Source organism: [Bacillus] enclensis (assembly GCF_001456935.1).
GTDB lineage: Bacteria > Bacillota > Bacilli > Bacillales > Bacillaceae_B > Rossellomorea > Rossellomorea enclensis.
In genome coordinates this window covers 1-56,003 of sequence record NZ_KQ758490.1, presented here as the reverse complement: position 1 = coordinate 56,003, position 56,003 = coordinate 1, and the positions used below count along the sequence as shown (strand labels likewise).

The following is a 56,003-nucleotide window of genomic DNA, read 5'->3' as shown; positions in this document are numbered from 1 at the left end:
AACAGACTTACGGTCATTAAGAGAAAAAAGAAAGCATTCAGCCAGGATGTCGATAGCAGTACTTTTTTCCTCGGAAAGCGGTCGGATATGTAACCGCCCACAAGATTAACAAAGAAACCAATCACCACGGTGATGATCAGAAACATCCCTGCCCAGATCTTATTCATTTCCTGTGCAAAGAAAAGCGCCATGAACGGCATGACGGCTGATGAAACAGCCCGGTTAAAGAACGATGTGATCATCCGTACTTTTATATTTTGAGGTAATTCCTTCCACTTCATGTTGTTCCCCTCCTCTATTTACTGTATAGTAAACTAGACTAAATATTTTAAAAATAGACACTTTCAAAAATGATGTCCCCTTTTAAAAGGAGGGAAATTCTCATGGAGAACAAACTGCTCACCTTGTGGAGGTACTACCCATCCGGCAGCATCCGGGTGGAGGAAATCTCCGAAACCCTGCAGCTGAGTCATAAACAGACGACACGCTATTTGAAGAAATGGAATGAGGAAGGATGGATCTCTTTCACTCCAGGACGGGGCCGGGGAAATGTCTCATCGCTTAAATGGAAACGGGATGTTGAGGAGATTTTTGAAGAAAAGGTGGTAAAGTTCATAGAGGAGGAACCGGTCGAACGGAGCAGCAAGTATCTGATGTACGACTGGTCCACCGACAGCAAGATGAGGCTAATGAATAAATTTCAAACAAAACTCGGATTTGTACAGGCATCGGAAGACAAGCTGATCGTGCCGAAAAGATATCCCTTCTTTTCGATCCATCCTCTCGAGGCGGCTGACGTGCTCAGCGCCCACCTGGCGGCGAATGTGTATAACCGGCTCGTGTCTATTACCGAAGAAGGAGACATCATCCCTGAAATCGCACACAGCTGGGATGCATCCTCCACTAAACTGCGACTCTATTTAAAAAAGGATGTCCAGTTTCATGATGGATCCATTTTAACAGCCGGCGATGTGACCGCCTGTCTCGAAAGATTCAGGGCACACCCTAATTACAAAGAGCTATGGTCACCGGTCGAAATGATCTCGGCGGCGGCCCCTCTTATCGTGGATATCCATTTCACCGGAGGCTGCAGCTATATCCTTCCGATGCTCACCATGATGTGCGGGAGCATTTATAAAGAAAATAAGGGACGCATCCTTGGGACCGGATGTTTTTCCCTGGAGGAAAATACGGATACCAAGACCACGCTGGCAGCATTCAAGGGCCATTTCCAGGAGAGGCCGCTAATCGATGCAGTCGAGTTCGTCCAGGTCCCTCATGATTTCAAAGGAATCTATCATTCTCCTTCTGAGGGAAGCCATTCTTCTTCAGTAGAAGTAGAAAGCGATTCCGGGTTCGGTGCAGTGATCATGAATGTCTGCCCAGACCGGGTATCTCAGATTCAAAGAATAGAAGTTAGGGAATATCTCCATTGGATCATTGCGAAACACCGTGGCACCATCAGTGATTGTGATCCACGCTGGACACCGAACGGAATGAGTGTCCTTGGCAGTCATCATCATCAACTGACCGTTTCAGAGCCTGTGCGTCCGCAGTTTGAAGAACCAATCATCATCCGTTGTGCAAACCATACCGCCAAGGCGACACAATGGCTGATCGATATTTTTGAAAACGAAGGGATCCCCTCGGATGTCCGATGGTTTTCCTTTGCCGACACCTTGACCAGGCAGCCTGATACCCTCGACGTAGACCTTTTCATTCACGGGGAAATCTTTGAATCAAACCAGGACTTCTCGTTTTATCACTTTTTGAAAAACGGGTTCTCTCCTTTATATCAGCTGTTTTCTGAAGATGAAAAATGGAAAGGCTGGTTGGAGCAGTATCGTCACACACCGTTTGAAGAATGGGCAGCTTTGAATTTGAAGCTCGAAAAAATGCTCATAAAGGAATCAATCATGATCCCTCTCTACCACGAGAAAAAATACATCCCTTTCTCGACCGATATCATGAATATAGAATTCAAGCATTTTGGCTATGTAGATTTTTCGAAGCTATGGGTACGGCCGGAAGTATAAAAAAGGCCCGTCCCGCGGTGTATTAACGCATTAACGCGCCGCGGAACGGGCCTTTGAATTTGAACATGTCACCGTACCTGTCCCCCCGATCCGCCTAAAGTGGCAGCCGGATGAGGAATCGTGTTCCGTTTCCTTTTTCACTGAACACGTCGATGGTTCCTTCATGCATGAGTACGAGCTGTTTCACGATTGACAGGCCGAGACCGAATTCACCGTATGGGTTATTGGTCCGGGAGAGGTCGGCTTTATAGAATCTCCGCCAGATGGATTTGATTTCTGCGGGATTCATGCCGATTCCAGTGTCGTGGATTTCGATCATTGTTTCTTGATCCGAAGACGAGCCGTTCAATGTGATCGTGCCGCCGTTTGTAAATTGGATGCTATTTTTCGTGATATTGATCAGGATCTGGATGAGCCGGTCGTAATCGGCATGCACCTTAGCATTGGGATCTGCGTGAATCCTAATTTCATTGCCTTTTTCTTCAGCCTGAAAATCGAGCTGATCTTTGATGACTTCGAACACATCGAGCAGCTGGACGGTTACTTTTGTGATCGTGATCTGGTTGGAGCGGATTTTTTCGTAGTCCAGGTTTTCGTTAACGAGCCTGATCAGTCGCATTGTTTCCTGGCTTACGAGGCCGAAGCTTTTTTCTTTTTGTTCTTCTGGGATCATGTCGTTCCTGATTCCCTCGATGACGCCGCGGATCGTGGTGAGCGGTGTCCTCAGTTCGTGCGACACATCCGCCATGAACTGCCTTCTCCTGTTCTCAAGCGCATCGATCTCCTCTTTGGAGAGCTTCAATTTTGTGACCATTTCATTGAAGTCAGCGGCAAGATCGCCGATTTCATCGAAGTTGGAGCTAGGCACGTGGACATCGTAGTTGCCGGATGACACACGGGACGTCGCCTCCCTCATCCGCTGGATTCTTTTCACATGCAGCTTTGATAAAAGCAGGGAAATCAGCACTGAAATCGCCAATGCGAGCAGCACGATATATAAAAGATATTGATTGATTTCAGTCAGCATTTCCCTCGTGCCGCTGATCGGGGAAATAAGGATGAGTCCGCCCACCAGCTGGTCGTTAATGACCCGGGGCATGATCACAAGCGATACCGCTTGATTGAAGCGGCCGAAATCTTTTTTCAACGGGACGGTTTCACCGCGTTCTATCTTATTCCATTCTTCTTTGGAAAGCTCGATCTGCGGGTACACCCCGCCTCTTGAATAAGATACCTCCCCTTTTCGGTTGAAGGTGATCAAATCAATATCCCGGGCCTGAAGCAGATTGCTGTATTCCTCCAGGTAAAGCGGCCTTCTCGGACTCGGCCGTTCAAGGTCCGATAAAATTTTATCCCCATACGAACTTAGTTCTTCCACCTTATTTTCATAAACAAGATTTTCGACATAATGGGAAAACAGGGTGCCGAGGATAAGGAAAGCGATGATAAGGACGGTTGTATGGCTGAGAAGCAGCTGATACAGGTACCTGAATTTAACCTTCATCACCGGCCGCCGTCTCATCGAATTTATAGCCTACGCCCCAGACCGTATGCAGATATGGTTTTTCCTTGCTCCCGATCTTGTTGCGGAGGCGCTTGATATGTACATCTACCGTCCGTTCATCACCGTAAAAATCATATCCCCACACCCGTTCGAGGAGTTGTTCCCTGGAGAATACCTGACGCGGATGGCGTGACAGATAATAAAGCAGTTCGAATTCCTTCGGCGTGAGGTTCGTAAGGGGTTCTCCATTTAGCAGAACCTCACGGGTTTCTTTACTGATCTTGAAATCTGACGTCGCCACATCCTGGGCACCGCTGTTCTTCTCTCCCTGATAACGGCGGGCAACGGCCCGGATCCTCGCCATCAACGCAAGCGGGGAAAAGGGCTTGGTCACATAATCATCCGCACCCAGCTCGAGACCGAGCACCTGATCGGATTCGCTGTCCTTCGCCGTAAGCATGATCACCGGAACCTGTGAACCCTCCTCCCTGATTTTCCTGCAAATCGTGACGCCGTCCATCCCCGGCAGCATCCAGTCGAGGATGATGACATCCCAATGGCCTTCCTTATAACGCTTGTACCCTTCATTCCCATCGTGGACAAATTCCCCGCGGATGCCCTCTTTTATAAAAAACATCTCCAGCATCGACGTGACGCTTTCATTGTCTTCGACTACCAGCACGTCCATCCTCATCTTCCTTTCCTGTCGGTCCAATCCAATTCCTTAAACCGGTCTCTCTTTTCCTCTTTCTTTTAATTATAGTCGTTTTGCCCGATTCCTTCTATTGAAACGAACAAAAACCCCGCGGTCTGGCGGGGATTTCGTTAATGTCTTTCTTATAATGTTTCGCTGGTTGAGTCTGCAGCTGGTTCTTTCACTTGAGCTTCAGATGGTGCCGATCCATCATCATGCAAGCCCATCCCATGTCCAGGACCGTGGTGACCTTTGCCGCCCATTCTGAAGAACGATTCCTCTTTCTTATTGAACGGGAAAAAATCCAACTTCTCAGCTTCATCCGCATAATCTGTCATGATTTCATCCATCAGCTCCCGGGTCGATTTACCATCGGCAGAGATTCCTAGTTCTTTCGCTGCTTTTAAAACAGATGCTTCGAAGACTTCCTTCCTCAATTCATGTTCGTCTTTTCCTTGTGTTTCAATACCAAGATCCTTGGCCTGCTTTACGAGAGCTGCTTCTCTCACATCTATGGCTATTTCCTTCAATTCCTTGCCATCGATCGAAATTCCCAGCTCTTTTGCTTCTTTTTTAAGAAGAGCTTCCCTTACTTCCCGAGCGAGGTCTGCCTGCTCTTTTCCTTCAGTTGAAATCCCGAGCTCTTTCGCCTTTTCAGAGAGCTCGGCTCCACGGATTTCTTCCATCACTGTACGGTGATCTTTCCCTTCCGTGTCGATTCCAAGTTCTTTTGCTCTTTTGTCAAATTCTGCATTCATGATTTCCTTCGCCAATTCCCTGGAATCCTTGTCCGTACTTTCGATTCCCAGATCTTCTGCCTTTTCTTTCAATTGATCTTCATCGAGGCGGAACTTACCGCCATGTCCTCTGTCGCTACGCCCGAACTCCGGATCCGTCTGTTTGTCCGCCACAGTCGAATCGTTCGTAGTTCCGGTGTCTTCCTCAGCAGCGAAGGCTGGAATCGCCCCCAGTATCCCGACAGTCAGCGTACCTGTCAGCACATACGTTAATGGTTTTTTCTTTTTCATTTTCTTTCCTCCTATTATGCTGCTCCGGCGCAGGATCTGCTTAAATGCTGAACGAGGTCAGAATCCTGTCCCGTGCATCCTCATTATCTCCAGAAGATATGACCGATTTATGAATAAACCATTGCCGGCAGATTAACTTTTTAAGCGGTTGTCGATATCGTACTTCTCTTTCTTTTCCTCAAGCCATGTACCGTACTCCGTCTGCATTGCCTGATCGAAAAGCGTATCCTTAATTTCCTCTTTATGATCGTCAAGAACCGCTTCCTTCGCTTCTTTCTTGTCCGTTACTTTAATGATATGGTATCCGAATTCCGTTTTGACAGGTTCACTGATTTCACCTTTTTTCATCGCAAATGCCTTGTCCTCGAATTCCTCCACCATTTCTCCTTTAGCAAAAAATCCTAGCTTCCCGCCCGATTCGGCATTGGACGTATCAGTGGAATATTCCTTCGCAAGTTCTGCAAAATCGCCGCCGTCATCAAGCTTTTTCTTCACTTCCTGTGCAGTCTTCTCATCCTCCACTAGAATATGACTCGCTTCCACCTGCTCAGCCTGCGCGAACGAATCCTTATTCTCTTCGAAGTATTCTTTAATCTGGTCATCTGTGATGGAAACCCTGTCCTTCAGTAATTTTTCCGTCATCAGGTACGTCTCGATATTTTTCTTAAGCCCGTCAACACTGGCCCCGCTGGATGCCAGCGCTTCATCGAAAGCCTCATCGCCCCCGTATGATTCTTTGATTGACTGAAGCTCATTCTCTATCTCACTGTCTTTGATCGTAATATTTTTCTTCTCACCCTCAAGCTCCACGATCTTCTCGGCGATCAGCGTATCAAGAGCAGCCTCTCCATACTGATCCACTAGCGTCGAGTACAGTTCATCCTTACTGATCGACTCCTTCCCTACCTTCGCCACCACTTCTTCCTTTGAAAATCCAAACGCAGCAAGCAGTGCGCCTGTGATAACAACAAATCCTAAAATACTCCATAATGTGATCGATTTCTTTTTAGTCAATGATCCGCTCTCCTTTTTGTTGGTATTGGATTGGGTTTCAGCATGTACCAGGTACACGCCGGGTTTTTGGTGCCTGGCTCAAATCATCCGTTTTGTGCCAGGCACAATCACCATAATCTGTGCCTGGCACCACACTCCAAACCCTCCATTAATTCACCATTGCATTACTCGTCAACGTCAGACTGATTGTCTCCTCTTCTGATCCGCGGAAAACGGTCAGCTCGATTTTATCGCCTACCTTCAAGTCAGCGTAGAGCTGTCTTCTTAAATCGGCCGCATTCTCAACCGGCTTTCCGTTCAGCTCTGTAATGACATCGCCTTCTTTGATCCCGGCTTCGGCTGCAGCTGATGTGTTATCAATGCTTGCCACGACCACACCGGATTCCACTTTATCAGGCAGTCCGCGAAGATAGCTGCGAGGTACTTCGGCAAGGTTGGTCATCCCGATTCCGATATACGGACGTTCCACTTTCCCTGTTTCGATGATTTCATTCACGATCGGCATGAAGTCTTTACTTGGAATTGCAAAGCCAAGCCCTTCCACTCCTGAGTTGGAAATTTTCAGACTGTTGATTCCAATGAGCTCGCCTTTTGAATTTAAGAGCGCTCCGCCGCTGTTCCCTGGATTGATCGCGGCATCTGTCTGGATGACATTCAATTCGGTTTCACCCGCGGATGTATCGACTGAAATCGTACGGTCGACCGCACTGACGATCCCCTGGGTCACGGTCCTTGATAAATCCAGGCCGAGTGGGTTCCCGATTGCGATCACCTGCTCGCCGGCACGCAGCGCACTGGAATCGCCAACTTCCAAGAGGTTGTCCGCGTATTTGCCGTCAACCTTCAGCACGGCCAGGTCTGTCAGCGGATCGGCACCGATTAATTCGGCTTCCGTTTTCTCACCGTCATAAAGCGATACTTCAATTTTCGAAGCACCTTCAATGACGTGATTGTTCGTAATGATATAAGCACTGTTACCTTCTTTCTTGAAAAGGACTCCTGAGCCTGTCCCTGCAGCAGCATCTTGTGCTGCACCATTAAAGCGGCTGCCCTGCTGTTGATAATTCACAATGCCGACAATAGATTGTGATGCATCCTCTACGATACTCGCCACGTCCCCGCCTGTTCCTGCAGAAACTTGTGTCGGGGTAATGTCTGATTTTGAAGATGTCCCTGACTGCGCTGAATTTACTGCTGATTGTTCAACTTTCGGCTGTGCCAGGTCTTCATAATAATCGGTATGCGGCAGGACTGTGAGAGTCAGCACCGAACCGATGATCCCCGCACTCACCGTGGACAGAAAGCCTTTACCTTTTAAAGGTTTCTTCTGTTTTGCAATTCTTTGCTTTTCCTCGTTGATCACCTCTTTTGGTTTATCTTCTATATGTGTCATTTCTTCATTCTGATTGTTATGTTCAAACATCTTTACTTCCTCCTTAGAATTTTTCTCTGCTGATCTTTGCTGTTGATTTCATCTTAAAAGGAAAATATTACGAAATTATTAACAATCTATGTACAGGATGGGAAGTTTTCAGGGATAAAAAAAGAGGTTGAGTCAAAACTAAAGAGCTACTATACAAAGACAAACAATATCAATAAAGGTTCTTTTTTCCGCTAATGATTTCCCTGCAAGACTTCACTTTCTGCGGGTAGTCCGTAAGCCTCCTCGGCAAGCCTGCGGGAAGAAAAGCGGAAGGGCTTTGTTTAGAGGCTGGTGGCATCAAGCGAATCGGCCATGAAGGCGTTCTTTGCCTTCTTGGCCGATTTGACTTATGACATGTGCCTCTAAGCCCTGGAGCTGGACAGGTCACACATAAGCTACTCTTCCCGCAGGAGTCTTCGTCTTGCACTCCAATCAATCGCTAGAAAGGGCTAAACTCTAAATGCACTTCGGCAAATTAAAACCCGAACTAATTTGCCCTATCTTTTGCAAATTAGTTCGGGTTTTACTTAATCTAAACACTTTTGTCCCAGCCTCTTTAAGCCACGGGGACAGGTACCGCGGCCCGCTTCAATGGCGGGTCAGTGTACCTGTCCCAAGCCTATCATAAAGTGTTTGAGGCGGAACGGGACAAGGTGTTTGTCCCCTTGTCCCTCCGTCTGGTTGACCAGACAAGCGCTCCGATTCCGGCCAGGAGAAGGAGAATTCCCAGCCATGAGAACAGACTTAGTTGTTCTCCAACTATGAATACACCAAGTAATGCGGCTGTCATCGGTTCTGACAGCGCTAGTGTGATGGCGTTGGAGGAGCTTACCTGGAGGAGCCCCCGGGCAAACAGAAGATAAGCAATCCCGGTCGCCATGATTCCCAGTTGAAGACTCACTCCTGCTCCTCTCAGGCTCGCCACCCAGGACATGTCATAGATGAATAGAATCGGGGATAAACAGACTGCGCTGAGTGTGAACACGACGGCGACCACTGACAGTGCCGAGTGGTTCTCAACTAATTCTCTGCTTACCAGGGTGTAGACGGCGAACGTCAGACCCGCTCCCAGTGCGAGGAGTATTCCAAGAGGATCAGCAGATGCAGATCCGTTATTCAGAAACAGCAGCAGACAGCCCGATATTGATAGAAAGGTAGAAAACCACCAAATGAGTAAAGGCCGCTTTTTTAAAACCAGCCATTCGATCATCCCCGAAAGGATTGGTGCGCTCCCAATCGCGACTACTGTTCCGATCGCCACCCCTGTCAGCGTGACCGCCGAGAAAAAGAGAGGCTGATAGAATGCCATGCTCAGGGCAGCCGTAACGGTTTGTTTTACAGGCCAATACCTAAGGTTCACTTTACCCGTTGCCAATACGATACATAATAAAAATACACCGCCGACAGCCAAGCGCGCCGCACCGATCGCAATCGGATGGGCCGATTCCGGGGCAAATGCCTGCGCCGTCCCCGTGGTTCCCCAAAGGATGCCTGCGAGTAAAATGAATATTGGACCTTTCATGTGATCACCTCAATAAAAAAAGAATATCTAAACTCAGAATAGATAATTTCAATTGAAATTTCTTCACCAAGTTTGATATCCTTTTAACCATTTTAAAGATGTCTGAATGCTTGCGGGGAGATCCCTTTTCGCCTTGAAAACCACCTGCTAAACGAGGAAGAATTCTCAAAACCCACTTCCTCGCTGATCCGCGACATCGTCCATCCAGTTGAGAGCAGCAGATGCTCAGCTTCGTTCAAGCGGAGTTCAGAAATATAGGCTTTCGGGTTTCTGCCGGTCTTTTTCTTGAACCAGGCCGAATAATAGGCCGGATGATAATGCTCCAATTCCGCCAGTGTCTCCAACCTGATCGGCTCCCTGAAATGATTGTGGATATATTCAATGGAAGGAGAATGACTATGCTGAAGCTTGCTTGTCACATATCGGGTCAAGCTCATCAATGATGCTCGGTTCTCCGTATTACTCATTTCTTCCAACAGTAAATAGCGAATCGACGACCACTGTTGATCCAGCGTCATATACATGCTGTCCGTTTCACCCTGCAGATAATGCACCGGGATATCCAGAATCAAGAACTCATTCCGGTCGACCGAACGGTACTGATGATCAAACCACGGAGGCAGATAAAAACAGTGATCAGGCGTAAGCTTCAGCTCCTGCCGATTTGTCTGGATATCCAGCGACCCTACAAGCGGAAAAAGAAACTGCCCAAATCCGTGCTTATGTGAATGAAACTTCTTATTATACGTTCTCTTTTCACATAACAGCTGATCTTCTAACTCCATAATCCTCTGCCTCCTTCCTGATTTTGAGCCGCAGGGACAGGTTCCGCGCCCCGCTTTAGGAGCTCTCCCCTGACCCGCTGATCCTCCGATGTTTTATCTCTGCAAAAATGTTATCGGCTGCTGCGTATCCAGTTGTCCCTGTATGCCACTTTCGTATTTTATAGTTACCTCCCTTAGTTTCGTCACCATATGGAAGCATTCATCCCTATTTTTATGAAAAGAAGAAATAAATTCCTTTAAAGAACAAGACAATATCACCAAGTGCCCCTATACAGAAAAATACAAAGTAATAGCTTGCTTTCGTAATTTCTTTTGAGAACAGTTCCTTGATTGCCTGGATGAATAATTCATCAAATTTGAACCAGCCTAGGATCCATCCGATAAGCAAAAAACTGACAATCGCCATTACTGATTCCCCCTTATTTATCTATGTTAGTATTTTCACGAAGTCCTCTAAGGTGTCAGTTTTAAGGAACTCTACTAATTTTATCATAAAAATCGGCCCTTGCCGCCGGCGTGTGCCGGGATTAGGACCATTGTATAATTTCCCCTATCCGCCCTCACGAAATGAAAATCAATACCTGGTAGTCAAGTGTTACATTCATTTGTACTGGTGTTACATTACTGGGTATGAGTTGTGAGATGAGGACTTGAACCTCTAGGGTCACCCCGGAACCCTTGCCATGATTGCAACATTCACCAGCTGCACGGTTTGGTATTCGCCTGATCATTCCGCTACCAACTGACCCTACTTCTCTATTAAATCCGTCATCCAATTGAGCTCCTGAATCTTTATATCTATCAATCGATATTTTTTTGATAATTCATCGACAAGCTTTTGTGTTTCCTTGACGTCTATGATAGTCACGTTCTTTATTTCCGTCCTTGAATAGCGGTCGTGCCGCACGTTTGCGTGCTCCTGGAGATCGCTGTAGATCTTTCTTTCCTGACCCAATAGATCCCTCGCCGTCAACGCATCTGCAAGTGTCTGCCCTTTATCAAAGGCAGTGAGGAGATTCGTTTTATTGATTCCTTGAATCAATGCTTTCAAATTCCGTAAAAGATCCGTCAACTCTTTTTGCAGTTCCCTCGGCTCCTCATTCGGCAGATCCCCCTCCTGAACGATGGCATTTTGAATCAAACGCTTCCTTACCTGCTCCACCCGCTTCTGATAATCAGCGCGTAGAATTAGTGCTTCAGCCAGCTTCATCTGTCATCACCCCTATAATAAATCTATGGGCAAGTTGATCTGCCCCGGTATAACCCACGGGACAGTGTAGGTGCCCCGGCATAAGCCAATTCAGCATGAAGTTTCATAAAATAATTCTTAATTTTTATAGATTACCTGTAAAAAAGTTAGTGAAATAGTTATTTACTGTTGAATATATGGTTCTGTTAGACTGTTACCAGTGCCGGGCCGTACTCATCGGTCACTTTCGATCCAATTTTTCAAATTTCCAATCCCTTTTTACTATTTACGAACCAAATCCGCCGTTTACATTCCAAATATCAAATTTACGAACCACTTTTTTCAAAATACATGCAACTTGTCGAAAAATCTCATCTGAACACATCATAGCTTCCGCATCCAATCAAGCACACCGGCTTTACCCTTCTGAAACAATCAATCCCCTCAACTGTTTGGTGATTTCCGGTGGTGCGTGATAAACGGTTTCATCCCCGATATACACGAAGGTGCTCGCATCTCCTTCATCACCAAGCCATAAATGGATACCGTGTGTCGGCAGCTGCCCCTCTTCGGATTCGTACTGCACCATGACGTCATAATCAGGTTCCGTCAGATCCACTTTCCCTGGTTGCTTGCGAGCAGTCGTGATGGCTGTTTTGAATATGGAAAGGGAGTCCTTGTCCGTGAATGACATCAGGACTTCCTCATTCATCCCTCCCAGCCCTTTCGACTCCGATATGTCTACTGCGGAGATTTTCTCATCCAGCAAGACCATCTTTTCTGATCGGTCTTGCTGACAAGCTGCGAGAAACATGGCAGCTGCAACAATCGATACAACTATTACTGATTTTTTCACGTAGATCGCCTTCCTCTTTTGCATTAATGCCTATAGTTGTAATACTTTACTGAGTCAACTTACCTGTCCCCCTGACCCACTCTTCCTTGAATTGCGCCAGTGTTTGGTGGCGGCTGGTCCGATCATCGCTGACTGCTTTGGCGGCTGTATTGTAGAGTTCTCCGCTCAGTCTCCATTTGTCGTGGGATCGGTCTGTTTCGCCGCCGAACAGGGCGAAAGCTGTGGCTCCCATGAGGTAGACATTGGTGATTTCGTCTATTTTCGCTCCAAGCTCGAATTCCTCCGGGGACATGAATCGTGACGAGCCCCACATCCTCCCCATTTCATTCATATAGGGACACTTGGTGTAGAGGTCAATATCGCATATGAAGGTCTTTTCTTTTTTAAAATCAAACAGGATACTGCCGTCATAAAAATCGATGGCCACGTAGCCCTTCTTAATAACGTGTATGTGAAAATCGATAATATCACTGAACACACCGAGCCTGGTTTTATCAGGCATCCTCATGAACTTCTCCCTGGAAAGGGGATACATTCTTCCCATGCATTCACCGTCTGTCCATTCAAAAATGGCTGCAAACCCTCCGCCGGCTTCCTCCGAACGGATCAGCCGGACCAGATAAGGGTGAGCGAGGTCCTCATAAACGTGAACGGCAGCTTTCAGCTCAGCGATGGCATCCTCAGGTTTACCCTGGTACCTGGCTGTCGGGGCACCGGCAAATTTTATCAAATACCTGTCGTCCCCATTCTTCACCCCAAAGGAGATATTGCCGGAATCCTGATCGTCATACACTTTGAAGACTTCACCGTACTGCTTTATGAATGAAAAGTCGAAGGGAGATTTTAATTTGTATGGAATTTGATTTATGTACTGAACGTAGAAGTCTTCCAAATACCAGGTCGGCACAGGATTGTTCATACCGTCGAACCATTCCATGACTTCATTTGCCTGCTCCTTCATGACCTCGACCTCTTTTTCTCCAAAAACGATCGCCCAAGAGATTGACGACAGCATATTGCTGCTTATGTAAAAAGTCATGAGCTTGAAGAACTCCTCGGGCGGTCTGCCGCCAAAGTATCCGTTGAGCTGTCCGGTGGCAAAATGCGGACTCGCAGAAGCACTCCACACGATCCGATTGAACTCTTCCCACGGATCACCAAAGTCATGACGGTTGAAATCGATGATAGACAGTTCCTTTTCTTCAGAAATTACCATATTTCCAACGTGATAGTCTCCGTGATGAAACGATTGCGGACGACCGACGAGGAGATGCCTGTTCGCTTCTATGTATGCAATGATTTGGTCACCGCCGTCAATTTTAATCGCGCATTCATTATACTGTTTGATTTTGCTGTCCACTTTGCGGTTAAACTTCATTTCCCAACTCTCTTCATCCGCCGGTGCAGGGATCGAGTGGATCTGACGGAGATACCGGCCTGATTTCAGCCCCAGCTCATACTGTTCTGTATCGGTCAGCTTTGGCAAAACCTCTGCGGCATCTTCACCGTCGCACCAAGAAAAGAGCGTGTAGACACTATCCCCTTCGTCGCATAAGCCAAACTCAAGCGGGTTAGACATCGATATCCCCATTTCCGCCAGCTGCTTCATCGCTTCAAACTCACTTTTCTTCATTTCATATTGGGGGCGGTCCGCCGTCCTTAGAAGCAGCCTCTCACCCGTGACCGTCTCCACATAATACTTCTTATCACTCGACCAGCCCTTATTGACCGGTTCAATCACCTTAAACCTGCGATCAGTCTTAACATCCAGCATCACAACACCTCCAAGCGGGTCAGGGGGGGAGGTCCCCATGCCCCATTCTCTATTCAACTTTTATTGGTTGACTAATTTCCGGTTAATACTTCAATTAAGGCTGCAGTATCCTTTTCATTTAGTCGGCTGTATTCTATATCGCCTCTGATCATTTCGGCTTTTTCCGAAGATGCACTTATCCAAAGCTCATGCAGGACGGGTTTCGCTTCAATGTCAGCATTCTCAAATTGAAAGGTGAACCGATAATCAGCCGGTCTTCCCATATTGACAAGCGTCTCTTCCCATTTCGCATCACGAACGATCTTTATGACTTGTTGAACTTGATCTGTTTCCGTTATATTTTCGAGCTCCCTGTATTCCCCTCCATCCAGATCAGCGTATTTTTGTATTTCTATAACCTGCTTTTCATTGGATTCGTCACTCGAACAACCTGGAACTAGAAAAGCTAAAGAGACAATCAAAAAGAAAAAAACCTTGTTCATTTCTTCCTCCTTCTTGAAGAATTGGGCCGTGGGGACAGGTACCTTGACCCCGTCTAGACGGAGTTAAATCACCTTACTTCAGAGCACACTATCCAGTTCATTTTACAATATTGATACTCAACAAGATTCATAAACCTAATTTTACCAGCAGATACCTCATAATGATATAGGGATAAATCTGAATTTTTTCATAAAAAGAACCCAGTCCTGTTCGACCGGGCAGGGATAAGCCATTCAGCTAGAGGATCGGGTCACACAGGTCCACGATATCTTCATTCTCCGACCATTTCGAATAGATTTCCAGGGTCCATTTATTCGGGGTCCTCTTGTGGCCATTTTCATCGATCCATTGATGCAGATGATCATATACTCGGTAAATTTCTGAAGCACGGCCAGTGAAATTCAGTACGGCATATTTCTGGGCAGGGACTGTCAGCGTGACCATGCCTTCGGGGATGTCTTCGAAATCATGGACCTCGAAACAGGACCAGTACCCGTCATCATCCTCTGACGTCTCCGAAGCTTTGAAAGCCCCGATCAGTTTAACCGGTTCGACCAGATGTTTAAATTCATTTTTACGTTTAGCAAGCTCCATTGAAGCTTTCGGGATCTCTTCCTGGAAATCTGCTATATCACCGCCGACTACCCTGAATCCTACTAATTTCTTCTCCTCCATTGTCTTTACTCCATCCAGACTTAACGATTTTACATTTTCCATCTCTTCGTTCTCCTTTCAATAATGTGATTAGGTATAAACCGGCAAATATACTTCTACCTCTTCGTCACCGTTTCCCACCGGGTGATATGTCTCCACAATATAAGCTTCAGGATTCCGTCTGAATCCCTGCTCCGCGGCCCACTTTACCAAACCGTTATGCAGGCTGCCGATTTGGTTTATGCTCCCCCTCGCAGTCACGTACTCCTCGTTCAGTTCGATTACATCCATCCCATCTGGTACATCATTTGGCGCTTCGTCGACAATCAGCCCCACATAATACTGTCCATTCAGATGTTGTTCACCCTTTTTTGATTCAAAGACTGCAATTTCAGTACCGACTAGGTGTTTAAAGTCCGCTGCCTTCGCTATAAATTGCTGGGCTGCTTTTGGAACCTCCGTATCAAAGTCAGCAAATGCTCCATAATTCTTCATGCCGACCAATCTGAATTGTTGTTTGATTTTTTTATATTTCAATTTGCATCTCTCCTCCTTTTACTTGTTTAGTTCTTCTTTTGAACATCCATCTCCTTTAATATGGAATATTTAAACAAAAAAGAACTTATCCACCTTTGGATAAGCTCTATAAAACTCACATTCATTTATTAAGCACTAAATAATGAGTCGACCCCGGATAAAGATCTCCCCTCGAAAATCCAATTGCCCGGTAAAACCGATCACCCTGTTCTGTGTCTGTGTGAAGCACCACTATTTCATAGTATCTTTTTGCCTCGTCTATGATTCTATTCACCAGCAGGCTGCCTATACCGTTTCTCCTGACCTCTTTGCTGACATAAAACCTTCTCAATCTGCCGATGTTGTTATCTTTGGAAAATGGATCTTTATTCAAACCGCCGATCGCAACAAGGATTCCATCTTCGTTGAACACGCCAATGAGAACTTCCCCTTCACGGTTAAACGTATTGCTTCCATTTTTATAATCATTGACTAATCTTTCTACGAACCGAAATCCATCTTCTTTGCTTTGCTCTATCAAACTATGTAAATCAAAATCAAGCAGGCTGGCGATTGGCTTCAACTCATAGTTCCCAATTTCACTCATTCATCTCTATCCTCTCAAGAATCCGATATTATTTAACTTCCTCCACAATCGATTCTCCTTCACTCTGGTCACGATCGAGCCACTTCCAGTTTTCATGGAGCCTGATCCTGCCATCATGCAGAATTTCAGGGGTGGAAGTGCACTGGCCTCCGCGTATTTCATTATGGATGTTTACATGGTTGTATCGGAAGGTTAAGGAACCATCTTCTTTCACAATCCCAATCAGCGTACCTCTCTTAATTTCTCCTCCGCTATACTCCGATGTAAGGATATTACCGTCCTGCTTGTATTCAAAAGTTGTTTTTGACGAAACTTCACCGTTAGCCGTATTTTCAGTTGATACGAATGTCCGTCCATTATAATTGATCATGACTATCGCTCCCTTTTTTAATTCATTTTGATCCCGGAGTCCTTACCTCTTCACCTTATAACGGAGCCAAACCGACCCATTTCCGACACGCTGCAGATCTTTCAACTCCAATGTTGCCGCACCGTCCAGTCCTTTTAAATCCTCAGAATCAAACAGTGACGGAGTGGAAGTTCCCCCGACCGCTAAAGGAGCCATCACCAAACTGATTTCATCAACGAGCCCCTGCCTCAGAAATGCTCCATTTATCGTACCGCCTCCGCTGAGTCCCAATCTTCTGAAGCCCAGTTCATATAATTTGTGCAGGGCTGATGGCAGATCAATGTACTCTCCTCTGCCTGCCGTGATGTATTGAATTCCTTTCTCGTTCAACTGCTGAATATATGAATCTGACACGTCTTCTTTCGTCACGACCAATAATCCCTCTGTCTGGTACCAGTCAATGCGTCCTTTCCCATCAAATACAATGTACGCCTTGGATTTTTGAGGTTCATAGATTGGCTGATCGAGTTCCACCCAATCCTTTCCCCATACAATCAGACTTTCACTGCCAGACACCAACCCGTCACACTCCAGCTGATCATACAGCCGGTGCGTGATTTCATTCGCCCCACCGTCGATTCCTGCGGCTGTCCATTCCATTACATTATTCCCCGGAGCCGTTGTCATCTTTCCGTCAATCGAGGAGAACACATTTACGATTACTTCCGGTCTATTCAACTTAAGTCCCTCCTTTTTTTCAATGCTATCGGATACAAAAAATTTTTGTCAGTATTTTTTTGCTGGCTTCAAAGAATCAAGCGCTCACATACACACCAGGGTATTACGAGCGCTTCACTGGGAAATTTGATAATATTGGTCTTCTGTCAAGAAAGTGGACAATACAAAATGAGAACTTTATGTCCTAAAATCCTACCGCACTTCGTTTGGTGGGGCATGAAAAACGATCAATCCAACACCAGGATTGCTCCTCTTTCACGCCAAATGGTTCATTTATGATATCTTCTCTGAGATTGACAGATGGTAATTTCGTTCAAAGTTGTTCGGAGAAAGATACCCAAGTGTCGAATGCTTTCTTCGTTCGTTGTATCGGCTGGAAATGTAGTAGTTAATCGCTCTCGAAGCTTCTGCCTTGGTTTTGAATCGGAAGCGATAAATGAGTTCCTTTTTAATCGTCGCATGGAAAGATTCGATGCACGCATTATCATACGGATCTCCTTTTTTACTCATGCTAATTTGGATGCCAGCCTCTTTTAGTAATTCGGTGTACTCTTTTGAACTGTACTGAGTCCCTCGGTCTGAATGATGAATGAGGCCTTCAGGAGGTCGTCTTGTCGTCTTGGCCATCTCCAATGCAACCAAAGTAAGTTCCTTTTTCATTGACGGCCCTAGACTCCATCTTATGATTTTTCGGGAAAATAGGTCCATGATCGACGCTAAATACATCCAGCCTTCAAGGGTACGTACATATGTAATGTCAGCTACCCATACCGTATTTGGACTGTCTACATTGAAGTTTCTCTTAACCAGGTTTGGATAGATCGCTAGATCATGATTGGAGTCTGTGGTCACGACATACTTTTCTTCCGGTGTAGCTTTTAGGCCCATTTCATGCATATATCTGGCGACTGTCTTTTTGGACACGGTGTATCCCCATTCAATCAAATCGTCATGTACCCGGGGACTTCCGTACGTCCCCAGGCTTTCATGGAAAGACTTCTTTATTTTTTGTTTCAATTCATTCTTTCTCTTTTCTCGATCTGTTTCACCACGACGATGTTTTGACTGCCACTTATAATAACCGCTGGAGGAGACCCCGAGTACGTTACACATCTTCAAAATGGGGTGTTCATCTTTATGAGCCTCAATGAATTCATACTTTACTTGGGCTTTTTCGTGAAGATGTGCATCGCCTTTTTTAAGATTTCGTTCTCCTCTTGAAGAGCCTTCATCTCTTTTTCATGTTGTTTTTTCAGTTTCTCAAGCTCTGATGGGGTAACGTATTCTTGTGACTGACCGGCAGCTTTTTTCTCTTTATAGTGTTTGACCCAACGCTGGATCGAAGAGTATGGAATTTCTAGCTCATGAGCTAAATCTGTAGCCTTTTTATCTTCTTCTACAATCATCTTGGCTACATATTCCCGATACTCATTTGGATGATGTTTTCCCATAGTGAACACGTCCTTTTTAATGATAGTTATAGTGTACGAATTATCATTTTGGTGTGTCCACTTTTTAGACTAACTTTAATATATTTCTTTTTTTGATAATAAACGGATGGTTTTTGATAATATATCTAGATTTTTGATAATAACTTGGCCGCTTTTGATAATATACATTTCCAAGAGCCAATAATACCCCTCATATCAACCGAAATCCTATATATACAGAAGCTATTCGGACCGATATTATAGAATAGTTGCTTTTAAAACCTGGTTTCATGACCGCATATGAGTTATTTAACTTATCATCAGTACCAGTATTTATGTTTTTAACTAAAACTTTCATTTATAACGCAGCAAACACTTAATAAGCAAATCCGGCCGATCCTTATGTACTTCATGATCGCTACCTTCCGCAATCACAAGCTGCCCCATGTTATTCAATTGTGATAACCCGATCTGCAGCTCTCTCCATACTTTTTCGTGGAGAGTTGCTTCTTCTTCAGGTATTCCATATTCAATGAAAGGGAGGGCAGACAGCCTCTCGTCCCTCGCTATCACGGTTAATGGCAATTCAGGAAATGGACCGGAATCTTTAATCAACTCACTGTCCTTATGCCAATGTTGAAATTCTTCAGCAATGATCCTAAAGAAAACTGGCCTGGTAAAAAAGTCAACGAACTGTCCAATTAGTTCTTCAGGTAAATTGCGGCGCGCTTCTTGGATAGCATCGTGAAAATCATTTTCTAATTGTTCTCTGGTTCTCTCTGAAGATAACATGTTACTTTCTATCATTTTTTCCATGCTGATGTGAGAATACATAACGGGCAAATTTAAATCATATAGTTTCTGAAAATTAAAAGAGGTGGAATCAATTAATATTACAGCTTTTAATTTTTGAGGGTGCATTTTTGCATACTGCTGCGCGCAAAGACCACCAAATGAATGCCCGGCCAACACAAACTTTTCATTAATTTCTAGATGGTTTACTAAACTGTCCAACTCCATCGCAATATTTTTCACATCTCTAGGCTTCGAGGAAACCTTACTTTTCCCATAACCAGCCCTATGGTACACCACAACGGTAAAGTCATTCTTCAGCTCCTGAATAAAAGACCACCAATTATAAATAGAACTGCCTATTCCTATTTCGAAAACAAGGATGGTTGGTCCTTTTCCCAGAATGATATATTCTAGATCAGAACTATCCTGTGAATAGATCATCCGCTCCCTCCTTTCCACTTAGATCCATCAAATCACCGCCTATCCAAGCCGCCGCTTCCCTCAAATCCTCCGCAATGAAATCCGGTGCGATTCCTGCCCAGCTCTCCCGGTATTTGGTAAGTGAACTTTCACCCCAGCCTGTTTTCACGAGCACTTTTTTGGCACCTGCAAGGTGTGCCGCTGCCATATCCGAACTTCCGGTATCTCCTACAACGTAACAATCCTCAAGTCTTAGATTGTACTTTTCTTTTGCTCTAAGTAATAATCCGATTCCAGGCTTCTGACACTCACAGCCAACTTCAGGGTGATGGTGACAATAAAAGATATCATCGATGAAAGCCGACTGACCCTTCAATTCGTCTTTCATCAACTCGAATCCTCTTATTAATTCCTCCTCTGTAAAATAACCTCTGCCAACCCTCGTTTGATTAGTGAACAAAAATACTTTGATTCCCAATTCATTAAGTGACCTTATAGCACCAAATGCAAATTCATACAGCTCAAACTCAAATGGATGAACCCCGCCGCCGGTCCCTCCTATGGTTCCGTCACGGTCTAGAAATACGGCTTTCATACATTGACCTCCACCAGATACGATTCGCAGATGGACATTAGGGGAGGTCGTGACAGCCGTTATTCGTGCCGGGTTGACCCTGGAAACTCTGGAAGAAGAAGCTGGGATCAGGTGGGCATTTCCTCACGATTCACCTATAGGGATTGAGGACAGAATCCCAGGGTTATTTACAATTTTGGCGAAAAAATGATACTTCTTGAGTTTCACACGTTCACCCTCGGAAAGCAGTAAACTGTATGCCACTTCAACTTCTTTAAGGCCGTCATTAAAATAGTTCCCGTCGGCAGCCACTTGCTTGTTTTCCACACTGATTAACTTAGATACGATGGGGTGAAAGTCTCTTAAAACAAATCTTCCCCCCGGTTTTAAAAGTGTATAAACCAATTCAAAAAGAGGGTCCAAATCCGTGAAATAATGCAATACACCAACTTCCAAAAGGACAAAATCATAATCAGGCAGCTGTTCCTCATCCGGAATATTTAATACATCCGAAACTAAATAGTGAATATGTACACCTGCTGCATCAGCGAGTTCGGCGGCATATTGTTTATTTCCTTCAGAGATATCTACTATAGTTACGTCCGCACCCAATAACGCAAGTGACACAGCTTTATTCCCCTTCGAACCGAGCAGGTTGACTATCTTTTTCCCATTTACATCCCCCATATAGTGAAGATAATGAGAGACTGTTTTTTTAGGTTCAGCCTTTAAAACTCGAGCATATTCCTTCGGGGTTCCATGCCGGTTGACCCAGGCTTGGTATTCAGACTGATTCCATCCGATTTGATTTATTTTACTGATACTCTGTTGATTCATTGACTTCCCCCCTTTTTAAAAACTCTTAGCGACTAACTATTTATCTTCAGGAATTGTTTGTTTTTCACAAAGTAATCCCAACCGGACACCAGGGTAATGATCATTGCAGCCCATAAGGAAAGGATATCAAAGGGTACATTAATATAAGTGAACGGTATATTATGCAGAAGCAAGGCAGAAATAGATATGATTTGAATTCTTGTTTTCCATTTTGCCAGGTTGCTTGCTGCAATCACTTTACCTTCTCCAACTGCAATTAAGCGTAAACCAGTTACAGCGGATTCACGGCATATGATAATAAATGCCATCCAGCTGGGCACGTTCCCTAACTGCACCAGTGCCACCAAGGCTGCCGTTATCAATAACTTATCTGCTAAAGGATCGAGAGACTTCCCCAAGTCGGTAATTAAGTTATATTTTCTTGCATAATACCCATCCAAACCATCTTTAACAGAAGCAAGGATAAATAATAGGGCGGCGATAAAATGAGAAACGTATATTCCCCCACCTCCTATAAAAAATGTTCCCAAAGGTAACGGGACTAATAAAAAGAGCAGAAAAACGGGGATGAACGCTATTCTTACAACCGTTATTTTATTTGGTAAGTTCATAATTCGTACCTAATATTGTTTTTTACTCCTTCAAATACCACATAACCCCATGGATATATGTATCCAAACCCTTACTCGTATCCACCACCAAATACCGCTGGCCATCTGGCTTTTTGCTGTTTTTAAGAGTCTTCTTGAATCCCTCAAAAGATTTTACCTCTTTTATCTGACTAATCTTTCTTTCTCTGTTACTCAGTCGCTGGTTGATTACATTAAAATCATCGAGATAACATTCAACATACTTATATGAAGCACGGTACTTCCTTGCCAGGTCCGTTCCTTTTTTAATTATCTCTTCGTACAGACAAGGACTGTCAAAAATAACGCTTCGACCCTGGGACAATATTGATTCGATGATCGACCAGTCGATATGATATGAAATGCTCCCGGAGGTCTTTCCGTCCATCCCCTCACCCTCTGGCGTCTCCAGCAATGCAGTCTTTGTTACATCGTGATCAATTACGATTGCTCCTGTTCTGTTGGCGATTTCTAGTGCCAGGGTAGACTTGCCAGAGCCAGGGAAACCTGACATTTGGAGAAAAAACATGGGTATTCCTCGATTCTGACTTTATTTAAACTAATTTTATTCATCACAAATAGTTCATTTAATTCTAATTATTCCAAAAATAACCTTATCCTACAATGTTTTTGTAAAAATAAAAAGCCCGATTCTAACTTTATCGAGCTTTCTTCCATTAAAATGACGCTTACTATCTTGAAACACCCTCATTCAACCTGCTTAACTCCTCTTCAATCTTCCCGACATCAATCCTCTCAAAAAGCGGCTTTATGTCTTTAAGAGTCTTTACCCCTGGCTCGAATTCCGACCACCTAAACTCACCCAGTCCCAGCATGTCTTTCACTTTCTCGCTCGAAAAAGGGAGAAAAGGCTGCAGGAGCGCGGCAAGGTTAGAAATAATGTACATGCAATTGGTCATCGTATCGTCGCACGAAGGCTTATCCTCATGAATCTGTATCCATGGTTTTTGCTGATCGAAATATTTGTTGGCATAGCGAATAAACTCAAACAGGGTTTCCAGAGAATTTTTTAATTGTGCATCTTCATTTAAAGCTCCCACCTCTTTGTAGAGCTGACGAATCTTCATTTTAATTTCTCTATCAATTTGTCCTTTAGGCACGATACCGTCATACGATTTCTGGATGAACTTCAATGTACGATTGACAAAATTTCCGTAGGCACCAAGCAGTTCGCTGTTGTGACTGTAGATAAACTCACGCCATGAAAAATCAGTATCCCGATTTTCAGGTGCATTGATGGTTAAGAAATAGCGGATGGAATCCGGGTCATATCTCTTTAAAATGTCAGGGACCCAGACAGCCCAATTTTGACTGGTCGACAGCTTCCGTTTTTCCAAAGTCAGATATTCATTTGAGATAATATGTGTGGGCAGGTCAGGATTGTTGAGCCCCATTAAGATCGATGGCCAAATGACAGTATGGAACGGGATGTTATCCTTCCCGTGAATATAATAGGAGATGGTTTCCTCATTCAACCAGTCTTCTATTTTTTCATTTGCATGTTTTGCCCATTCCATACTTGCCGTTAAATACCCCGATACCGCTTCGATCCACACATATATTTTCTTGTTTTCAAAACCGGCAATGGGAACCTGGACTCCGTTTGGCAGGTCACGTGTCACCGCCCGGTCCGGCACCCCTTCTTTTAAATATCTGTTGGTTAAAGAGACGGCATTTTCCCGCCACCTATTCTTTTTTTGTGCTGACTCCAAAAATCCTTGTAACCTTTTCTGGAATCTGCTGAACGCAAAATAATAATGCTCTGTCTCTTTTATGGAAGGCTGATTTCCACAGATTTTGCAGCGCTTGCCGATTAATTCAAGTGGATCGAGGATGGCAGAACAAAAATCGCACTGATCACCTCTTGCTTTTGCCCCACAGTTTGGGCAGGTCCCTTCGACAAAGCGATCGGGTAAAAATTGTTGATCGGTTTCGCAGTATGCCTGCTCGATCGTCTTTTTATAAAGGTAACCATTTTCCAGGAGCTTCAGGAAAATCTCCTGCACAGACTTGTGATGATGGTATGCATCTGTGCGGGTATAAAGGTCATAGGTAAAGCCCAGTTTCAAAAAGCACACTTCGAATTCCTGATGATAACGGTCAGCAATCTCCTCGGTGGTGGTATGCTCCTGATTTGCCCTTATCGAAATCGGTGTTCCGTTACAGTCGCTGCCGGACACATAAAGGACCCGTTCTCCTTTTTGTCTGTAGTATCTGGCCAGAATATCTCCTGGCAATAAGGCAGCGATATGTCCCAAATGCAGTGAACCATTCGCATAAGGCCATGCCCCTCCAATAAATATCGTCATCTTTCTTCCTCCTTTAAAAATAAAAAACCCCGCCCCAAGACAAACATAGTTGCCTAAGGACGAGGGTTATCTCGTGTTACCACCTTGATTCGCCGATCACTCACATGATCAGCCTCACTAAGTACGGAGAGAAGGGACTCCCTATACTTTGATATTTGTAACGAGTGTCAAATCTCGTCAACATCTATTCCTAATGGGAAGTCGATGCCGCAGCTCAAAGGCCATTTTCACTCAACGATTTTCTGCTTCTTTTCAGCTCCCGAAGCTCTCTGGAAGAAAATGATGTTGAATTACTTTCCTTATCATTGCATTTGTTCTTGTTATTTTCCTTATTATGCCACAACTTAGAAGTTTTTAGAAGCATGTAATGAATTGATAAATTTGCAAGCATCATTGCTTCTCCAGGAGAAACGAGCCAATGTACCTGTCCCCCTGGCTCAGCTTCAATAAGTTTTATGGTAATACTCGGTCCATTTCGCATTCCCTTCATTGTAGAACTCCCGCCAGACACCATTCCCGTTGTGGTATGAATCCTGCCAATTGTCGGTGGAAGTGTGATAGCCGTATTGCCAAATATCAGTCTGGCGATCATAGAAGCGACTCCACACATCCCCGGCATTCTCCAACTTCCGTTCTTCCTCAAGATAGGCGATCAACTCTTCCGCCCGTTTAAATTCGAGTTCAGATTTATCCATAATGGAATTACCGGTTTCGGTTGCCAGATTCATCAATTCCTCGCTTTTTTCATCTGCTTGCTTCATTCCTTCTGCTTTCCATTCGTCCCACGCATCCATCATCCGCTGATATTCTTCTTCCCAATATTTTTCTAATTCCTGCTTTGAATCGACATAGGAAAATTCTCCATTCCCAGCCTCGGCCACTTTCTTCAGAAGGGTCTGGGCTTCGTTATCAACCTGGAAACCTATGATGTTAATAATCGGCTGGATTCCTTCGTCTGCTAGTTTTTTCGCTTCTGCCACAGGGTCGCTGCCGCATGTTTCAATACCATCACTTACGACATAAACAATAGATGCAGCCGCATCTTCCGGAATGTCATTTTTGGTTTCAGAAAGAGCTTTTCCGATTGGCGTCCATCCTTTGGCTTGCAGTTTATCCAATGCCACTGTCACCTTAGCTGAATCCGCCCCGCCTTCATAAATTCTTTCCGTGTTCCCGCAGGATAATTCTTTGTCCTTATCGGCACTTGAGCCCTTATGGCCATAAACCCTTATTGATAACGTACTGTTTCCGGGGAGGGTCTCGATAAAACTGTTGATGGCATCCTTTGCTTCATCCATCCGGGTACCATTTTGGTTCTTAGCATTCATACTGCCGCTTGCATCCAATAAAATAGCGAAATGCGATTTTTTAGCTGCCAGCTCTTCTGACTTCTGGTCAGGACGGTTGACATTGACATTCACTGAAGGATCGAATTTAATAAACGTTTTCGTCTCCTCATGATAATCCTCATGGATCAAGGACAAGATTGCACGTTCAATTTCATCCTTGTTTGCATCTTTCGGCAGTTCATCAAGCTTTTTCTTCGCTTTTTGTACATCATAATGGTCTCCGCTTAAAGGACCCGGCTTTCTCATCAATTGATTCTCAATCTCCGTCAGTTCCCTGCCTGTGTCTGGTTTTTTATAATATTCCGGTTCTTCATTCCACCACTGTTCAGTTGGTTCTTCCTTTTTCACATCATGCCTAGGCGCTGCATCAGCTTTTTCACCGGTTTCTTTTTTGTCATCAGAACCGCAGCCAGCAAGAATAATCGCTGCAGAGCATAAAAAAGTCATTAATTTTTTCATAATATTTCCTCCATTATTATTCTTCACATCTATGTACCTACTGAATTATTGTAAACAAAATGGAGACTGGATGATGAGCGATTTTTACAAATAGCGGAAATTACATACTTTATACCTACCCTCCCCATTCGAGACTAAACTACTATATTTTCTTAATTCCTCCTCCTTGTTTTAATACAAAATATGAGGAATATGATATGATTTTTACAATAGAAAAGATGATTCGGAAAGGATGTTCATACTTGTCAGACCGATTAATTTTTCTTGTTTCCGGTCCATTGGGAGTTGGGAAATCAACTACATCAAAAAAGCTCGCACAGAATGTGAAAAATTGTGTACTAATTGAAGGGGACACTATTCTGGATATGTTTGATCACGGAGCAGAAGCATCCTGGGAGGAACGATTGAGTTTTACGTGGGAGCATATCCTGGCACTAACAAGAGGCTTCATCCGGAAGGGCTTCAATGTGGTCATTGACTTTGTGGTTGAAGAGGAGCTTGACTGGTTTTGTAAGCAGCTATCAGATTTGCAGATTACTATGAAATATATCGTGTTGAAGGCAGATGAAGAAAAACTAATGGAACGCATCTATATGAGGGGTGACAACAACTCCATTGAGCGTTCTCTCTATTTATTGAACAAACTGCAGTCAAAACCGTCAAATCAACCATTTCTTTGTGATACCACTAATAAGCAAACAGAAGAGATCGTTAACATCATCATCAAAGACCCTGGTTTTATGGTTGCGCATTTAAAACAAAGTTGAATATAGCGGAAAGTGGGGACGATTACATGTCCATTTTAATAAGAAAAGAAAAGCCTGAAGACTACGCGGCTACTGAGAAGGTTGTTGAGATGGCATTCAAACACGCAGGATACAGTGATCAAAAGGAACACTTCCTTGTCAATCGCCTCAGGACTTCAGATGCGTTCATCCCAGAGCTGTCCCTTGTTGCTGTAAACAAGGATGCTGATATAGTCGGTCATACCATGGTTACGAGGATACAAATAGAAAACGATGCAAGTACCACAGAGTCCCTTGCACTCGCTCCTGTTTCTGTGTTGCCAGAATATCAATATACAGGAATCGGAAGTACATTGATCCGGGCAGCCATTGAGAAGGCTCGGGAACTTGGATATGGCTCAATCATCGTACTGGGTCACAAAGATTATTATCCTAAGTTTGGATTCGAACGGGCTTCACGGTGGAATATCAAAGCTCCCTTTGAGGTTCCAGATGAGGTGTTTTTGGCTTTGGAATTAGTCGAAGGTGCTCTTAAAAGAACGCATGGGATTGTGCGATATTCACCTGCCTTTTTCTGAATAACGATTTTTAACGGCAGCCATTTCGCTGCCGTTTTTCGATTCACTCGCCTAAGGCGCCGACAAAAGAAATTCATCTACTAATTCCAACACAAAAGCATAAGTAAACAAGCTTAATGGCAGCAGATTGACAATCAAAGCAAATATTCTTTTCGCTATATTTTCTTTGCTGAACATGGAAACGATGCTCAAGGGTATGCCAATCACAGAAAGCAGAAAAGCAATTATCCCAATACCTTTTGGCACAGATGCATGAATCGAGACTGGAATAACAACAATCGTGAAAATCGCTATAAAAAATGAGATGGTAGTGAAGACTTTTAGCTTATTCCTATCCATTTGACACTCCTCCCCAGCCCCACACTCAGATTAAAGCGCAATTTTTAACCAAATAAGATTTAAAGACATAAAAACTGCAACAACGATGTAAAAATAACCTGTCTTCAGTTGCTTATCCTTTAACTGTTCGATTCCCCATAATAAAAACGCTAGTGATAAATAGGAGAAAAAACATAAAGATATATTCGGACTTCTGCAATGAAAAAATGCGTGAAACCTAGCCAGATGCCTTTTGCCGCAAGGAATAGATTAGTATGTTCAACTCTTTTCCCACCTCTGTATTGATGGTAACTGAACACAGTATAGCTATCTACTAATTATTTCAAATGACACTAGTCTTCTCAAGAAAATTTTCATAAAAAAAGACTTACCCTGATATGGATAAGTCCGATCCTGAAGGAATTTCCCCAGTAAAATGTTATACGTGAGTTGTATCATTTAATGAATATCCCTCTTCTTGAAATTTCCGCCCTTCACTTCTGCCACTTCATATACGGTGATAAACGATCCCGGATCGATTTCATTGATGATTTCTTTTAGTTTTGTTTCTTCGAGGCGGTTGATGACGCAGGTGATTTCTTTGAATTTCTCATGTGAATAACCACCGTATGCTTCTTTGTAAGTGGCACTGCGGCCTAACCGATCACGGATGGTTTCGACCATGAGTTCCGGTTCCGTCGTGATGATTTGGAAGGTTTTCGATCCACTCAGACCTTCTTCTACGATATGTATGACTTTTGCAGCAATGAAATAAGCAATGGCTGAAAGGATGGCTCCCTGCAGGCCGAATACTGTTGAAACGATCGCAAATACCCCGACATTCAGCATCAGGATAAAGTCATTTGTTCCAAACGGCAGTTTTCGGGAAAGCAGTACTGCGAGCATATCAATGCCATCCAAGGCACCGCCATTTCGCAATGCGATACCAAGACCAAGTCCGAGGATGATCCCGCCGACAACCGTGACTAACAGCGTATCCCCTTCAATGATTGCAGGCGTATGATGCATCAATTTTGTCCCGATCGCCAATGATGCGATTCCGAGTATCGAATTGACGGCGAAACTTTTACCGATTTGTTTATATCCAAGCCAGACAAAAGGTATATTCAGTAAGGCAATCAGCACCCCGAGCGGCAGGCCAAACAGCTTTGAACCGACGATACTTACACCGGTCACTCCTCCATCAGACACGTTATTTGGGATTAATACGGTTTCCAGGCCATAAGCAGCAATGAATCCCCCAAGGATGACCATAAAACCCCGGAAGATCAACTTTGCTTTATTACCGGCCCTGTGCTTTTTAATTGTACTCATGTTATTCCTCTCTTCGTTCTTGGTGTATTTTTTAGTTTATCATACTGACTGGATTTTTGTCGTAACGAGGCACAGTATATTGGGGCCGTCCCTTTGTTCATACACCTGCAGGTATAATGGACGGTAACTCTAGTTTTTAATAATATATTTTTATATTTGATAATAAATGGTTCGGTTTTGATAATATATCCGGATTTTTGATAATAAAAATAATGCCTGCCCCCTCAATACCCCTGTATAACTCCAACGTTTCTTGCCAATAGGGGATGTCAGTCCATTACTAACAGAATGATTACTAAAAACCACTCATTCAATACCCAACCTAACAAAAAACGGGTCAGGGAACCTGTCCCCACGACCCATCCACGACCCGCAACTCTATCTCCTGTTAACAACTCTGCTGCCAAAAGGGGCAAAGTAATACATTAAAACAGTAAGCAAAAACACTAGTCCGCAAGCTATAGACACATAAGATAACGCTTGTGCTCCTGATGTTGTAGCTGAAAACATAAACCAGCCAACTATTAACTGCAGAACTGCCAGAACTGGCAGGTAAAGACTGTAGAATCTTTTTCTACTAATGAATAGATACCCTGCCACCACCAATACATAGACTATGCTTATTGCCAACACGATCGGGAATGTCGGCTTGAACTTGATTGCATAGACAAAATAATCAAGTTTTGAAATGTCACTTCCTTCTTTTACATCACCGGAAAAAGGAGTGGAGTACTCCCATTCAAAGGGTCTCTCCACTATCTCTGATCCTTCAAACAACGTTGCAAACAGTGAAAATAACAGGACTGCGACCCCAAGTCCTATTTGGGTTACGGCACGATTCACTTTTATCCCTCCTCATGTCTGGTGCGGTTCAACCGCCTCAAATTTAACCTTACTGGACGGATACACATCCGCAAACCACCGCAGGACCCCATTATGATGATTGATAATCTGCTGTGCAGTCAATTCACCTGAATCCCAAGTACTGTGTGCATCAGAAATTAACGTGACCTTGTACCCCTTGCCGAATGCACACCGGCAGGTCGTATCCACGCATGCTTCTGTCTGGATACCAGCAAGATACAGATGGTCGATGCCAAGATTATTCAGTTCGCTTTCAAATGTCGTGTTAAAAAACGAATCTGGTGTTGTTTTTTGAATGACCAAATCCCTGGGAATTGGTTTGATATCATCGTGTATTTCCCAACCTTCAGTCCCATACTCAAGAGACTTACCAGCAGGTGAGTTATGCTGGATGTAAATGACCGAGATTCCAGTCGCACGTGCTTTCTCCAGCAAAGTTTGCAGGGTGGAAATCAGATCTTCACCTTTGTATACAGGTGCTTCATCAAGGAACATACCTTTTTGTACATCGATAATTACTAAAGCGCTGCTCATTTCGTTCTCTCCTTTATCAACATTCTTCCTATCTAACCGCCTTAATTAATTTAAATATAATTAAGAACATTTTACGCATCACTTGGTATAGACACCTCTTCTACTATATTCACATCCCAGGCGATGATCGTGGTACTGTCTCTCACATGATTCTCTTTGATTACCTCAAGCAGAACCTTTATTCCCTTGTTCAATGGCTGGTTTTTAATAGCTTCATAGATTTTTTCAGCACTGGAAAAAGGATCATTCGGACATTCAACAAGGCCGTCAGTTGTTAACATGATCCTGTTCATACCTTTTCTGAGTTCCCTCATACCGCTGCTGAAACAAGGGACTGCCTGGTCAAATGTATTGACTCGTCCAATCCATTCAAAGAAGTGTCTTTGATTAACTTGATACTGTCCGAGGCCGGCAAGCTCTGGATGAAACAGATAGGCAATGCAGTCTCCGATCGAGAACCACCACAGATACTTGTCTTTTCTCAGCACGAGCAGACAGGCCGTCTCACCGTTTACTTTACGGCAGGAAGAAAGGAACTCTTTTTCTTGAAAGATCGTTAAAATTTCCCCCTCTATTTTTGGGAGCGATCGTTCAAACGACAATGACAATATTTCTTGAATGTCCCTTTTATACTTATAAATCTGATGGACGACCAACTCCGCACTATCTGCTGATTGATGTGCATCCATCAGTACTGCAAATTCCCAATCCTGCTGTTCGTCTGCCCAGATTATGCATCCATCTTCATTCTTGTACTGACCTGCTAGAGAATTGCCTCCAAAACGCCCCAATGAGATATGGTTTACAGGTACGATGCTGATGGTATCCACGAAATCGCTTTGACTGCCTATCCAGTTGTACTCTTTTAGTTTATTATTCATCATGTATTCTCCAAGTCACAATTTTCTATTTACTACCAATTATTTCAAAACAATCTAACATATTCAAGAAAAATTTCACTATCCCTCAGAAGTCTTTTTTACATAATTGTTTTCAAAATAATACAGCACCGCTGAGGAATCGGGTACAATAGAAATAGATTCATCCAGTAACCTTTTTGAACAATATTTTCTAATGGAGAGGAAGTAATCAAAATGGGAGCATCTGAAAAAATCACCATTCAGACCACTGTACAGGCACCGGTAGAAAAGGTCTGGGCATACTGGACGGAACCAAACCACATTACCAAATGGAATGCGGCTTCGGATGACTGGCACACCCCGTTTGCCGAGAATGATTTGCGTATAGGCGGTAAGTTCCTTTCAAGGATGGAAGCGAAAGACGGCAGCTTCGGATTTGATTTTGGCGGCACATATGATGAGGTCAAAGCAAACGAGGTCATCGCGTATTCAATGGAAGATGGCAGGACCGTCAGTATCACCTTCAAAGCAAATGGCGACAAAACCGAAATCGTGGAGACGTTCGATCCCGATTCCGAGAATCCGGTCGACATGCAGCGGCAAGGTTGGCAGGCGATACTCGATCGGTTTAAGAGTTATGTGGAAAACTAAGAGAAAGAGCCTCTGAATAACCAGGGGGCTCTCTGTTTTTCTTTCCAGTTTTAAGCATGGCAAATTCCCAACCGGGTATGTCGGGCAAAATTTATCAACGAGGGACCAAATTCCTTAATTATATTCGTTAGCAGGTGATTCCATGTCAAACTCAACCGTACAGTTAAGTCCCTACTCCAAGGAGTGGGTAAACAAATTTGAATATGAGAAAGAACAGATTATGAAAGTGGTTGGCACTGAAATCTCAGCTGTCGAGCACATCGGCAGCACCTCAATAAAAGGCTTAACAGCCAAACCAATCATCGACATCATGGTCGGCATTGATGATTTAAATCGAACAGAAATACTTATTGAACCTCTGAGCCAGATTAACTTTGAGTATGTGCCAAAACCGGAATTAACGGATAGAAGGTTTTTCAGAAAAGGTTTGTGGGGCAACGGAACCTGTCATTTGCACGTTTGTGAATACCAGGGTACTGAGTGGAATGAGAAATTACTATTTCGGGATTATTTAAGGATCCATCCCCAGGCAGCTGAAGAATATGCCCGGCTTAAAAAGGAGCTTGCCGAGAGGTTTAAGTTTAATAGGCCAGCGTATACAGAGCATAAAGAACCGTTTATCAGGGAGATTATTGAAAAAGCTAAATTGAAATTTTCATAATTGGGATTCCTAATAAATTGGATGTCCAAAAGAGGAACGGACATCCTCATATCCCTCTAGAATTACTGGGTAAAGCCATTTTCCATTCATCTATCAAAACGCCCATCTCCCACAAGCTCCAGTACTCATCACCGTTTCTCCTGGCATCCCGGAGCAGAACCTCTTTATTAAAGCCCGCCTTTTCATAACAGACGATGGCAGCAGTGTTAAAATCGAACACGCCGAGGCTGACCCTGTGTAAATTCAGTTCTTCAAATGCAATCCGCAAAGCTTCCCTGATCATCTTCTGGCCAATGCCTTTTCCTCTTGTCTGCAGGCTGCCAACCAACACTTTCCCTATACGGGCCGACATATTGGTTCGATCTATTTTCCCCAGTGAAATATGACCGATTGCTTTATCAGTCTCTTCATCGACAACCTTGTAAATCAGGGTATCCCCCTCTTCATTATTTGCGTTCTCAATATAAAGTTCCAGTTGTTTGTCATCCAAAGGATAATCGAACTCCGGCCCTCCCCACTGCAGTAAAAACGAAGGCGAATCGATCCACTCAATGAGTTGATCAAAGTCAGATCGGTTGAAATACTCAAGCTTGATCATGTCTGTATTCTCCTTTTTTTAATGAGACATTGGGTGCTGCACTAAATAAACCGCCATCATTATGCTGAAAATACCAAGGGAGGCGATAATAAAAAGGCATATCCCCCGCCCCTTTTCCCCGCTGAAGTAAAGGTTCACAAGCAGGTAATATAAAACACCGCACACCAGCGTGAAGAGAGAAAACTCCCTGGATTCACCCGCACTCATTTTAATCTCTTCGATTTTTGAAAACTCTCCACTGCCAGTAATCGTAAAAGGAACGGTCAGGCTCTGAAGCAAGAACCCTCCGAATATCACCAAACCTATACTATTCAAAAAAGTCCGTGTCCCGTTTTTCTTTGGATCCGGTTGATAGTCTGGTTCTGTTTGATAATCTAATTCCATGCTCCCGCCTCTTTTCTTTTTGGGTATTTTACAAGTACGGATGAAGAGACAGGAAGGTTCCAAAAGGTACACTTGAAATTAGTTATCATTCATAGAAATCCATATGCCCTTTTTCCTTCTTATAATAATCCAGCCTGTCCCCCAGTGTACCTGTATGAAATTCAAATTTATGACCATCGGGATCGGTAAAGTAAACCGATCTTTTATCTCTTTCATCTCTAGTTCGGCCGGCCAGGATATTGACATTCATTTTCTTTAACTTATGTACGATGTCATCAAATTCAGCTTCTTCTACTGTAAAAGCAGTATGTGTGTATGACTGATGGATTTCGTTACGCGGGATACCCTTTTCTTCATTGAGGGCCAGCCACATTCCGTTCAAATCAAAATAAGCTGTACTACGGCCTTTCACCATCAGCTTGGCTTCAAATACTCTTTGATAAAATAAAATGGATTTTTCTAAATCAGATACAGAGAATAAGAAATGATTAAGACCTTTTATCAGCATTTTCTCACCTCTCTTGGTTTTGTCCCAGTCCCGACGCCTGTTCTGTAAAACTCCCAACTACCTCACAAAACAATTCTTTCTCCTCTAAAAATGGTTAATGGTTGCTTTCTTCAAATATTGCAAGCTGAGAATGCGGGATCTCTCCTGCCATTTCAATCGAGTAAGAAACCGGACACTGAACATCGTGTCTGCCACAAATAATTAGAATAGGCGATGTGATCAAATTCAACTTCCTTGTTACATCGAACACATGTAATTCCCTGCTGAAATAATTCAGCCTGACACCTGACATTCTTTTGTGGATCGACAGAGAAAAATATTGGTCATGCCTCTCGGGTTGAAACAGGGATAATTTTGTTCTTTCGGCACTGATCCTCTTTCTTTCTGTTTCAATCAAACCCGATTGTTTGAGCGTCTCCATGTAATCCTGCATGATTTGATAATCGGGATGTTCCGGATTGTAAATACAGTCTTTTGAAAACGTCATGTACTCCCTTGCTGCCGCTCCGGTGATGACAGAGAACAAAAGGCTGTCCGAATGATAGATTCCATAAAGGACTCCGAGCATCCCGCCAGTAGAGTGGCCGGCAAAGCCCCATATGTCAAAATCAAAGCTGTCGCGTATGGCTTCTAAATCAAAGACGGTTTCCAGCATGCTCATCTGGTACGGTTCATGAGCTTTTTCCGAGGCCCCGGCTTCCCTTAAGTTAACTAGAATGACCTGGTGATCGGATGTAAAAGTTTCTGCAAAATAGTCACCCGTTTCATTGAACTCTGAGTAGTGGTGGGTGACACAGAGCGGCTTACCACTGCCTTTTATGAACACTTCAAACGTACCGCGTGAAGTAGTAATCAATTGTCTATCCCAAGTTTGCATTAATACTTCCCCTTTCTGGGAATAGCTCATGTACTGGTTGTTCTGACCGGCATATGGCTGGTGGAAAATTCGACAACTGGTGCAATTATCAGGAAAGTGGCGCAATAAATTAAAAAGTAGCGCAATAAACAAGATTCTGGCGTAAATATTCGAAAAGAGGCGCAATTAAGATTAATATATTAATATTTTCGGTTCTGAGCCTTTAAATACCTTATATATATTGTTTTTAACTTCAAGGAGCAAGCACCATTATGACAATACAAGCCGACTTAATCAGATTTTTTCACCACTTTTCAATAAAAAAAGGACATTTTTGTCCTTCTTCTTCACTAAGACCTCCACTCTTCCCCATGCTCCAAGACAAACGCAATGTCCTTTTTATAATGCTCGACATGCCCATCATCCACCATCTTTTGAAAGGCGTCGTCGCCTTCTTCGGCTTTTCGCTTAATCGTCTTACATATCCCTTCCAAACGCAGTAAGACCATATCAACAAAATCTTCTTCAAACTCCATCCCATAGGCTTCAAAGAACAAATTCACTCTTCGTTTGATCCGTGCCCCATCTTTATCAGATTGATAGAGTACTTCCTCACCTGCTTCAGAATGATAATGCCTGCTTAAAGGCACACACGTGTATAGCGTGTAGGCGATGTCGTACATTCTCGGACCCGGTCCTGCTACATCGAAGTCGATGATCCCAACCGGTTTATTTTGATTAAAGATGATATTGTAAATGGCAAAATCGTTGTGGCAAAGGACCTCATAAGGCTGCGGGGTGTTATCGATCGGCTGCCAGCTATCATCGAATTGAAAATTGTTGACCGCATCATGATAAAGACGGAGCATGTTCGCAATCCCCTCCAACGCCTCATCTGACCACATGTACTCTTTTAAAGGATAGTTACCCGCTTCCCCTTCTATGAAAGAAAGGATTTCCCTGCCTTTATTATCGATCCCCAGGAATGCTGGAGAATATCTATATCCTTTCTTTTCCAAGTGCTTTAATAGTTTATGAATTTTGGAGCTTTCCGGTTTTAGTTCACGGCGGACCGTGTCTTTTAATCGGTATACGCTTGAGACATTTCCTCCGGTGAGTGGCTCTTCGTTTTCTTGGTTTGACATATGTTCACCTCCATTAATGTTACTTTTTTAGTAGAGGAATAACTTCATCAAAAAAGTCATTGAAATCATCCAGATGATAATCCGCAATATCCGACTCACCCTGAAACATGCATGCAGCAATCCCCAATTCCTTTGCCGGCAATAAATCCAAATCCCTGTCCCCGATAGCGAGGTCAATTTTATTTTTCGTATGTAAATGCTGGTATGCCGCCGGATGCGGTTTGCGCGGGAACCCGTCGTCGATCGTGACGATATCTGCAAAATAATGCGTCCAGCCGTAATGATCGAGTATCGCAAGGACCCCGTCCCTGTCCTTGTGGGTCATGATTACATTTCGGCCGGCAAACTTCAGTACTTCTTCAACTCCGTCAAAAGGCCTCATATCCAAAGGGGATAGTTCTTTCTTAAGCCGCTCATTCTCCTCTACCTGCTCAGGCGAAATGTTATAAAACTCGATTGCATGAGAGTAGGAAACTTTCAACTTATCATAGATTTCTTGATTATCAGCGCCCTCCCCCAGCACTTGAGAGAGGGTTCGTGTGTATGCAGGATAAGTATCGAATAGTGTTCCGTCAAAATCCCATAGTATGTTCATTTGTACCATCCTTTCTTCTTTTAATAGTAAGATGTCTGATCCCTTTTTATTTTAGTAAAATAAGGGCTTAAGAGAGAGCCGAAAAAACCAAGGAAAAATCCAACCCCAACAGTCAGAGAAATATTAGAAAATGGTGAAAAGAATTGGACGAAAATCCAGAATGGGCCAATCATAAGCAGGCTATTCACCAATCGTCCACTCACCGTAATTTAATGATCTTGACCGCAGCCGTCACAGCTAAAAGGCTTATATTGCGGTCCCAATATGTAGCGATAGACCTTTTTCCAGCCGAATGTTGAATGACAATTTTCACATTGAGGCAGCATGGTAATTCTCCTTAAGTACGATTAAGCGAGACATTTGATTTACTCACTTTTGAAAACTTTACTTTCACGGCCTTTACAATGTACCCGCATACTCCTGCACACAGAAAATATACAATACCCCAGCAATCCGCCAAGCGTATTCAAAATCAGATCATCCACATCGAAACTGCCGAATTTAAAAACAAATTGAATCAGCTCAAATAGTAAACTCAAGCACAATGTGGCAGCAATAATATTCTTTATAGTTGAAAACCTTTTTGTTAAAAGCGGCAGCATGAAACCGAACGGTGCAAAACCAATCATATTACCAACCAGATTTTCAACCCGGATATTTAAATTGACATCTGCTAAGTAAAAATAAAAAATAATTGTCTTTAAAGGGATGAAATTATGATTACCCAAATATGCATGATCACTGTTAAAAGTAAAATGTCTGGTGATCTCTGAAAGCGGCAAATGTTTGAATAAGATTAGTTTTGAAAGAATAAGCAGGTAAATGGCCAAAGTTGTAACTAATCCTATTTTTAATAAATATTTCCTCATTTATTATTCCATTCTTTGTAAACAAACGGGATATCCGGCATACTCCCTCACTCCAAAATACCCTTCAGTAACTCCTTATGATCCCTCGACAATTTTATCAAATCAAAACTCCCCCTGCTGATTAACTCCTTAATACGTTCCGCTTCATCCCAAGCCAAATCATAATGAGATTGAGCAATTGTTCCTTCCAATAAAGCTTCTTCAAGTTCATTTTCATCCAAGACAATCAGTTCTCCTGATGGCAATAAGACCAGGTCCAAAAACAAATCATCCATCCATGGGATACCGGATTCCACTCCACTGCGCAAGGTGATATCGATGTACCATTGAACAACCTGTCCCTGGGCATCGAACACCGTTGTCACTACATGATGTTTATCCTTAGGGAATTGCTGCAGCCACATGTAGCCGTCGTCCACAATACAAAGAGTGTCATTGCCGTATGGAACTGTTAACGGGACAGTAACTTTCACTGTTTGGAGCAACGTGATGTAACCGCTGAATTCTGCTGAATCAAGATGGGTTTGGGCATACTTCCTTTTTAAAATCCGCTTCCATCCAGAACGGTCACCAGATTTTCTTTTAAGCATGTTTTCCTGACTCCTTTTCTCTCCCGTCAATACTCCTCAATCGTCTTCCTAAACCCATAAAACTTCCGATAATCCTGATCTTCGTAAAAGGTCCTTGATGTCGATGATCCGAGCAGGTCAATCCTCGTTTTCGGGTAGAGGTGATGGACGAATTTAATCAGCTCGGACCCGATTCCCTGTCCTCGGTAATCCTTGTTGATCAGCACTTCGCAAATATAAGTCGTTATGTTTAAGTCCGTGAATCCCCTCACGTATCCGGCGAGAGTATCACCGTCGTAAACCAGGAATCTTATATTTGAATGAAGCCATGCATTCTTCGTGTCTTCCTTCTTTTTCACGAGATTATTCCATTCCTCTTCTGCATTCAGTTGGTTTACCTGAGCAAAATCAGCTTCCTCAAACTCTTTCAATCTATATGAGTATCCATTCTTTAACGATAATTCCTTCATTGGAACTTCCCTCTTTCTAGTTATTTCTTTCACCCAGGAACTCCGTCTCAAGCTCCTCTTCTATGACCTTTCCGTCAAAATAAACCCTATAGGCCTTTGCATCGGGGCGTGAACTGACGATTTTATGGATGGCTCCGTCAATGTAATGAACTGCGGCCCCATCATCGGCAGCAATTCCAGAGCCCACTTCCCCGGATTCAATGAACCGATGGTATGCAGGTCTCCTTTCTGCTTCTCCATCGTAATGAGGGCAGTTGCTCCCTTTTAAGAATCCGAGGCATTCCAACGTTTCCAGCCCGTCGCCGTATGAATCGGTCACACCTTTTTCAAACCAGCAGATCGATCCCGCACTTATCCCTGCCAGGATGATTCCCTGCTCCAGCGCCTTTTTAAAAATAGGGATGAGGCCCCATTCTTTCCATAAGACCAATAGATTCTTGGTATTTCCGCCTCCTACATAGATGATATCTTTCTCTAGTAAAAATCCCTCTAAGTCCCTTGTCGGCGGTTTAAACAATGAAAAGTGGGACGGCTGGCAGTTTTCTTTTTCAAAGAAATCGTAGAATCTAGTGGTGTATGAATCCGAGTCACCGCTTGCGGTCGGAACAAAACATACCTTCGGATCTGATTTATCTGATTGGGCAAGTATGTAGCGGTCCAATAATGGATTCTCCGGTTCCATAGAGAACCCTCCGCCGCCAAGCGTGATAAGTTGTTTCATCTGATTCACAGCCTTTCGTTGGTTTAGATGATAAACAGGACAATCATAAGAAAGATACAAGTCGCTACACTTATATATCCATACTCTGTACGTCCTTTTTGAAATTCTTCCAGTCCCATTACCAGGAGCATGACACCTATTACGAACAGTGTGTATGGCTGCAGCCAGAAATTATCTGTGAAAAATCCGTATAGTGCCATGACTAACCCAATCAAGGCCAGACTGATTCGCAAAATTTTTAACATCGATTTATTCTCCTTAACTGTAAACGGTTTAACCCGGTTTACATTTTCCCTTCCTTTATCCATCTCCTGATCTGTAAGCTTCCAAAAAGAGATACCGCAGGATAATCATAGCAATGACCCAGAGACCCAGCCTGTCGATTTCCCGCAGTCCGCCTGCATACATCACTGTGAATGTAGAAACTCCGGCAAACATGATATAGCAGAAGACATTAGGGATAATCCATATCATCCGTAATCGTTGATTTTTCTCCACTTGGACAACACAACTCCTTAATGAGAGTTTTATGAGCATGCTGGACATCTTCCCTTATTCAAAGCAGTGGTTTTGTCATATCCATCATCGGTTTAAATCCGTTCTTTTCATAGACGCTTCTGCCTGTTGAACTGGACCAGAGCCTTGCCCGTTTGGCTCCGTTTTGTTTGAGCCATACACACACTTCATCGGTTAATGTAGAGGCGAGACCGTTATGGCGGTGATTCTCAAGCGTATATACGGAAATTACCCAGCCGAATAGACTTTGCTCTTTTGCAAGCGGATAAGGATATTCTGTCCTGAGAAGCCCTCCTGCGCAGGCTGCAATCTGATCACTTTCATCCAAGGCCACCCTGAACATCAACTGTCCAGCTTCCGATTCCTTTATAAATAGGCTTTTCACTTCTTCTATCCTATGTATATCCGGTTTTGGCATGTCGTCTATTTCACACATCTCGCATGCCATTCTGTACCAATGGTCAGCCATGAGCGGGATTTCGGCATCTGTCGCATTTCTTGTCCTATACATGGTGAACCTCCTATCATGCTGTTACTTTAAGCTTCACTCATCGTTTAAAAGTGGGTCAACGCACCTGTCCCCCCTGCCCGCTACATGTCCCAGGCAGGATGATGGTGAACGTTGTGCCATTGCCGAGTTCGCTTTTGACGATGATTTCGCCTTTCATGCGTTTGACGATTTGGTAGCAGACGGTGAGGCCGAGGCCTGTTCCTTTTTCTTTTGTGGAGTAATAAGGGCTTCCAAGGACTTTGAGTTGTTCCGGGGGCATACCTGCTCCGTTGTCTTTGATGGTGATGACGATCTGGCCGTCTTTGTTCCGTGCTGCAGCAGCCATTATTTCACCGTTTTCCTTTATGGCTTCGATTGCATTTTTCAGGATATTAATGAAAACTTGCTGGATTTCAATCTTCAAGCCTTTTCCCATAAGCCCTTCCTCGATGTCTTTCTTTATTTCAATACTGTTCATGACTGCATACGTGGACATAACTTCAACGGATTCACTCATGGCCTCGCTCAGACTGAAGACTTCGTATTCTTCCGTCTGCGGCTTGGCGAGTGAGAGATATTGATTGATCACTTCCTGCGCCCGGTCCAGTTCCTGGATGGAAATCTTGATGAAGGTTTTTTGTTCCTTCGACAGACCTTCTCCCTGCAGGAGCTGCATGAATCCTCTGACCGTCGTCATCGGATTCCGGATTTCATGTGCGACTGATGCCGCCAGCTGACTGACCACATTGAATTTTTCCGCTTTTATCAGTTCCTTTTTGATCCTTGCCTGCTCCAGCCTGTTTTCGATGAGATAAATACTGATTAATAGTGTCAGCCAAATAACCACTGTGGAGCTCAGCAATAGCGGAAGCTGCTCCAGCATACCTTTTAAAAGCAAGAAAATGGCTCTTGTACCCGGAACCAACAAATAAAATAAGGTAATCATAAGAAGCTTCTTTTTCCATTCAGCTTTTCTATACCATTTTGAGAATGGGATAAGGAGCAAGCTGTAAATCGCATAATTCACCAGTAAGTTATCGAAGACATGGCCGGTAAGAAAACTGAATGCCAAGAGTACGATCACCATGGCATATCCCGCTCTCTTTCCTCCATAGATAAAGGCGAGGATGACCGGGACCACTTTAAAGTCATACACATATCCACTGGAATAAACCACGGGAAAAACCATCGTAAACACGACAATCACCATATTCATGGCCAGAAACTGCAGATTGAACCCTTTTGGGCCAAGTTCTGATTCCCTTGCAAACATCTGAAACAGAAGAATAGTAAATAAAATAAATACAACATGCAAAATTAAATGGTGGACCGTCTCTAACATACAAGAACCCCTTTAGGACAAAAGCACGATATTTTAGTCATCTACCCTAAAACTTCGACATCTTTTTCCAATATCCCTTCAACGAACCTTCAAAAAGAAGCCCTGGGGACAGGTACCGAGGCCCATTTCCCAATAAAATGCATAAAACCGCCTATCTAGTGAATGCAAAAAAATCCAAACGTCTCAAGCAGGTATACATGCCTGCATAATCAGTGATTCAACGTCACATAATAATGTGGGTAAGACACAGTAAGCGGTAAAAGTAGTGACCGGTTATCCCAAGACACAAACGAATAAGGATTGGTTCCCTGATGATATACATATATAACGATTTTGGCGGGACTCATACAACATCCCTTGCTGCCGCATACCACTTAAAAAAACTGCCTCAGTCCGAAAGAGTTCTTACATCAGAAGAGATATTGAATGTACCGTACTTCAATCAACTTACAAAGAAGGATTTCGGAAAGCTGATTTTTCATGGAATCGATGATGAGGGCAATCCCGTGTATACAATCGGAAGAAAACGGAACAAACTCGTTGTGCCTGCATTAAAGGAACTGACGATACTGCTACAGCATCGATTCCATTTTGATGAAAAGATCATCTTCTCAAACACTTCCCCCACAGTCCCGATTCCGATGTCAATCGGCGGGTTCTTATCGAGAACGATGAAAATCGATTCACTTGGAGTACCTTTATTGGTAAGAGGCGCTCAGCAATGCTGTGACAATATCTATCGCTTGGTGGAAAATACGAAAGAAACAGCAAAAATCCCTTGCAGGGATAATGTAATCGTTTTAGAGAATGAAATGTATAAGTAACTGAAGGGAGCCGGATTTGCATACCGGCTCCTTTTATATTACCGGTTGACTGTTATGCAGTCCCTGAACGTGTTTTCACATTTACCGCAGAAATGAAGCAGTTTTAGGTTTAAGCGGATAAATAATTAGCAACCTTAGAAATCGGCAAAAACGTCGATGATCTTATCACAAATGTCATGATGTGCTGTTCCGTCAAAATTAAGTAAAACAACCACTCCCAAGTTAAGCTCGGGAATGATTGACACCAAAGATCTTACAGCCATCTGGCCGCCTCCATGTTCAACAATCCCCAACCCTTTGTACCGGTCTGTAAACCATGCAAGTCCGTAACTTCTGAACTTACTTCCGAACCGCCATTCCTCCCTGACAAGGTGGACAGGCTTCTGCATTTCCGCAACTAATTCTGAAGATAAAATATCCGGTTGTTTTGTCAAATGAAAGGAAAGATATTTCGCCAGATCATTCGCTGTAGAATACAAATACCCAATGGGTGCAGACAGTGTGTTTTTTGGAAAAGGAGTTTCAGTTTTCTCCTTTCCCAGATAGTACCTGGCACTATTGGCATCTCTTTCAACTTCATTCGGTTCACTCTTAGTTCGTTGCATTTTCAATGGTGCAAGGATATTATCTTCAAGATGGCTTTCCCATTTTATCCCTGTCACTTTTTCAAATAAGTCTCCCAGGATCACATATGCATCCGTACAATAGTTCCAACCCTGCCCAGCCGGGTACTCCAATTCTACTTTCTCAAACCACTTCGTGATGTCTTCCCTTGTTTTCACCGAATCAATCTCTTCTTCGGTAAGGTTATAGTAGTCTAATGCTTCTTGAAATTCAGTCGGGGTATCCGAAAATATTTCTCTGACATTCGGAGCCGTCATATTACCGATCCCTAAATCTGAAGGAAAACCTGCAGTATGCGACAAGACGTGGCGTATCGTGATCACATCGCTTTGCTGTTTATCCTTCGTTCTAAAATATGGGAGATGCTGAACAACTGGATCATCCAATGAAACCTTGTTGCTTTCGACTAGCTGCATGATAGAAAGTGCCATGAAATTCTTTGAAATACTTTGAATGCTCATCACAGTGTCTCCATCAATTGGGATGCCAGGCTGAATCCTTGAATATCCAAACCCTTTGGAATAGATTGTGTCAGCGCCTTTCACAATGGCAACACTCAAACCGACTCCACCCTGATCTATCATGATCTGTTTTATATAATCCGATATACTGTCTAGTTTGCTGGTAATTGATTGATTCATATAATACTCCTTAATGTTATATTTTAAATTTCTTTAAAGAAGGCTTTTTTGTTAGGCGGCCAGCCCGGCGATGATCAAACAGAATGGGCTCCCATTGGCTATTAGGAAAAGTAAATCACCCCGCAAAGAAAATTCGACAAGTGGCTCGATAATCTGGAAAAGCGGCGCAATAATTTGATTAAGGGGCACAATTATATGGAAAGTGCCACGATAATTTGAATAAGAGGTGCAATTATCCTGACAGCGGTACGATAACTGCTTGAATACAATATGAGAGGCTCAATATAAAGTCACTCTTTAAAAAACTGATGCTTCGTCTGTAAAATTCACTCCTGTCTGTCTTATAAATAGCAATTCAAGTTTATTTCTTCTACAGAAGCCAGAATGTTAGATCATTGCAATCGTCACAACTGCAGTGACCGCCACAATGCCAAGTGAAGCAATCAAGAATGGGGTCATTTTTAAATCAAATACCGTCACGGACGTATCATTGGGAATTTTCACTGCATACTCATGAACACTCTTTCTTCATTCACCATGTGACTGGAATAGTACGGCGAGAAGAAATTGACGCAGAGTAGAATAAAGCTGGCTACAAAGAATGTGTTAATCAGACTGAAATGATTCAAGGTCCCAATCAAAACGGTTATGACTGTGAATAATATAAATAAAAACAAGCTTATGAACAGGAATAAGGTCATTTGATTAAAAGCTGCAGAAAACCTTCTGTACACCCAGCTATCAAATTTTTCCCACCCCTTTGAAAGCATAACAATGGTTGCAATTCCTAAGAATATATTACAAAACGCTAAAATTATCATGGCTCCCCACCTGCCCCCATAAATGCTAAAATGATTCCAAATAGTTTTAAAACAGTCATGTCACTTACTTAATAGCAGACCAGCACACTCTTTACTACTTCTCTCCTCTTTCCTACTCTGCTTCAATGTCAAAGCCTGTATAATGCTCTCCATCTACAGCTACTTCAATCTTCCAGATCCCCGTTTTTTCCAATGCGAATTTGGCGCCGCTCCTGTTGTTGTTAATTACCGCTTCATAAAGGTCGACGGTCTCTCCCGTTTCCTTGTGGGTTGCCGTCATACTATACTTTTTTCCGTTAACCTCAATCGAGTCATCTGAAAAATAGACCTCATAATGACGGCCCTCTCCAACCGGGAATGGTGGTTCTTCGGATGTTCCATTCACCTTAACGATTTCGAATTTGCCTTCTGTACCTTGCATCGACACTTTTTCAACTGGCTCGGAGTCCAATATGGCTGTATCATCACTTTCTTCCCTGCAGCTGGTTAAACAGACTGCCGCAAAAATGCAAAACATAAAGAAAACAGGTTTCAATTTCACACTAAGTTCCCCCTTTCCGGTTGAATAATGACGATCTTTGCTGGGTCAAGGTACCTGTCCCTCCGGCTCATTCGCAGCCATCTCATCGACATAAGGCAGAACATAACTCCTGTATTCCTCCGTTAATCCATCTGGCAATTCATTCAGTTTGAAATACTTTAACTCTATGGATTCTTCCGGTTCCATACAAATCTCCCCTTTTGCATCCCTAGTAACAAATACTGCAGTGACTGAATATAATTCATCTCCGTTTGCTACTTTAAAATAATAATCAGGTCCTGAAAATATGCCCAGCAGCTTCAGTTCACCCACTTGGAGTCCGATTTCCTCTTTCACTTCTCTCCTTGCCGTATCCTCCAGGCTTTCCCCGAGTTCCATCAATCCGCCGGGCAGCCCCCAGCCGCCGTCGACCCTATGCTGGAGGAGAAGTTCATTGAATTCATTCATGATCAAGGTAACAGAGCCGGTTAAGATCAATGGTCTGCTTCCGACTTTTTTCCGCAGGTCTTTTACGTAATCCATATGTAGTAACCTCCTTGGCGAACTTTCGGTGAATCACTTCATGGTGATTCCCAGCAGGTGATCGGAAAATAAAATAAACTCTTCCAGATATGTAGGTTCGTTCGGTGAAGAAAATGGTATCAGCTTAACGTCTTTCAAATAAATACAAGCAGATAGATTGACGATAGTCTTTTCCTTAATATCAATTTCCGGTCTAATCTCGTACTCTTGCAATGAACGACCCAGTATAGGTTCCTCTTCCAAGTGTTCTGCCAGCTCCATCTGAAAATCAGCTTCGATCAATGCGGATTGGGTTACATATACCAGCTTGTTTGCTTCAGGATACTTTTCTTTAAGTTCCTCGATTTTTATCTGCAGTTCCACAATGGTTAACTTTTTAAAGTCAATTGCCTCTTCTAATTCTTTACCTTTCATGGCTTCCTCCTAATTTCTATGGAATGGTAATTTGATAAACGGAATGCAGCTACTCCATCCTCTTTACTGATAGAGTATTTACCTGTGCAGGATCCGACTCCCTAATTTGCCCGTCATATCCCACTTTTATCTTGTCACCTACTTGAAAGTTCACTGTTTTATTCACTGATAGATCGATAAATACCCGCCCAGTGATATTCCCGTTTTCAACTTGGACTATGGCTCTGTTTTCAAAGATTTCTTCTATCTTACCTTTGAATGATGCAGAAACAGCATTGTTTTTGTCCCCCGATCCAGAGGTATGACATGCCGCCAGTAAAAAGCCCGTCAAAACAAAGATACATAATCTCATAGAGAGTTTCACTGAACCTTCCCACATGGATAAATTTAATCAAAAAACACATCTTCCCCTGGATGGTACAAATGTCTGAACATCATCTTAATCTGCGACTCTGTATTCCTCGCTACTGATAACGGCGGCAATTCATCTTCCGCAAAGAAACCAACGGCGCTCGTTTCGATTCCTTCTTCCGGCTTCCCTCCGATGATGTCACACAGGATGAATAGTTTATACACATGATAAGGCGATGGAGGATGCGGGTGGCATTTTTTATCCAGCACACCAAGCAGTTTCACAGCCTTAACGTCAAACCCGGCTTCTTCCTTTACTTCCTTCACCGCTACTTCACCCGGAGAATGTCCAATGTCACCCCAGCCGCCCGGAAGCGACCAGTCTCCGTCAGTCGTTTCCCTGACCATCAATAGTTTATTTTCCTTGAATACGACCGCCCGGATATCCACTTTCGGTGTGGCATACCCTGTTTCACCGGCAAACAAATCCCGTATCAACGTTTCATCCATCTCGGTATTCTGAGCCATCATTTCAACGCTCATCTCCCGGATCATTTCAAATCGTTCCAAGTCATATACATCCTTGGAATAGGTCAACCCAGCCTGCGAGATTGCCTGCAGCTGTTTCGCCCATTCCAGCCATTTCGGTTCCACAATGAATCACCTCACTTTGATTGTACCAAATATTACCTGATAAAAATTAGTAAACTCAGAAAATTTTATAAGAAACTTCAGTCACACAAAGGATATTTTTCTAGATGTATCGAATGTAGAAAACGGCAAGTGTTCGACCAAAAAGCTAAAATGGAGGAATTATGATTAGGGGAAAGTTAGCTTGGAAGGAGTGATGACAATGGAAAACCTTGGTCCCGCCCTTACAAATATCGCAGTCGCTTTGTTATTAATCGGATTGAACATTCCCCTATACAAGGGAAAAATAAAGATGAATCACTTCTATGGCATGCGGATCGGCAGATCATTCGAGTCTGACGAAATGTGGTACAAAATCAACAGATTCGGGGCTAAACGATTTATCATGTGGTCCATCCCTTTGCTGATTGCAGGGATCGTCTCCATTTTCCTAGCCCCTTTTTCCGAACCGTTATCCATCTTCCTGACATTCATGCCATGCCTGATCATCATCATTCCCACAATTCAAGTCTTACTCTACTCCAACAGGATGTGATGCGGGTCAGGGGGACAGGTCCCTTGACCCATTTTAGTTAGGGTTTTCGTGAACGTGTCTGGCTAGGGGCATCATCGAGCCGCAAAGAAAATTCGACAAGTGGCGCAATTACCATGAAAGCGGCACAATAAAAATAAATATATTAATAATCTTGCTATTAAAACCTTAGTCGTCCGCTCTTTTGGAAGTTTGCCTTATTGCGGTTTAAAAATCTCTTAGATTTACAATAAAAACTCATATTTAGTAAAAAATATCCAATGTGACAGGTAACGCAGCTCTATTTTAACCATAATTTCTCCTTGCCCCCACCACCGCTCACCTAAACCGATAAGAATAAACCTTCTCCTCCCCCGTCACCATATCCTTCGTCTTATACCTGCTCTTCTTTACTTCATCTTCTCCAATAATAATGACGTTCCTGACTCCGTCTTTGTTTGCTTTATCGAGGAGTTTCCCGAGTTTTTTGCTGCTCATATCACATTCTACTCTGTAACCATCTGCCCTCAGTTCATTCGCCAGAAGCAGTGCTTCCTTCCCCGTTCCCATTGGGATCATAAAATAGTCCAGCGCGGGTTCAGTGGCTGACTCTTTCCCATCAATCGCCGCATAAATGACGTCCAGTCCGAACGAGATGCCGACCGTCGAAAAGGTTTCATCCGTCCCAAGGAGCCCCCCGATGGCATTGTCATATCTTCCTCCGCTGCCGATGCTTGATTTGATCGATCCGTCTGATAAAAAAAGTTCATAGATGGTTCCGGTATAGATTTCAAGTCCTCTTGCCAGGAACGGGTTAAATACACACCGGTCATCAATCCCCAGATAATCGATAACAGACATCAGCTCCTGCAATTCCTCCAGCCCCTTTTTCACCAGTTCATTCCTGCGGGAATATGGTACAAAATAATCGAGGGACCGATTGTCTTTGTCCGTCAGGAATCGCTCAATTAATCGCTGTGCCGCCTCCGAAACCTGCAGTTCACTCAATTCAGAGATAACCGCCCCGATCCCGACTTTTTCAAGCTTATCGAGGATCAATACCGCTTTATTGATCTTGTCAGCCGGGACGCCGAACACTTCCACGATTCCCGTCAGAAGCTTCCGATTGTTGTACTGGATCACAACATTCAACCCCAGCCTGCGGAACGCCTCCAATCCCATCGCCATCAGTTCCGCTTCGGCCAGCTGCGAATCCACTCCGACAATATCGACATCACACTGAGTGAATTCACGGAACCGACCTGCCTTGATCGGGCCGTCCCTGAACACCTTGCCGATTTCATAGCGTTTGAAAGGCATCTTGAGGCCAGGATTCATTGCCGCTACTTTTGCAAACGGAATCGTCAGGTCGTAACGAAGTGACAGATCCCTTCCGCCCCTGTCAGATAAGGTGTACATCTCCTCAAGGATTTCAGCCCCTCCGGCGTACTTCGAAGCGAGCAGCTCCGTATAATTCAGGATCGGCGTCTCAAGCGGCTTGCAGCCATATTGGATGAACACATCCTCGAGCGTCCGCCTGATCTTCCGCCTCACCGTTTCCGCCTCCGGTAAATAATCCTGCGTCCCTTTTACATTCTGATAATCCATCTTCTTCATGCTTTTCTCTCCTTTTTTTGTAAAATAAAAAACCGCACCTGATGTAAGTGAAAACTTAATCAAATGCGGTTCATGAGAAATAACCTTCCTATTTGCGATTTATTGAAAATCGGATAGCAAGGTTACTCGATATGATGATGCCGTTGTAAAAATGATTTCGATATAGCGTTAACCATGTTTACTCACCTCTGAATTTAGATAAAGGTAACATATGGGAAATGAGAAATCAATAGAATTCTCTAATTCTGGCAACAACAACGGTTCCAGCCACCCTAATTCTCCACCACCAGTTCCCCTTCTCCTTCAGGAATTTCAAAACCTTCAAGATATGAAGATAATAATTCTTCCGAAATGGGAAACGAGTTGGCATCAAACCGTTGATTACGCAATTGGAGCCGTTCGCGCAAATCATCGGGGTGAACCTTTAAATAAACGAGTTTCCACTTGCCGCCGGAATCTTCAATGAGTTCTTTATATCGGTCCCTCCTGGCACGGTCCCAGAAGCTGAAATCAATCACCACTTCCTGCTTCTGGCGGATCAGCCCGATCAACCGGCTGCGCAAGGTCTCTTCGGCTTCTTTTTTATATTCCTCGATTTTTTCAATGGGAAAGTCAACCCCGTACCGTCCCTTGGTCGCCCAAATTTCTTCATCAATGGAAAGACGCACAAAGCCTTCATTCTCCAACCCTTTAGAAAACGTAGTCTTCCCTGAACCGGCAACACCGCACATCATCACCACTAAAGCCCTTTCTTTGCTGCGATCACTTAAAATCCGGTTAAAATCAACGTTTTTAAACATCCCGCACCCCCCATACTACTAGTCTTCATGGATTCATTTGTTCAGCTGTATTTAGTGTAAACATTCTACGCTTGCGGTGAAAGAATATACCGAAAAACCACTTCTAAAAAATGAGCCGCGGTACCTGTCCCCCTCGTTCACATCCCGACAGCCTAAGCAAACAACCGTCCAATCTCATACCCGACGAACGCAAGCAGGATCCCGCCGCCGTAACAAATCACGTTATACATGATAAAGTCCTTTCTTCTCTTGTCGACATGAAGCTGGATCCCTTCAAGCTTGAATGTGGAGAAGGTTGTGAATGACCCGAGGAATCCGGTGCCCAGCAGGAGGCTCCACATTTCGCTGGTCCCTTTTCCGATCAGCAGCCCCAACAGGAAAGAACCAAGAACGTTCACGAACAGCGTGGCAGAAGGCAGACGGAAAGTATGGTTTTCATTGAAGTATTGACTGACTGAATAGCGGGCGACCGCCCCCAAAAAACCGCCGACCCCCACTAGTAAAAACGTGAAAAAGCTCATCTCGCCGCCTCCCCTATCTGCACGCGGAATCCAATCCGGCTCATAGCCAATCCTCCTAGAATACTGACAATAACATAAACTGCACCCAATAAGATGTGCCCATTCTCAAAAAGGGTCACCGTCTCTACGCTCAAAGTCGAAAACGTCGTAAACGAGCCGACGAATCCGGTCCCGATTGCCGTTTTCACATGTCCCGGCAGCGAGAACTTCTTGACAAGCCCTGTTGTAAAAAAGGCAAGAACAAAGCTTCCGGTCAAATTGACCGTAAGCGTCGCATACGGGAACAGGCCGCTGTCATCAAAGAACGCATAGCCGACCCAATAGCGGAGCATCGCCCCAAGTGAACCTGCAAGTCCGACCAATAGATATGGTATCATCCCAATTCCTCCAAACACGAACAAATAAATACATATTTTACCATTAATAAAAATGACTCCTGCCAGCAGTAGAACACTGACAGGAGTCATTAGCCTTCCGGCGGTTAAAGGTGAACTCCATCACCTGTAGGGTTTCCATAATTATCATACTATATTAATATCCCAGACGGCAAATCTGCCTGGTGAGTCCGATTCACTTTATGCTGACTTTTCAAGATTTATACTGAATTCTGACTAAAGCATTCGTTTAATACCGAAAGTCCACTCACTACTCAACATCCGCAGGCTTCTTCAGATCATCATCATACAAGTCAAAAAACAACTTCCCCTTGCTGTTGACCACTGCATAATAAATATCCTCAAGTTGGACATTCCTTATCTGGCATTGATTCCTGACCCATTCTTGACTGTACTCTCCAGTCAAATTTTTAGAGACGAGCTCCCCTTCCATAATTACTTCAACAGGGAGGGACATCTGGCTTGAAGGCAACGAAAGATCACTCCTCGTCGTGGGCCGGAATGCTTCTTTTTTCAACACGGACAATTCACCGCTCACCTCGAGGAGTGCATATTCTACCTGAGTGATATCAAACACATCTTTCTCTCTTAAAAGCTGGTTCAAATCATCGATAGTATACTTAAGCTTTTTCATATTATGGTCCAGAACCTTGCCTTTCTCGATTAAAACAGTTGGCCCGCCCGAAATCCATTTCCTCATCTTCCGGTTTCCGTTGGATAGTACCATGGCAATGTAAAATAAAGCGATCAATGTAATGTAGGAAATGAACATATAAGAAAACTTGACTTTGAGGTTGAAAGCCATATTAGCTATCAAGGAACCAATCGTTACTGATAAAGCAAAACTGTAGTGATTCTTGTGCGAATTGATATGCTTTCCGACCGTGAAGGTGACCAGCAATAACACGATAAAACTGATGAAAGTCCTTGCTGCAGTGATTAAAATTTCGTTCATACTTTTAGAACTCCTGTATTCGGCATTTGTATTCGTTCATACACTTTTTAGCTCCGTAATCGCATGCCATAGACTATTTCCTGACCAAAAAGGGCCGCGGTACCTGTCCCCCTGACCCGGATTCAGCCTCTATCCCATCCAATGAAAATCAAATTCAGGGTCGTCGAGGTCTATATGTTTCGGCACCTCTCCCTCGGGCATTTCCCCGTCCTCGTTGAGGTAGTAGTGCCTGATGGGCTGAAGTTCGTCATCCAATTCGTAGACGAGCGGAATGCCGTTCGGGATATTGAGTGTGACGATGCCGTCATTCGGGATATGATCAAGATGCTTGACCAGTGCCCGTAGCGTGTTGCCATGGGCGGATACAAGTACACGCTGGTTACGTTTGATGCTCGGCGCAATGGTTTCGTTCCAGTATACAATCGCCCTCCGCTCTGTATCGAGCAGTGTTTCCGAAAGAGGGACATTCCCCTCTCCAATCGATGCGTATTTTGGGTCTTCGAGATCCTTTTGATGCGCTTCAACCGAGCTGTCCGGTGGCCTGACATCGGCGGATCTCCTCCATTCATATACCTGTTCCTCACCAAACTGCTCCCGCACCTCTTCTTTGTCGAGTCCCTGCAGCCCGCCGTAATGGCGTTCATTCAGTCTCCATGATTTATAGACCGGGATCCATACGAGATCCATCTCATGAAGCATGATCCAAAGCGTCCTGATCGCCCTCTTCAAGACCGACGTATGGGCCACATCAAAGAGATAGCCATTTTTTTTCAGAATGGCCCCCGCGATCCTTGCCTCTTTGTAGCCGTCATCGGTCAGGTCTACATCCGTCCAGCCTGTAAACCGGTGCTCAAGATTAAAGCGGCTCTCGCCGTGCCGGATAAACACAATTTTCTTCATCACTCATCACCCTGCTCCGTTTTTTTCAGTATGTGCATCCAGGGAAAGAATTATTTTCACCGGAATGTACCACACTAATCCTATCTATATATGAAGAGGTGAACGAGTGATGTTCAAACAAACAGCAGGTGAAAAATTAATCGAGCAGCTGATCGAATGGGGCGTCGACCATATTTACGGGATGCCGGGCGACTCGATCAATTCCATAATCGAGCCTTTACGAAAAGCAAAGGATAAGATCAAATTCATTCAAGTCCGCCATGAGGAGGCCGGTGCGCTGGCCGCTGCCGCTTATGCAAAATTGACAGGGAAACTTGGTGTATGTACGGCCATTGCCGGTCCGGGTGCCATCCATCTGTTGAACGGATTATATGATGCGAAACTCGACAAGGCCCCAGTCCTCGCAATCACCGGCCAGGTCGAAACGGATTTAATGGGAACCGACTACTTTCAGGAAGTGAATCTCGATAGACTGTTCGATGACGTCGCTGTCTACAATCAGCGCATCATGTCGGCCGAGCAGCTGCCGGCCGTCGTCAACCAGGCAATCCGGACCGCTTATGCCAAAAAAGGGGTGGCCGTCCTGACCATTCCGGATGACATCCCGCGTTTTGAAGTCGGAAAAGAAGCGCGGATCACGACCAATTTTACCGTCAAACAGGAGCTTGCGCCGCAAAAGGATGATCTGAATAAGGCGAAGGTACTTATTGAACAGGCTGAACGGCCGGTCATCCTCGCAGGGAATGGTGTGCACGGTGAAAGGGAAACCCTGCTGGCATTTGCAGAAAAAATAGGCGCTCCTGTCGTTCTCACCCTGCCTGGAAAAGGGGTCATACCAGATAAGCATCCGTACTGTCTTGGCGGTCTTGGCCTGATCGGAACGAAACCGTCATATGAAGCGATGCAGGAAGCCGATTTTCTTCTGATGATCGGGACCTCCTTCCCGTTCACGGGATTCCTGCCTGAACATGCAAAGACGATCCAAATCGACATCGACCCTACCCAGATCGGAAAGCGCGTCCCGGTGGATGTCGGACTTGCCGGTGATGCAGGTGCAACTCTCAGATGGCTCACAGAACAGATTTCAAGGAAGGAAGACCGGGAGTTTTTAGAAAAGAATCAAGAACGAATGAACAAGTGGTGGGAAAAACTCGAGAAGCAGGAAGCGGACGAATCCGAACCGATCAAGCCGCAGCGCCTCGTCCGTGCCCTGCAGCAGGTGGCGTCGGATGATGCGGTCATGTCGGTAGATGTGGGGAACGTCACGGTGTGGATGGCGAGGCATTTCCATATGACAAATCAGTCATTCGTCATCTCCAGCTGGCTCGCCACGCTCGGCTGCGGCCTCCCGGGTGCGATTGCAGGAAAAATCGCTTTCCCGAACAGACAGGTATTCGCGGTATGCGGAGACGGCGGTTTCGGGATGATGATGGCCGACTTCGTGACAGCAGTCAAATACGACCTGGCGATGGTAGTCGTCGTCATGAACAACCACAAAATCGCCATGATCAAATTCGAACAGGAAGTCATGGGGAATGCTGAGTTCGGAACCGATCTCCACAACCCGGACTTCGCCAAATATGCGGATGCCTGCGGCGGTGTAGGATACCGGGTCGAGCGTTCGGAAGATCTCCTCCCTTCCCTGCAAAAGGCCGTCATGCAAAACAAACCCTGCATCGTCGATGTTGTCATCGATGTCGACGAAGCACCGATGCCTGGGAAAATCCAGTTTTCACAAGCCGTCGGGTATACGAAGCATATGGTGAAAGAGCTGTTTCAGGAAGGGAAGCTGGACCTGCCTCCGTTATAAAAAAAGCCCGTCCCAGCGTGAGTTTGCATACGCCGGGACGGGCTTTCATTATGTTCCCTTGCTATTCCACAATTTCTCCATCAATTCTTTAACATTCATTTCCTTACTCAGTCTTCCAGCACCCTGCCCCGCCCATAACGACATATGGGACGGATCATTACGCGTCGCAGCTTCCTGCCGCATCGGTTTTGTCAATGTATTGAGGTACGGATAAGGCAGCACGTCCTGTTCACGATGCTTATTTTCTTCCATCCATGCATTCACGATTCCCCGTGCTTCTTTACCTGAGAATACTTTCGTCAGTCTTGTATCAGAAGCTGAAGCGGTGAAGATCTTCTGTTTGTGCACATGATGGGCCGCACTTTCTTTACAGACGAGAAATGCGGTTCCGACTTGAACGCATTGCGCTCCGAGAGCCAGGGCTTTTCTTACGTCCTTTTCATCCGTGATCCCGCCTGCCGCGATAACCGGGATACCAATACGGTCAGCCGTTTCCGTGATCAGGGCCCTCAATTCAACCGGTTTTGATGCTGGCAAAAATGCTCCCTGGTGACCACCGGCTTCCTTCCCCTGCAAGACAACCGCATCCATGCCCCGCTCTTCCATCAGCAAAGCTTCTTCCGGCGAACAGGCCGTTCCAAGCAAGATACACCCCACATCTTTCAGCTTCTTCACCGCATCTTCAGGAGGGAGGTCAAACGTGAAAGAACATATCCTCACACGATGTTCCACGAGCAAATCTACTTTCTGATAAAAATCCTGCCATTCCTCCTGGATGGAGGTAAACGGCCGGGCACGATTGGCATGGGGAATGAGTTCCTTCCAACGTTGAACCTGTTCGCCAGAAGGTGCCTCTTCCTCTTTTGGCACAAAAAGATTCACCTGAAACGGACGGTCAGTTTGCTGCTTCATCTCAAGGAGCTGAGTTTCCACTGCATCGGGATGCAAATAGCCGGAAGCGAGACTGCCGAGTCCGCCGGCGCTTGAAACGGCAGAGGCGAGTGATGGCGTCACCGCTCCACCTGCCATCGGTGCCTGGATGATGGGTTTTTTTATCGAAAGAAGCTTTATCAAGTCGTTCATGTTTATACCTCCTATGAAAAGGGATTGTTTTGGGCTGTATACTGGCTTGTCTCCAGTGAATCTTTTAATTTCAACCGTAAATCTTCGAAAAATTGGACTTCTGTCAAGAAAATGGACACCTAAAAATGAGAATGTTTTAGCTGAAATCCCTACCGCACTTTCGTTTGGTGGGGCATTAGAAACAATCAATCTAAAACCAAGATTGATTGCCTCTAACGCCTAAGATGAATTTATGAGATTGAGTCCAGGTTTGAACGCTGATAATTTCTCTCAAAATTGTTTGGGGAAAGATACCCCAGCTTTGAATGTTTTCTTCTCTCGTTGTACCGGTTTGAAATATAGTGGTTAATGACTTTTGTCGCTTCATCCCTTGTTTTAAATCTAGAACGATAGATAAGTTCTTTTTTGATTGTCGCA

The 56,003-nt window shown here is 44.1% G+C and carries 69 protein-coding genes, 1 riboswitch and 1 other annotated feature (1 of these 71 running past the window's edge); of the genes, 8 read left to right on the top strand and 61 right to left on the bottom strand.

Annotated elements, in window-relative coordinates:
* Nucleotides 1-281 carry the 5' portion of an MDR family MFS transporter gene (locus AS034_RS20075; protein ID WP_058299932.1) on the bottom strand. 982 nt of this gene lie to the left of the window's left edge, so 281 of the gene's 1,263 nt are visible here — the first part of the coding sequence; its start codon is at nt 279-281; its stop codon lies beyond the left edge, outside the window.
* 102 nt (nt 282-383) lie between these two features.
* Between AS034_RS20075 and AS034_RS20070 the strand changes: the two genes are divergently transcribed.
* The gene (locus AS034_RS20070; RefSeq protein WP_058299931.1) at nt 384-2,036 is read left to right on the top strand and encodes an ABC transporter substrate-binding protein; all 1,653 of its coding nucleotides are present in this window, start codon (nt 384-386) and stop codon (nt 2,034-2,036) included.
* Between the two features lie 94 nt (nt 2,037-2,130).
* On the opposite strand, the gene AS034_RS20065 is transcribed toward AS034_RS20070, so the two are convergent.
* The 26 genes from AS034_RS20065 to AS034_RS19940 all read right to left on the bottom strand — a co-directional run bounded on the left by AS034_RS20065 (nt 2,131) and on the right by AS034_RS19940 (nt 25,995).
* On the bottom strand, nt 2,131-3,540 hold the full coding sequence (locus tag AS034_RS20065) for a sensor histidine kinase (protein WP_058299959.1): 1,410 nt from the start codon (nt 3,538-3,540) through the stop codon (nt 2,131-2,133).
* Nucleotides 3,530-4,228, bottom strand: coding sequence for a response regulator transcription factor (locus tag AS034_RS20060; protein ID WP_058299930.1), 699 nt, complete (start codon nt 4,226-4,228; stop codon nt 3,530-3,532). Before AS034_RS20060 ends, AS034_RS20065 begins: the two co-directional genes overlap by 11 nt.
* Nucleotides 4,229-4,377: 149 nt before the next feature.
* Nucleotides 4,378-5,262 (bottom strand): hypothetical protein, encoded by an 885-nt coding sequence (locus AS034_RS20055; protein ID WP_058299929.1) that lies wholly within the window; start codon nt 5,260-5,262, stop codon nt 4,378-4,380.
* 132 nt (nt 5,263-5,394) lie between these two features.
* On the bottom strand, nt 5,395-6,276 hold the full coding sequence (locus tag AS034_RS20050) for a peptidylprolyl isomerase (protein ID WP_058299928.1): 882 nt from the start codon (nt 6,274-6,276) through the stop codon (nt 5,395-5,397).
* Nucleotides 6,277-6,424: 148 nt separating this feature from the next.
* A complete protein-coding gene (locus AS034_RS20045) occupies nt 6,425-7,699 on the bottom strand; it encodes a S1C family serine protease (RefSeq protein ID WP_082641762.1) in 1,275 nt (424 codons plus the stop codon).
* 622 nt (nt 7,700-8,321) lie between these two features.
* Entirely contained in the window at nt 8,322-9,221 is a 900-nt protein-coding gene (locus AS034_RS20040; RefSeq protein WP_058299927.1) for a DMT family transporter, read from the bottom strand.
* Nucleotides 9,222-9,313: 92 nt separating this feature from the next.
* Nucleotides 9,314-10,006 carry an AraC family transcriptional regulator gene (locus AS034_RS20035; protein ID WP_058299926.1) on the bottom strand — a complete coding sequence of 231 codons (693 nt, stop codon included), beginning with the start codon at nt 10,004-10,006 and terminating at the stop codon, nt 9,314-9,316.
* A gap of 211 nt (nt 10,007-10,217) precedes the next feature.
* Nucleotides 10,218-10,412: a hypothetical protein gene (locus tag AS034_RS20030; protein ID WP_058299925.1), complete on the bottom strand. Its 195-nt coding sequence runs from the start codon at nt 10,410-10,412 to the stop codon at nt 10,218-10,220.
* A 342-nt stretch (nt 10,413-10,754) separates the two neighbouring features.
* Nucleotides 10,755-11,216 carry a DIP1984 family protein gene (locus AS034_RS20025; protein WP_058299924.1) on the bottom strand — a complete coding sequence of 154 codons (462 nt, stop codon included), beginning with the start codon at nt 11,214-11,216 and terminating at the stop codon, nt 10,755-10,757.
* A gap of 397 nt (nt 11,217-11,613) precedes the next feature.
* Nucleotides 11,614-12,051, bottom strand: a complete 438-nt coding sequence (locus tag AS034_RS20020) for a YhfM domain-containing protein (RefSeq protein WP_032088280.1) — start codon at nt 12,049-12,051, stop codon at nt 11,614-11,616.
* Between the two features lie 46 nt (nt 12,052-12,097).
* A complete protein-coding gene (locus tag AS034_RS23445) occupies nt 12,098-13,825 on the bottom strand; it encodes a phosphotransferase (protein ID WP_074440094.1) in 1,728 nt (575 codons plus the stop codon).
* Nucleotides 13,826-13,896: 71 nt separating this feature from the next.
* Entirely contained in the window at nt 13,897-14,307 is a 411-nt protein-coding gene (locus tag AS034_RS20010) for a YhfM domain-containing protein (RefSeq protein WP_058299923.1), read from the bottom strand.
* Between the two features lie 238 nt (nt 14,308-14,545).
* A complete protein-coding gene (locus AS034_RS20005) occupies nt 14,546-15,025 on the bottom strand; it encodes a GyrI-like domain-containing protein (RefSeq protein ID WP_058299922.1) in 480 nt (159 codons plus the stop codon).
* Between the two features lie 27 nt (nt 15,026-15,052).
* Nucleotides 15,053-15,499 carry a GyrI-like domain-containing protein gene (locus tag AS034_RS20000; RefSeq protein WP_058299921.1) on the bottom strand — a complete coding sequence of 149 codons (447 nt, stop codon included), beginning with the start codon at nt 15,497-15,499 and terminating at the stop codon, nt 15,053-15,055.
* Between the two features lie 121 nt (nt 15,500-15,620).
* Entirely contained in the window at nt 15,621-16,085 is a 465-nt protein-coding gene (locus tag AS034_RS19995; protein ID WP_058299920.1) for a GNAT family N-acetyltransferase, read from the bottom strand.
* 28 nt (nt 16,086-16,113) lie between these two features.
* Nucleotides 16,114-16,455 carry an avidin-fold protein gene (locus AS034_RS19990; protein WP_032088276.1) on the bottom strand — a complete coding sequence of 114 codons (342 nt, stop codon included), beginning with the start codon at nt 16,453-16,455 and terminating at the stop codon, nt 16,114-16,116.
* A 42-nt stretch (nt 16,456-16,497) separates the two neighbouring features.
* Entirely contained in the window at nt 16,498-17,172 is a 675-nt protein-coding gene (locus AS034_RS19985) for a RibD family protein (protein WP_058299919.1), read from the bottom strand.
* Between the two features lie 273 nt (nt 17,173-17,445).
* Complete coding sequence (locus AS034_RS19980; protein ID WP_244888210.1) at nt 17,446-18,321, bottom strand: IS3 family transposase; 876 nt, start codon at nt 18,319-18,321, stop codon at nt 17,446-17,448.
* 11 nt (nt 18,322-18,332) lie between these two features.
* Complete coding sequence (locus AS034_RS19975) at nt 18,333-18,623, bottom strand: transposase (RefSeq protein ID WP_058299918.1); 291 nt, start codon at nt 18,621-18,623, stop codon at nt 18,333-18,335.
* A gap of 333 nt (nt 18,624-18,956) precedes the next feature.
* On the bottom strand, nt 18,957-19,838 hold the full coding sequence (locus AS034_RS19970; protein WP_058299917.1) for an alpha/beta hydrolase: 882 nt from the start codon (nt 19,836-19,838) through the stop codon (nt 18,957-18,959).
* Nucleotides 19,819-20,412 (bottom strand): D-glycero-alpha-D-manno-heptose-1,7-bisphosphate 7-phosphatase, encoded by a 594-nt coding sequence (locus tag AS034_RS19965; RefSeq protein WP_058299916.1) that lies wholly within the window; start codon nt 20,410-20,412, stop codon nt 19,819-19,821. The genes AS034_RS19970 and AS034_RS19965 overlap by 20 nt, the downstream gene beginning before the upstream one ends.
* Nucleotides 20,413-20,535: 123 nt before the next feature.
* On the bottom strand, nt 20,536-21,228 hold the full coding sequence (locus tag AS034_RS19960; RefSeq protein ID WP_058299915.1) for a class I SAM-dependent methyltransferase: 693 nt from the start codon (nt 21,226-21,228) through the stop codon (nt 20,536-20,538).
* A gap of 32 nt (nt 21,229-21,260) precedes the next feature.
* The gene (gene pgsA / locus AS034_RS19955; protein ID WP_058299914.1) at nt 21,261-21,839 is read right to left on the bottom strand and encodes a CDP-diacylglycerol--glycerol-3-phosphate 3-phosphatidyltransferase; all 579 of its coding nucleotides are present in this window, start codon (nt 21,837-21,839) and stop codon (nt 21,261-21,263) included.
* Between the two features lie 22 nt (nt 21,840-21,861).
* On the bottom strand, nt 21,862-22,386 hold the full coding sequence (locus AS034_RS19950; RefSeq protein WP_058299913.1) for a P-loop nucleotide/nucleoside kinase family protein: 525 nt from the start codon (nt 22,384-22,386) through the stop codon (nt 21,862-21,864).
* A 163-nt stretch (nt 22,387-22,549) separates the two neighbouring features.
* Nucleotides 22,550-24,187, bottom strand: coding sequence for a methionine--tRNA ligase (gene metG, locus AS034_RS19945; RefSeq protein ID WP_058299912.1), 1,638 nt, complete (start codon nt 24,185-24,187; stop codon nt 22,550-22,552).
* Nucleotides 24,188-24,239: 52 nt separating this feature from the next.
* Nucleotides 24,240-24,502: a binding site (T-box leader), on the bottom strand.
* A gap of 128 nt (nt 24,503-24,630) precedes the next feature.
* Entirely contained in the window at nt 24,631-25,995 is a 1,365-nt protein-coding gene (locus AS034_RS19940) for a VWA domain-containing protein (protein ID WP_058299911.1), read from the bottom strand.
* 242 nt (nt 25,996-26,237) lie between these two features.
* On the opposite strand from AS034_RS19940, the gene AS034_RS19935 reads away from it, so the two are divergent.
* The gene (locus AS034_RS19935; protein ID WP_336433379.1) at nt 26,238-26,762 is read left to right on the top strand and encodes a P-loop nucleotide/nucleoside kinase family protein; all 525 of its coding nucleotides are present in this window, start codon (nt 26,238-26,240) and stop codon (nt 26,760-26,762) included.
* Nucleotides 26,763-26,788: 26 nt separating this feature from the next.
* Complete coding sequence (locus tag AS034_RS19930; protein ID WP_058299910.1) at nt 26,789-27,319, top strand: GNAT family N-acetyltransferase; 531 nt, start codon at nt 26,789-26,791, stop codon at nt 27,317-27,319.
* A 51-nt stretch (nt 27,320-27,370) separates the two neighbouring features.
* Here AS034_RS19930 and AS034_RS19925 read toward each other — a convergent pair whose 3' ends face one another.
* The 6 genes from AS034_RS19925 to AS034_RS19905 all read right to left on the bottom strand — a co-directional run bounded on the left by AS034_RS19925 (nt 27,371) and on the right by AS034_RS19905 (nt 31,251).
* Nucleotides 27,371-27,658, bottom strand: a complete 288-nt coding sequence (locus AS034_RS19925) for a hypothetical protein (RefSeq protein ID WP_058299909.1) — start codon at nt 27,656-27,658, stop codon at nt 27,371-27,373.
* A 30-nt stretch (nt 27,659-27,688) separates the two neighbouring features.
* Nucleotides 27,689-27,841, bottom strand: coding sequence for a DUF3953 domain-containing protein (locus AS034_RS23510; RefSeq protein ID WP_419184998.1), 153 nt, complete (start codon nt 27,839-27,841; stop codon nt 27,689-27,691).
* A 255-nt stretch (nt 27,842-28,096) separates the two neighbouring features.
* The gene (locus AS034_RS19920; protein ID WP_058299908.1) at nt 28,097-28,972 is read right to left on the bottom strand and encodes a YitT family protein; all 876 of its coding nucleotides are present in this window, start codon (nt 28,970-28,972) and stop codon (nt 28,097-28,099) included.
* 378 nt (nt 28,973-29,350) lie between these two features.
* Complete coding sequence (locus tag AS034_RS19915) at nt 29,351-29,815, bottom strand: DUF4306 domain-containing protein (RefSeq protein WP_058299907.1); 465 nt, start codon at nt 29,813-29,815, stop codon at nt 29,351-29,353.
* A gap of 12 nt (nt 29,816-29,827) precedes the next feature.
* Nucleotides 29,828-30,370 (bottom strand): cysteine hydrolase family protein, encoded by a 543-nt coding sequence (locus tag AS034_RS19910; protein WP_058299906.1) that lies wholly within the window; start codon nt 30,368-30,370, stop codon nt 29,828-29,830.
* Between the two features lie 71 nt (nt 30,371-30,441).
* Entirely contained in the window at nt 30,442-31,251 is an 810-nt protein-coding gene (locus AS034_RS19905; protein ID WP_058299905.1) for a PP2C family serine/threonine-protein phosphatase, read from the bottom strand.
* Nucleotides 31,252-31,464: 213 nt separating this feature from the next.
* On the opposite strand from AS034_RS19905, the gene AS034_RS19900 reads away from it, so the two are divergent.
* Both AS034_RS19900 and AS034_RS19895 read left to right on the top strand, forming a co-directional pair.
* Nucleotides 31,465-31,881, top strand: coding sequence for an SRPBCC family protein (locus AS034_RS19900; RefSeq protein ID WP_058299904.1), 417 nt, complete (start codon nt 31,465-31,467; stop codon nt 31,879-31,881).
* 142 nt (nt 31,882-32,023) lie between these two features.
* The gene (locus tag AS034_RS19895) at nt 32,024-32,542 is read left to right on the top strand and encodes a GrpB family protein (RefSeq protein ID WP_058299903.1); all 519 of its coding nucleotides are present in this window, start codon (nt 32,024-32,026) and stop codon (nt 32,540-32,542) included.
* Between the two features lie 46 nt (nt 32,543-32,588).
* Here AS034_RS19895 and AS034_RS19890 read toward each other — a convergent pair whose 3' ends face one another.
* The 14 genes from AS034_RS19890 to AS034_RS19825 form a co-directional block, all read right to left on the bottom strand.
* A complete protein-coding gene (locus AS034_RS19890; RefSeq protein WP_058299902.1) occupies nt 32,589-33,140 on the bottom strand; it encodes a GNAT family N-acetyltransferase in 552 nt (183 codons plus the stop codon).
* Nucleotides 33,141-33,158: 18 nt separating this feature from the next.
* Nucleotides 33,159-33,524 carry a hypothetical protein gene (locus AS034_RS19885; protein ID WP_058299901.1) on the bottom strand — a complete coding sequence of 122 codons (366 nt, stop codon included), beginning with the start codon at nt 33,522-33,524 and terminating at the stop codon, nt 33,159-33,161.
* An 85-nt stretch (nt 33,525-33,609) separates the two neighbouring features.
* Nucleotides 33,610-34,029 carry a FosM family fosfomycin resistance protein gene (gene fosM / locus AS034_RS19880; RefSeq protein WP_074440095.1) on the bottom strand — a complete coding sequence of 140 codons (420 nt, stop codon included), beginning with the start codon at nt 34,027-34,029 and terminating at the stop codon, nt 33,610-33,612.
* 97 nt (nt 34,030-34,126) lie between these two features.
* A complete protein-coding gene (locus AS034_RS19875) occupies nt 34,127-34,909 on the bottom strand; it encodes an alpha/beta fold hydrolase (protein WP_074440093.1) in 783 nt (260 codons plus the stop codon).
* 329 nt (nt 34,910-35,238) lie between these two features.
* Nucleotides 35,239-36,033: an aminoglycoside phosphotransferase family protein gene (locus AS034_RS19870; RefSeq protein ID WP_058299899.1), complete on the bottom strand. Its 795-nt coding sequence runs from the start codon at nt 36,031-36,033 to the stop codon at nt 35,239-35,241.
* 19 nt (nt 36,034-36,052) lie between these two features.
* Nucleotides 36,053-36,628 carry an HAD-IA family hydrolase gene (locus AS034_RS19865; protein ID WP_058299898.1) on the bottom strand — a complete coding sequence of 192 codons (576 nt, stop codon included), beginning with the start codon at nt 36,626-36,628 and terminating at the stop codon, nt 36,053-36,055.
* Between the two features lie 365 nt (nt 36,629-36,993).
* Complete coding sequence (locus tag AS034_RS19860; RefSeq protein WP_074440092.1) at nt 36,994-37,497, bottom strand: VanZ family protein; 504 nt, start codon at nt 37,495-37,497, stop codon at nt 36,994-36,996.
* 47 nt (nt 37,498-37,544) lie between these two features.
* Nucleotides 37,545-38,087, bottom strand: a complete 543-nt coding sequence (locus tag AS034_RS19855) for a DUF402 domain-containing protein (protein ID WP_058299897.1) — start codon at nt 38,085-38,087, stop codon at nt 37,545-37,547.
* A gap of 26 nt (nt 38,088-38,113) precedes the next feature.
* Entirely contained in the window at nt 38,114-38,536 is a 423-nt protein-coding gene (locus tag AS034_RS19850) for a GNAT family N-acetyltransferase (RefSeq protein WP_058299896.1), read from the bottom strand.
* A gap of 16 nt (nt 38,537-38,552) precedes the next feature.
* On the bottom strand, nt 38,553-39,257 hold the full coding sequence (locus tag AS034_RS19845) for a Type 1 glutamine amidotransferase-like domain-containing protein (RefSeq protein WP_058299895.1): 705 nt from the start codon (nt 39,255-39,257) through the stop codon (nt 38,553-38,555).
* 23 nt (nt 39,258-39,280) lie between these two features.
* Entirely contained in the window at nt 39,281-39,502 is a 222-nt protein-coding gene (locus AS034_RS19840) for a DUF3953 domain-containing protein (RefSeq protein ID WP_058299894.1), read from the bottom strand.
* Between the two features lie 55 nt (nt 39,503-39,557).
* On the bottom strand, nt 39,558-39,755 hold the full coding sequence (locus AS034_RS19835; RefSeq protein WP_058299893.1) for a hypothetical protein: 198 nt from the start codon (nt 39,753-39,755) through the stop codon (nt 39,558-39,560).
* 58 nt (nt 39,756-39,813) lie between these two features.
* Complete coding sequence (locus tag AS034_RS19830; RefSeq protein WP_058299892.1) at nt 39,814-40,284, bottom strand: GNAT family N-acetyltransferase; 471 nt, start codon at nt 40,282-40,284, stop codon at nt 39,814-39,816.
* A gap of 55 nt (nt 40,285-40,339) precedes the next feature.
* A complete protein-coding gene (locus tag AS034_RS19825) occupies nt 40,340-41,605 on the bottom strand; it encodes an ATP-binding protein (protein ID WP_058299891.1) in 1,266 nt (421 codons plus the stop codon).
* 311 nt (nt 41,606-41,916) lie between these two features.
* Here AS034_RS19825 and AS034_RS19820 point away from each other — a divergent pair, with 311 nt between their 5' ends.
* Entirely contained in the window at nt 41,917-42,429 is a 513-nt protein-coding gene (locus tag AS034_RS19820) for a DUF3189 family protein (RefSeq protein WP_058299890.1), read from the top strand.
* A gap of 134 nt (nt 42,430-42,563) precedes the next feature.
* Here AS034_RS19820 and AS034_RS19815 read toward each other — a convergent pair whose 3' ends face one another.
* From AS034_RS19815 to AS034_RS19785, 6 genes are all read right to left on the bottom strand, one after another.
* Entirely contained in the window at nt 42,564-43,694 is a 1,131-nt protein-coding gene (locus AS034_RS19815) for a serine hydrolase domain-containing protein (RefSeq protein ID WP_058299889.1), read from the bottom strand.
* Between the two features lie 933 nt (nt 43,695-44,627).
* Complete coding sequence (locus tag AS034_RS19805; protein WP_058299887.1) at nt 44,628-45,056, bottom strand: hypothetical protein; 429 nt, start codon at nt 45,054-45,056, stop codon at nt 44,628-44,630.
* A 45-nt stretch (nt 45,057-45,101) separates the two neighbouring features.
* Nucleotides 45,102-45,578: an NUDIX hydrolase gene (locus AS034_RS19800; protein WP_058299886.1), complete on the bottom strand. Its 477-nt coding sequence runs from the start codon at nt 45,576-45,578 to the stop codon at nt 45,102-45,104.
* A 33-nt stretch (nt 45,579-45,611) separates the two neighbouring features.
* On the bottom strand, nt 45,612-45,992 hold the full coding sequence (locus AS034_RS19795) for a hypothetical protein (RefSeq protein WP_058299885.1): 381 nt from the start codon (nt 45,990-45,992) through the stop codon (nt 45,612-45,614).
* Nucleotides 45,993-46,041: 49 nt separating this feature from the next.
* Nucleotides 46,042-46,356 carry a DUF3221 domain-containing protein gene (locus tag AS034_RS19790; protein ID WP_141687777.1) on the bottom strand — a complete coding sequence of 105 codons (315 nt, stop codon included), beginning with the start codon at nt 46,354-46,356 and terminating at the stop codon, nt 46,042-46,044.
* Between the two features lie 23 nt (nt 46,357-46,379).
* Complete coding sequence (locus AS034_RS19785; protein ID WP_058299883.1) at nt 46,380-46,997, bottom strand: NUDIX hydrolase; 618 nt, start codon at nt 46,995-46,997, stop codon at nt 46,380-46,382.
* Nucleotides 46,998-47,187: 190 nt separating this feature from the next.
* On the opposite strand from AS034_RS19785, the gene AS034_RS19780 reads away from it, so the two are divergent.
* A complete protein-coding gene (locus tag AS034_RS19780) occupies nt 47,188-47,529 on the top strand; it encodes an SdpI family protein (protein ID WP_244888209.1) in 342 nt (113 codons plus the stop codon).
* Between the two features lie 315 nt (nt 47,530-47,844).
* Here AS034_RS19780 and AS034_RS19775 read toward each other — a convergent pair whose 3' ends face one another.
* From AS034_RS19775 to gpmA, 6 genes are all read right to left on the bottom strand, one after another.
* Nucleotides 47,845-49,122: a histidine--tRNA ligase gene (locus AS034_RS19775; RefSeq protein WP_058299881.1), complete on the bottom strand. Its 1,278-nt coding sequence runs from the start codon at nt 49,120-49,122 to the stop codon at nt 47,845-47,847.
* 272 nt (nt 49,123-49,394) lie between these two features.
* On the bottom strand, nt 49,395-49,922 hold the full coding sequence (locus tag AS034_RS19770; RefSeq protein ID WP_058299880.1) for a P-loop nucleotide/nucleoside kinase family protein: 528 nt from the start codon (nt 49,920-49,922) through the stop codon (nt 49,395-49,397).
* Nucleotides 49,923-50,074: 152 nt separating this feature from the next.
* Nucleotides 50,075-50,443 carry a fluoride efflux transporter CrcB gene (gene crcB / locus AS034_RS19765; RefSeq protein WP_058299879.1) on the bottom strand — a complete coding sequence of 123 codons (369 nt, stop codon included), beginning with the start codon at nt 50,441-50,443 and terminating at the stop codon, nt 50,075-50,077.
* The gene (gene crcB, locus AS034_RS19760) at nt 50,440-50,817 is read right to left on the bottom strand and encodes a fluoride efflux transporter CrcB (RefSeq protein WP_419184997.1); all 378 of its coding nucleotides are present in this window, start codon (nt 50,815-50,817) and stop codon (nt 50,440-50,442) included. The genes crcB (AS034_RS19765) and crcB (AS034_RS19760) overlap by 4 nt, the downstream gene beginning before the upstream one ends.
* Before the next feature lie 76 nt (nt 50,818-50,893).
* A riboswitch (Fluoride riboswitch) is annotated at nt 50,894-50,954 on the bottom strand.
* A gap of 134 nt (nt 50,955-51,088) precedes the next feature.
* Nucleotides 51,089-51,793, bottom strand: coding sequence for a DUF421 domain-containing protein (locus AS034_RS19755; protein ID WP_058299877.1), 705 nt, complete (start codon nt 51,791-51,793; stop codon nt 51,089-51,091).
* Between the two features lie 129 nt (nt 51,794-51,922).
* Nucleotides 51,923-52,693, bottom strand: a complete 771-nt coding sequence (gene gpmA, locus AS034_RS19750; RefSeq protein ID WP_058299876.1) for a 2,3-diphosphoglycerate-dependent phosphoglycerate mutase — start codon at nt 52,691-52,693, stop codon at nt 51,923-51,925.
* 109 nt (nt 52,694-52,802) lie between these two features.
* Here gpmA and AS034_RS19745 point away from each other — a divergent pair, with 109 nt between their 5' ends.
* Nucleotides 52,803-54,503: a pyruvate oxidase gene (locus AS034_RS19745; RefSeq protein WP_058299875.1), complete on the top strand. Its 1,701-nt coding sequence runs from the start codon at nt 52,803-52,805 to the stop codon at nt 54,501-54,503.
* A 48-nt stretch (nt 54,504-54,551) separates the two neighbouring features.
* On the opposite strand, the gene AS034_RS19740 is transcribed toward AS034_RS19745, so the two are convergent.
* Entirely contained in the window at nt 54,552-55,586 is a 1,035-nt protein-coding gene (locus AS034_RS19740; RefSeq protein WP_058299874.1) for a nitronate monooxygenase, read from the bottom strand.
* A 230-nt stretch (nt 55,587-55,816) separates the two neighbouring features.
* Entirely contained in the window at nt 55,817-55,981 is a 165-nt protein-coding gene (locus AS034_RS19735; protein WP_082641752.1) for an IS3 family transposase, read from the bottom strand.
* Nucleotides 55,982-56,003: the final 22 nt, after the last annotated feature.

Excerpts from the sequence above, each read along its gene's own strand:
- AS034_RS19905 (WP_058299905.1), bottom strand. The coding sequence starts at position 31,251 with ATGAATAATAAACTAAAAGAGTACAACTGGATAGGCAGTCAAAGCGAT.
- AS034_RS19885 (WP_058299901.1), bottom strand. The coding sequence starts at position 33,524 with ATGGAATTAGATTATCAAACAGAACCAGACTATCAACCGGATCCAAAG.
- AS034_RS19775 (WP_058299881.1), bottom strand. The coding sequence starts at position 49,122 with ATGAAGAAGATGGATTATCAGAATGTAAAAGGGACGCAGGATTATTTA.
- AS034_RS19855 (WP_058299897.1), bottom strand. The coding sequence starts at position 38,087 with ATGCTTAAAAGAAAATCTGGTGACCGTTCTGGATGGAAGCGGATTTTA.
- AS034_RS19865 (WP_058299898.1), bottom strand. The coding sequence starts at position 36,628 with ATGAACATACTATGGGATTTTGACGGAACACTATTCGATACTTATCCT.
- AS034_RS20030 (WP_058299925.1), bottom strand. The coding sequence starts at position 10,412 with ATGGCGATTGTCAGTTTTTTGCTTATCGGATGGATCCTAGGCTGGTTC.
- AS034_RS19960 (WP_058299915.1), bottom strand. The coding sequence starts at position 21,228 with ATGAATCAACAGAGTATCAGTAAAATAAATCAAATCGGATGGAATCAG.
- AS034_RS20065 (WP_058299959.1), bottom strand. The coding sequence starts at position 3,540 with ATGAAGGTTAAATTCAGGTACCTGTATCAGCTGCTTCTCAGCCATACA.
- AS034_RS19970 (WP_058299917.1), bottom strand. The coding sequence starts at position 19,838 with ATGATCTATTCACAGGATAGTTCTGATCTAGAATATATCATTCTGGGA.
- AS034_RS19910 (WP_058299906.1), bottom strand. The coding sequence starts at position 30,370 with ATGAGCAGCGCTTTAGTAATTATCGATGTACAAAAAGGTATGTTCCTT.
- AS034_RS20055 (WP_058299929.1), bottom strand. The coding sequence starts at position 5,262 with ATGAAAAAGAAAAAACCATTAACGTATGTGCTGACAGGTACGCTGACT.
- AS034_RS19900 (WP_058299904.1), top strand. The coding sequence starts at position 31,465 with ATGGGAGCATCTGAAAAAATCACCATTCAGACCACTGTACAGGCACCG.
- AS034_RS19755 (WP_058299877.1), bottom strand. The coding sequence starts at position 51,793 with ATGAACGAAATTTTAATCACTGCAGCAAGGACTTTCATCAGTTTTATC.
- AS034_RS19975 (WP_058299918.1), bottom strand. The coding sequence starts at position 18,623 with ATGGGAAAACATCATCCAAATGAGTATCGGGAATATGTAGCCAAGATG.
- AS034_RS19895 (WP_058299903.1), top strand. The coding sequence starts at position 32,024 with ATGTCAAACTCAACCGTACAGTTAAGTCCCTACTCCAAGGAGTGGGTA.
- AS034_RS20045 (WP_082641762.1), bottom strand. The coding sequence starts at position 7,699 with ATGTTTGAACATAACAATCAGAATGAAGAAATGACACATATAGAAGAT.
- AS034_RS19795 (WP_058299885.1), bottom strand. The coding sequence starts at position 45,992 with ATGAAAGGTAAAGAATTAGAAGAGGCAATTGACTTTAAAAAGTTAACC.
- AS034_RS19890 (WP_058299902.1), bottom strand. The coding sequence starts at position 33,140 with ATGATCAAGCTTGAGTATTTCAACCGATCTGACTTTGATCAACTCATT.
- AS034_RS19820 (WP_058299890.1), top strand. The coding sequence starts at position 41,917 with ATGATATACATATATAACGATTTTGGCGGGACTCATACAACATCCCTT.
- AS034_RS19860 (WP_074440092.1), bottom strand. The coding sequence starts at position 37,497 with ATGAGGAAATATTTATTAAAAATAGGATTAGTTACAACTTTGGCCATT.
- AS034_RS19875 (WP_074440093.1), bottom strand. The coding sequence starts at position 34,909 with ATGCAAACTTGGGATAGACAATTGATTACTACTTCACGCGGTACGTTT.
- AS034_RS19800 (WP_058299886.1), bottom strand. The coding sequence starts at position 45,578 with ATGGATTACGTAAAAGACCTGCGGAAAAAAGTCGGAAGCAGACCATTG.
- AS034_RS19965 (WP_058299916.1), bottom strand. The coding sequence starts at position 20,412 with ATGAAAGCCGTATTTCTAGACCGTGACGGAACCATAGGAGGGACCGGC.
- AS034_RS19770 (WP_058299880.1), bottom strand. The coding sequence starts at position 49,922 with ATGTTTAAAAACGTTGATTTTAACCGGATTTTAAGTGATCGCAGCAAA.
- AS034_RS20040 (WP_058299927.1), bottom strand. The coding sequence starts at position 9,221 with ATGAAAGGTCCAATATTCATTTTACTCGCAGGCATCCTTTGGGGAACC.
- AS034_RS19870 (WP_058299899.1), bottom strand. The coding sequence starts at position 36,033 with ATGTCAAACCAAGAAAACGAAGAGCCACTCACCGGAGGAAATGTCTCA.
- AS034_RS19990 (WP_032088276.1), bottom strand. The coding sequence starts at position 16,455 with ATGATCAATTATAATGGACGGACATTCGTATCAACTGAAAATACGGCT.
- AS034_RS23445 (WP_074440094.1), bottom strand. The coding sequence starts at position 13,825 with ATGCTGGATGTTAAGACTGATCGCAGGTTTAAGGTGATTGAACCGGTC.
- AS034_RS19850 (WP_058299896.1), bottom strand. The coding sequence starts at position 38,536 with ATGAAGGAATTATCGTTAAAGAATGGATACTCATATAGATTGAAAGAG.
- AS034_RS20005 (WP_058299922.1), bottom strand. The coding sequence starts at position 15,025 with ATGGAAAATGTAAAATCGTTAAGTCTGGATGGAGTAAAGACAATGGAG.
- AS034_RS20070 (WP_058299931.1), top strand. The coding sequence starts at position 384 with ATGGAGAACAAACTGCTCACCTTGTGGAGGTACTACCCATCCGGCAGC.
- AS034_RS19845 (WP_058299895.1), bottom strand. The coding sequence starts at position 39,257 with ATGAAACAACTTATCACGCTTGGCGGCGGAGGGTTCTCTATGGAACCG.
- metG (WP_058299912.1), bottom strand. The coding sequence starts at position 24,187 with ATGACGATATTTATTGGAGGGGCATGGCCTTATGCGAATGGTTCACTG.
- AS034_RS20035 (WP_058299926.1), bottom strand. The coding sequence starts at position 10,006 with ATGGAGTTAGAAGATCAGCTGTTATGTGAAAAGAGAACGTATAATAAG.
- pgsA (WP_058299914.1), bottom strand. The coding sequence starts at position 21,839 with ATGAACTTACCAAATAAAATAACGGTTGTAAGAATAGCGTTCATCCCC.
- AS034_RS20010 (WP_058299923.1), bottom strand. The coding sequence starts at position 14,307 with ATGAACAAGGTTTTTTTCTTTTTGATTGTCTCTTTAGCTTTTCTAGTT.
- AS034_RS19920 (WP_058299908.1), bottom strand. The coding sequence starts at position 28,972 with ATGAGTACAATTAAAAAGCACAGGGCCGGTAATAAAGCAAAGTTGATC.
- AS034_RS19830 (WP_058299892.1), bottom strand. The coding sequence starts at position 40,284 with ATGTATAGGACAAGAAATGCGACAGATGCCGAAATCCCGCTCATGGCT.
- AS034_RS20060 (WP_058299930.1), bottom strand. The coding sequence starts at position 4,228 with ATGGACGTGCTGGTAGTCGAAGACAATGAAAGCGTCACGTCGATGCTG.
- AS034_RS19940 (WP_058299911.1), bottom strand. The coding sequence starts at position 25,995 with ATGAAAAAATTAATGACTTTTTTATGCTCTGCAGCGATTATTCTTGCT.
- AS034_RS19745 (WP_058299875.1), top strand. The coding sequence starts at position 52,803 with ATGTTCAAACAAACAGCAGGTGAAAAATTAATCGAGCAGCTGATCGAA.
- gpmA (WP_058299876.1), bottom strand. The coding sequence starts at position 52,693 with ATGAAGAAAATTGTGTTTATCCGGCACGGCGAGAGCCGCTTTAATCTT.
- AS034_RS19840 (WP_058299894.1), bottom strand. The coding sequence starts at position 39,502 with ATGTTAAAAATTTTGCGAATCAGTCTGGCCTTGATTGGGTTAGTCATG.
- AS034_RS20025 (WP_058299924.1), bottom strand. The coding sequence starts at position 11,216 with ATGAAGCTGGCTGAAGCACTAATTCTACGCGCTGATTATCAGAAGCGG.
- crcB (WP_058299879.1), bottom strand. The coding sequence starts at position 50,443 with ATGAGCTTTTTCACGTTTTTACTAGTGGGGGTCGGCGGTTTTTTGGGG.
- AS034_RS19995 (WP_058299920.1), bottom strand. The coding sequence starts at position 16,085 with ATGAGTGAAATTGGGAACTATGAGTTGAAGCCAATCGCCAGCCTGCTT.
- AS034_RS19950 (WP_058299913.1), bottom strand. The coding sequence starts at position 22,386 with ATGTTTTTTCTCCAAATGTCAGGTTTCCCTGGCTCTGGCAAGTCTACC.
- AS034_RS19825 (WP_058299891.1), bottom strand. The coding sequence starts at position 41,605 with ATGTTAGAGACGGTCCACCATTTAATTTTGCATGTTGTATTTATTTTA.
- AS034_RS19815 (WP_058299889.1), bottom strand. The coding sequence starts at position 43,694 with ATGAATCAATCAATTACCAGCAAACTAGACAGTATATCGGATTATATA.
- AS034_RS19925 (WP_058299909.1), bottom strand. The coding sequence starts at position 27,658 with ATGGATAGGAATAAGCTAAAAGTCTTCACTACCATCTCATTTTTTATA.
- AS034_RS19740 (WP_058299874.1), bottom strand. The coding sequence starts at position 55,586 with ATGAACGACTTGATAAAGCTTCTTTCGATAAAAAAACCCATCATCCAG.
- AS034_RS19930 (WP_058299910.1), top strand. The coding sequence starts at position 26,789 with ATGTCCATTTTAATAAGAAAAGAAAAGCCTGAAGACTACGCGGCTACT.